Below are 56061 nucleotides of genomic sequence, written 5' to 3'. Positions count from 1 at the left end.
CGGCGGTCGAAGCCCACGTGCAGGCTGGGCCGGCAGGCTCGTGGAGCACGACGTCGATGGCGAAGCGGCCGGCGTCGGCGTCGGCCCAGACGATCGTGTAGGCGCGCTGGAACTCGGTGGTTCCCCCGGCCGGATCGGGGAACCAGAACCGCAGCCAGGTTGTCGGCCCGGCGTCGACGTCGTCGAACAAGGTCGGCGAGGACATGGTGATCCGGACGCAGTGGGGTGCGATGTGCTCGACCTGTTCGACGGTGGCGAGGTGGTCGCGCCCGCCGAATCCGCGCAGCATGGCGCCCTGGAAACCTCGTCCCATCACGGTGTCCTCTGCTCGCGAATCATCGAGTTAGTTAGCTTAACCTAAGCTAACTAACTCGCCAGGCCTACCTGTCGCGCATCGGGCGGTCCCGCGCGTGGGCGGACAAGTCGTCGCGTCGAATACCGAAAATTTCGTTCGCGAAAATTACTAAATGCGAGGCGTTGTTCGGGGCTTATTGCGGTCAAAACCAGGCGCAGGCCAAACTGTATTGTCGCGAGGACAGCCCAGCCTCATCTAAGTTGCCGACGGTCACGCGACGTGCCAAAGTGCAAGCGCGACAACACCGATCTTGCGCTGATAAGCGGCACGCACGCGGTGGTCCTGTACTAGATTCACCCCATACGGTATTGAGTAGATTCAGCACAATTCGGCAGCCCCGCTAATTGTTGCGTCAGTGCGATGACAGGAGAAAGTAAATGCAAGGCGACAGCGAGGTTCTCACGCTCCTGAATCAGCAGCTGACAAGCGAACTGACCGCAATCAATCAGTACTTCCTGCACTCCAAGATGCAGGACAACTGGGGCTTCACCGAGCTGGCCAAGCACACCCGCGACGAGTCGTTCGACGAAATGCGCCACGCCGAGCGCGTCACCGACCGGATCCTGATCCTCGATGGGCTGCCCAACTACCAACGGATCGGCACGCTGAACATCGGCCAGACGATTCGCGAACAGTTCGAGAGCGACCTGGCGCTGGAGTACGAAGTGGTCAACCGGTTGAAGCCGGCCATCGTGCTGTGCCGCGAGAAGCAGGACTCGACCACGGCCAACCTCTTCGAGGACATCGTTGCCGACGAGGAACACCACATCGACTACCTCGAGACGCAACTCGAGTTGATGAACAAGCTGGGTGTCGAGCTCTACTCGGCGCAGTGCGTGTCTCGTCCGCCGGGCTCGCTCGACTAGACCGTCAGCTGTCCCCGGAGCCCGCGATCACCGGCGCGGCTCTGTGCGCCCATTGCACTGACAGCGCTGTTCGGGCGGGATGGCGCGCATCACGCCTTCGACGTGTTGGCCACAGCCGTCCCACGTCGTCTTGCCGCAGGCCGGGCAGTTGACTGCGTAGCACATGATCCGAATTCCTTTCGTTGACTTACGGTCACCTCGTCGAGACTTTCTCTTTCGGAGCCCGCCTGCGACGATCCGTCAGCCTGTACTACATACCCCTGGGGGTATGTATTCCCGATCGCGGGGGACGCCCATGGGGGTAAGCCGGCGGGAGTGTGAGCGGGGAATGGACCCGCCGGGCGCGGTTGTTATGCACGCTAGATACCCCCACGGGTAAGCTGACACTAAGTAACGAACGAAGGGATTCACCATGGTCGGCGATCAGGACGCCATCGAAGCGGTGCTCAACCGGCTGCGCCGGGCACAAGGTCAGCTGGGTGGTGTCATCTCGATGATCGAGCAGGGACGCGACTGTAAAGACGTGGTCACCCAATTGGCGGCCGTATCACGCGCCCTCGACCGTGCCGGCTTCAAGATCGTCGCCACCGGATTGAGGGATTGCGTCACCGGTGAGGCATCCGGGGCGGACAAGCCCATGACCGAGGCCGAGCTGGAGAAGCTGTTCCTCGCGCTCGCGTAGCTTCCTCGCTTCTCGCATAGCTTTCGACGACAAAGGAGTCATCATGAGCATCGCGTTAACCGCCAGTCTCGACACGCCCTTCGACGATGCCGTCGCGCGAACACGTAAAGCTCTGGCAGATCAGGGTTTTGGTGTGCTCACCGAAATAGATGTCAAGGCGACGATGAAGAACAAGCTCAACGAAGACATGGAGAACTATCTGATTCTCGGTGCCTGCAACCCACCGTTGGCGCACCGTGCGATCGGGGTCGATCGGCAGATAGGCTTGCTGCTTCCGTGCAACGTCGTCGTTCGCAGCGACCCCGATGATTCGGGCCGCACGCTTGTCGAGGCGATGAACCCGCAGCTGCTCGTGGACGTGACCGAAGAACCGCAGCTTCAGCCCGTCGCACAGGAAGTGGCCGACAAGCTCGGCGCCGCGATCGCGGCGCTGACCGCCTAGCCCAGCCCTGGCACGATCTCGCCGAGGCTGAACGTTGCGGGCTGCTCCAGCTGCTCGTAGGTGCAGGAGCGCGGATCGCGGTCCGGACGCCAACGATTGAACTGGGCGGTGTGCCGGAATCGTTCACCTTCCATGTGGTCGTAGCGCACCTCGACCACGCGCTCGGGCCGCAGCGGCACGAAGGACAAGTCCTTGCCGGCGTTCCATCGAGACCCCGCATTCTTCTGCGGTGTGCGTTCACCGGCCTCGAGCGCGGCCCAGTTCCACGGGTGAGAGTCGAATTCGGTTACCAGGGACTGTAATTCGGTGAACAGCCGCCGCCGCTCGGCCATTGGGAACGCCCCGATCACACCGACCGACGCCAAGGCGCCGTCGTCCTTGTAGAGCCCGAGCAGCAGCGAGCCGATCGCCTCGTTGCTCGACTTGTGTACGCGGTAGCCGGCGACCACACAGTCCGCGGTGCGCTCGTGCTTGATCTTGAACATCACCCGCTTGTCGGGCTGGTAGGTGATCGTTAGAGGTTTGGCGATCACCCCGTCCAGCCCGGCTCCCTCGAATTCCGAGAACCACCGCTGCGCGGTGTCCGCGTCGGTGGTGGCCGGCGTGACATGAAAAGACGGGCCGGGATCGGCCAACGCCTCCACCAGGGCAGCGCGACGCTCGCTGAACGGGCGCCCGGTGAAATCGTCGTCGCCGAGCGCGAGCAGATCGAACGCGATGAACGCGGCCGGCGTCTTCTCGGCGAGCATGCGGACGCGGGAGTCCGCGGGGTGTATCCGCTGCTGCAGAGCGTCGAAGTCGAGGCCGGCGTCGGTGGCGATGACGATCTCACCGTCGATCACGCACCGCGGCGGCAACTCGGCGATGGCGGCGCTGGCCAATTCGGGAAAATAACGCGTCATCGGCTTCTCGTTACGGCTGCCCAGGACCACGTCATCACCATCCCGAAAGCAGATCGAGCGAAACCCATCCCACTTCGGTTCATAGGAGGCGTCCGGCGGGATGGCCCGCACCGACTTGGCGAGCATCGGCGACACCGGGGGATTGACGGGCAGCTGCATGGGTTCATTCTCGTCTCGTGCGCGGTAGCTTTGGAAGGTGCCCAAGGCCGAAGAGATCGACGTCGACGGCGTCGCCGTCAGGCTCACCAACCCGGACAAGGTGTACTTCCCCAAACTCGGGTCGAACGGCACCAAGGGCAAGCTCGTCGAGTACTACCGCACAGTGGCAACAGGCGGACAGTTGCTGACCGCACTGCGCGACCGCCCGACACACCTCCAGCGCTTCCCGGACGGCATCGACGGCGAGGAGATCTACCAGAAGCGGGTGCCCGAAAAGCACCCCGACTACTTGCAGACCTGCCGGGTGACCTTTCCATCCGGGCGCACGGCCGACGCGCTGAAGGTGACCCATCCGTCGGCGATCGTGTGGGCCGCGCAAATGGGCACGATCACGTTGCACCCGTGGCAAGTTCGGTGTCCGGACACTGATCATCCCGACGAACTGCGGGTCGACCTCGACCCGCAACCGGGTACCGGCTTCGCCGAGGCGCGCACCATCGCCATCGACATCCTCAAGCCGGTGCTCGACGAGCTCGGTCTGGTCGGGTATCCGAAAACCTCCGGCGGCCGTGGTGTACACGTGTTCGTCCGCATTCGGCCGGACTGGGACTTCGTCGCGGTGCGCCGGGCCGGTATCGCGTTGGCACGCGAACTGGAGCGCCGGGCGCCGGAGTTGGTGACCACCTCCTGGTGGAAAGAGGAACGCGGCCAGCGGGTGTTCATCGACTACAACCAGAACGCCCGCGACCGCACGTTCGCCAGCGCCTACTCGGTGCGCGCGACGCCCATCGCCACCGTCTCGACCCCGTTGACCTGGGACGAACTGGTCGAGGCTGATCCCGACGAATTCACCATGGCCACAGTGCCGGCGCTGCTCGCCAAGCGGGGGGACCCGATGGCGGGCCTGGACGAGGTTGCGCACTCGATCGACTCGCTGCTGGAGATGGCGGCCGCCGATGAGGAGCGCGGCCTGGGCGACCTGCCCTACCCGCCCAACTATCCGAAGATGCCTGGCGAACCGCCGCGCGTGCAGCCGAGCAAGAAGGTGGCCGCGCACTGGGATGAACATGGCAACCCGAAGAAGTGAAAGTGCCACGCGGACTGATCATTACGATGTCGACGGTGTTCGTCGTCGGAGCATGCTCGTCGGCCGGTCAACCTGTCGTCGCGACTGATTCGACTGCCACAGCCGCCGCCCCGGCAATCACGCGGAGCACCCAAGCACGGTCGCGCGAAGCACTGGTCATGCCCGACCTGCGGGGAATGTACTGGTCCGACGCGGAGCCGGCTCTCCGGACAGTGGGCTGGACCGGGGTGCTGGACAAAGGCCCGAGTCTGCCGAACACCCGCTATGCGCGCAATCAGATCGCCGTGCAGAACCCGGCACCGGGCCAGGTCATCGCCGGCGACGCGGTGATCACCCTGCAGTTCGCCGCCTGACCAACGTTCGGCGGGCTCTGACATCCACATGTGCTCGCCAGCGGGTTGCCTATTGTCGAGGCCGCAAGTTGTGGTAGACACTCAGCAAACTCGCTTAGGACTTTCTCAGGTAGGGCGATGCGGCCGGAGTACAGGGGGAACCATGAGGCACAGCGGCAGCGGACAGGGCGCGCACCGCGCCCGGCGACCTCGCCGCCGGCCGTATGCCTGGCTGGGGGCCGGCGCGGTGACCCTTGGGGTCGGCGCCGCCCTGGCCAGTGGAACCGCCGTCGCGTATGCCGACACCGGCGCCTCGGGGTCGGGTAAGGCCACTTCCGCCAGTTCTGAAGGCTCGACATCGTCGAGTACCAGCGACTCGACGGCGCCCAAGAAGTCCACCGCCCACTCGGCCCGCCACAGTTCCGTGACGTCGTCGGGCGGAAACGTCAGCTCGCGCAAGGCATCGTCCGCCACGGTGAGTGACACGCCGGCCGCGGCGGCCGCCGTCGACACCGGGTCGACCGAGTCGGTGAGCGCGACAACGACAACGAAGCCCACGCCCGCCACGTCGACCGCGCATTCGGCTCGCGTACCGGCCCCGGCCGCGGTGACGACCACCCCCGCCGCGGCAAATTCGACCCCGAGTAGCTACTCCTGGCTGCCGTCTACGCCGCCGGTGGTCGCCAACGTCGCGGTGAATCTGGCTCTGCAGCAGATCGGGCAGGCACAGTCGCAGCTGCAGCAACAGACCTGGGGAAGCGGCAACATCGCCGCCGGGTTGGTGTCGATCGTCCCGCAGGTGCTGCTGTCGCAGGCCGCGTTGGCATTGAACACCTGGGGGACGGCGATCACACCGGCGCAGTCGCTCTATGCCAGGACATCGGGCGTCCCGATCGTGCACGAACTCGCCGGGGTGGGCCTGCTCGGCGCACTGTTGCTGCCGACGCTGGCCACCACGGCACTCAACAGCACCGGATTGTTCCTCCCCCTGGTTGGCGCGCTCGAGGGCGGCGGCATCACGCCGGTGCAGAACGCGGTCAGCACGGCCGCGCTCAACAGCCGGGTGTACGCGCTGGTTCCGGTGACCATGCGGTCCACCACCGAGCCCATCGTCTACATCACGATCAACGGCGGACCCAGCACACCCGTACTGGTCGACACCGGTTCGTCGGGCCTGGTGGTCACCATGGCCTCGGTGGGTGACGCGGCGCCGCTGGGCGCACCGACCGGCACCGTCACCAGTGGCTACAGCGGCGGCCTCTCCTACACGGCGACGACTTACACGACGACGGTGAACTTAGGAAACGGCATCGTCTCCGGGCCGACGAACGTCAACATCGTCGACTCCCAGGACGCCGCAGCCGCTTTGGCCTTCTTCCACCAACTGGGTGGCGCGTCGGGCGTACTCGGAATCGGCGCCAACGCGGCGGGCCCCGGACCCCAGGGCCTGCCGACCACCGCCCTGCCCGGCGACCTGAGCCAGGGCGTGTTCCTCTACCAGAGCCTGTTCCTCGGCATCGCCGGCGTGATGGTGTTCGGACCCAACCCGTTGCCGAGCCGGACCCCGGTATCCGGTGCGCCCGACGCCTACCTGAACGTGAAGATCAACAACAATTCGCCGACGACCGTCGGGGCGATCATCGACTCCGGCGGCGTGTACGGGACGATCCTGTCCTCGATGATCGGCGGCGCCGGCAGTGTGCCGGTGGGGACCAGGATCTCGGTGTACACCCCTGACGGAGTACTGCTGTACTCCTATACCGTCACGTCGCAGAATCGGCCGACGGTGATCACGAGCGGGCTCATCAACACCGGCTACGCCCCGTATCAGCACGGTCCGGTCTACCTCGATTACACGACCCCCGACGGCCAGGGCGCGACGCATTTCGACTACGCCTGATTCTTTGGCGCGCAACGCGACTCGCCGAGTTTTGTCGCCATAGCAAATTAGTTGCTGACAGTTTGGGCGTTTCGCGAACCCGCGTCCGTTTGCAGGCATACCCTCCGCTGAGGCGCTGTCGCCGTCGTTGGTCGGGAGGTAGAAAGTCATGGGTGCTTCGAGGTTTGTCGGACGGGTTGGCGGATTGGCGGTGGCGCTCGGAGTGGGCGCCGCGGTGTTCTCCACGGGTTACGGCGTGGCATGGGCGGACGGGTCGACGGGATCGTCGGCGGCAGGCTCGAATTCGAGCTCTGCGAGCGGCGCCGCGAACTCCTCCGGAACCGGGTCGAAAGGCGCGTCGGCGTCCACCGGGTCGTCCAGGCGGACGACCACTGCCGGGTCGGGCCAAGCGGTCGGTACGGGCGGCGCCAAGACCAGCTCCAAGCATTCCAAGGCCGGCCCCGCTCAGGTGCGTGCCGACTCAGCGGTGTCCGCGCAGACGACGAGTTCGGCTGCCGGAGCGGCAAACAACGCGGGATCGGAATCCGGTTCCGGCGGCAGCGCCGATGTCGTCGCCCCGTCGGCGAGTTCGACTGCAGCGGTGGTGACGCCGGTGGCCTCGCTGGCTCCCAAGCTGCCCGTGCTGCCGTCGCCGAGCGCGATCTCCGGAGTGCTGACCACCGCACTGCACGACGTGCTCGATCCGTTCTCCGGTGGCCTGCCCAGGCCCGCAGTCGACTCGCCACTGGCGCTGACCTTCGCCGCATTGCAGCGCCGCACGTCCGCCTCGGCACTGGCGAGCAATCCGATCGCGATCAATCCGGTACTGGTCATCAATGACGGCATCATCGACGGCACCACCAACGCCACCGGGGCATCCGGACTGACCTACACACTGATCAGTGGGCCCAACAAGGGCGGGAAGATCACGTTCTCCGCGACCGGTGATACCAACTACCAGCTCGGCAACTTCAGCTATCTGCCGGACCAGTCGGTGCTCGGCGGAACAGTCAACGAGCAGTTCAAGATTCTGGTGGCTCAGAAGACCCAGTTCGACCAGATCCTGGAAAGCATCCCACTGCTCGGCGGTCTTGCCGGGCAGGTGATCGTCGTCCTGCACCAGACTCCCGTCCTCGGCGACCTGCTCGCGCCGATCATCGGGTACTCGCAGGTCGCCACATTCAACTCGACGGCCGTGCTGCCCGCCACCGACCCGGTGGCCTACACCTACAAGATGCCGTCCTTCGACGGCACACTGATCAGCGTCAACTGGTTCCCGAAGCTCGGACTCACCGGATCCGACACGGCACCAACGATTCTCGACGGTCCCGGTCTGGCGACCGCCGGCCAGACCGACCCGTACACGCAGTACGGCATCGGCGGACTGACGCCGGGTGTCTCGCTGCTCCGCGACAACTACAACGTGGTCACGTGGGATCCGCGCGGCGAGTTCGCCTCCGGCGGCATCCTGCAGCTCGACAGCCCCTTCTTCGAGGCGCGCGACGTCTCGTCGATCCTCAATTATGTTGCCGGACTGGATAATTCGCTCCTGGACGGCCCGAACGATCCCCGAGTCGGGATGGTCGGCGGCTCCTACGGCGGCGGTATCCAGCTCACCAGTGCGGCCACCGACCCACGGATCGACGCGATCGTCCCGGGTATTTCGTGGAACTCACTGAACAACTCGCTGTACCCCGACGGCTCGTTCAAGACGGCCTACGCATCGCTGCTCCTGCTGTCGCTGGTCCTGTCGAAGGCCCGGATCAACAACCTGATCTATCAGGGCATCATCACCGGTGACCTGTTCGGGGTGCTGAGCAACAGTGCACAGGCATTGTTGGCAGGCAGTGGTCCCACGTCGCTGCTCAACCAGCTGAAGGCGCCGACGCTGCTGATCCAGGGCACGGTCGACGTGTTGTTCACGCTGCAGCAGGCGATCGACAACGCGCAGACGATCATCGCCAACCCCTATGGCACGCCGGTGAAGATGATCTGGTTCTGCGGCGGCCACGGGGTGTGTCTGACCAACGACGGTGACGTCAACCCCAACCTGGCCTCGACGTTCGCCTGGCTGGACTACTACGTGAAGGACGGCAACACCAGCGGGACCCCGAACATCCCCAATTTCCAGTTCACCGACCAGAACGGGAATTGGTACAAGTCCGACCTGCTTCCCACGTCGGGTAGCGGCCTGTTCGGCACACCCGACCAAGCGGTGACCGGAGCGTCCGGCGGCACGCTGGGCATCGTCCCGATCATCGGTGGCTCCGGGCCCGCGCCGCAGGCGGCGATCCCGTACTCGCTCGGCTTGGCGTCCAAAGCGCGCAACGCGATCAACGTGGCCGTGCCGACCCAGGTCGGTACGACATACTTGGGCGCGCCCACGGTGAGCTTCGACTACCAGGGTCTGGGTAACAGCCGCTTCGTCTACGCACAGCTGGTCGACAACAAGACGGGTCTGGTTGTCGGGAACCTGGTGACGCCGGTGGCGGTGACGCTGGATGGGCGCACACACACCGCAACCATCAACATGGAGAACATGGTGTACACCGCTGCGGATGCGAGCGACGATCTGACTCTGCAGATCACCAGCTCGGCGACCGCGTACGAGAGGTTCACCGCGTTCGGCGTCGTCAACATCTCCAACATCAACCTGACGCTGCCGACAGCCGACCCGACCAAGTTCAGCCCGGAACCGTGAGGACCCGGTCAGCCGGCTGACGTCAGCCGGCTGACCGCGAACCGTGCGGCTTGATTGACCACGCCGGAACTGACGTATCTGCTGTGCGCCAGCAGGTCCGCGCCGTTCGAGCAGATGGGGTCGCCGATGAGGCACACGTCGAGGGCCCTGGCGCCGTAGAGGGGGCTCCTGGCGGGGAGCGGACCGCCGCCCATCCTGCGGGAGGGATTGCCGAACACCACGACCGCGGCGACGTGACCGGCGACGGCGTCCGGCATGGGTGTCGGGGTGCCGAACGCCGCACCGGCGGTTGCGGTGAGCAGGTCGATGACGTCGGCGCCCTGCGAGTACCCGCTCAGCACGACACGGGTTGCCGGACAGGCCGCGACGAGGTTCTGGACGTGGACCCAGCCGTCGGTGGCACCGGTGGTGGTTCCTCCGCTCAGGTCCAGATTCGCCGGATAGTTGATGCCGTACACCGACAGCGATTTGCCGGGAAGCTGCGCGCTCATCGCGTTGACCAGAGCCCGTCCGACCGCGTCGACCGGAGGCACGGTATCGGTGCCGCGGGCGTACACCACATGCACGTCGGGGCAGGCGTCGGCCCGCGCGATCGACGGTGTGGGCAGCATCACCTGCACCGCGATTGCCATCACACCCGCGGCAAAAATTCGTTCGCCCCGATGTGTGTGCACGGCTGCATGGTGGCACCCGTTGACCACGGCAGAACTAGGCGCGCCGAAGCCGACCGGAACTCACGAGCAAATACACAGGACCTGCCTCTGGTGCGGGCCTCCCTAAGTTGTTGGCGCCTAGGGGAATTGGGCTAAAATCTGCTCTGTTGCAAAACGAGTGTGACGGGGTCGGGGCGCTTGAGGTCGTAAGGAATCAACACGATGACACTGATGAAGATCGCAGCAACAGCAGCACTTTCCGCGGGGCTCGGCTTGGCCGGCCTTGGCGTCGGCGCGGGTGTCGCCTCCGCCGACCCGGGACATGGCCACGGCCATGACGGCTGGCAGTGGGACGACCATGACCGCGGCCGTGGCGGCTGGCGTGGGCCGGATTACGGCCCCGTGTACTACGGCCCGCCCGCAGCCTGTGTGCAGGCCACCGGTCCGTTCGGGCTGGTGACCGGCGGCGCCTGCATCTAGGGCGGCTAGCTCGGCACGACGCCCCGGGCCTTCGGCAACGGCAGATCGTTGTAGGTCGCGATGCCGGGCGGCGCGGCGACGACAGCGGGGATCGCGTGAATCGGCGGCATCGCCGTCATGATGTGGCCGAGGACGAAGAAGTCTTCGAGTGACTTCGCGTTCTCGATCATGTCCATCGGCGGCAGGAATCCGACCTGCATGTTCACCGTCGGACGTCCGTCGATGGTGATTTTCCAGCCGTCGGCGTCGAGCTGCCAGTCCGGCTGCAGCGTGGTGCCCTTCTTCCAGCGCACGTTGATGTCGATGACGGTCTTGCCGTTCACGATGCCCCGCCAGCTGGCGTAAACCCCGGCGACGTGGCCTGCCTTGATGGTCCACGACGCCATCGGCAGATCCTCGGTGGTCTGGGCGTATTCGGACACGCAGGTGATCTCGTCCAGCTCCAGGCCGAGGGAATCGGCGACCAACTGCACGGCCTCGGCGAACACCGCGGTGCCCTTGGCGGCCATCGGCTGCAGGTCGGGATCGTCGATGCGCATATCGAATCCGACCGGGCGCTCGGTCTCGGGGGAGTCGTAGAGGGTGGTGTCGGCGGATTCGGCGATGGTGATCTTGTCGACGCGATCGCAGGAGGTGGCGGCAACGATCGCCAGTAGCTCGGCGAAGCCGGGGCTCACGCCTGATCCGAACATTGTCGAGCCGCCGGTCTTACAGGCTTCCTCGATGCGGGCACGGCCCGCGCCCAGGTTCTGGCCGGTGATGAACGACGCGGATGCGACGACGTTGACCCCGGCCGACAGGATCCGGACCAACTCGTCGACGTCGATCCACATCGGGTTGTAGACCACGCAGTCCGGCTTGAGCGCCAGCAGAGCGTCGACGTCGTTGGTCGCAGTGACGCCCAGCGGTTCGATGCCGACCAGTTCTCCGACGTCGCGGCCGGCCTTGTCCGCTGACCATGCATAACAGCCGACGAGTTCGAGTCCGGGGTTGGCGGTGATCGCCTGGACGGAGCTCTTTCCTACATTGCCGGTCGTCCACTGGACGACCCGATAAGGAGAAATGTTGGGCACTCGCTCAGCATAGGGTCAGCTGCGCAGATCAGACGGTTGTTTAGGTGAACTTGACAGTCGTCTACTCGTCGACCGCGATGTTGGTGCGGTTGCGCCGGCGCAGGCGATGGTTCGTCTTGCCGGTCGGGCGCTTGTTCCGCAGCGCACCGGCAGGCTCGGAGTCGACGCCGTCAGCGGGCGCCGGTTCGACCTCGGGCTCGGCCTCCGCAGAGGCATCGGCCGACACTTCGGCCGGCTGTTCGTCCTCGACGGCCGGTTCGCTGCTGTCCTCGGACGTCGCGGAGTCGGCAGCCTCGGTGGCCTCGGCAGCTTCGGTGACCTCGGTGGTTTCCTCTGCGTCGTCGGCCGCCTTGCCGCGCTTCTTCTTGACCTTCTTCTCTTTCTTCGGCTTCGCCGGCTTGGGCGGCAGTTCGGCGGTGTAGGCCAGCTGGAAGGAGAGCAGCGCGAGGACCGCGATCGCGGCGGCCGCGCCGTAGATGCCGAACAGCCACGGGCCGCCCTTGTCGAGGCTGATCCAGATCTCGGCGACCGCGGTCCCGACGATCAGCACGCCGGCCAGCACGTGCAGGATCACCGACCACAGCCGCAAGCGCAGTGCCAGCTGCGGAGTGCCTGCCTCGGGCTTGCGGCTGCGCAGCAGGGTCAGCAACACCGGCAGCGCGGCCAGCGCGATCAGGACGCCGGTGACGATGCGCGCAACAGTGCCCAGCGTGTGGGTGGTGTCGCCCATGAGCTCCCACCACCGGGGAAGCACGAACAAGAAGTACAGAGCTCCGGCCAGCACCCACAGCAGCAGCTGCAGTGCAGTCGCGGTAACGCGCCCCATACCCCTCCTCAAGTCAAAATCCGAGGTGCGATCAGGCGTTGTGACCCCCCGATCGCACCTCGGATCAGGTGCGGAGGATAGGGGATTTGAACCCCTGAGGGCTGTTAACCCAACCCGCGTTCCAGGCGAGCGCCATAGGCCACTAGGCGAATCCTCCGTCGGCAATGGTAGCGGACTCGGGAAGCGCCTCGCCCCGGCTGCCTGGCTCACCTTGTCTTGCTGCCTCCGCCGGCGGGCCACCTCTCGGCAGGTATTACACTCGCCACGGACCCCGCGCGGCGTCTATCCTGTGAACTCCCCCAGGGCCGGAAGGCAGCAAGGGTCAATGGGCTCTGGCGGGTGCGCGGGGTCCCCTTCGTGAAAGGCGCATGGTGTCGTTCCACTCCCTGGGCCCCGATGAGTTGCGAGCCCAGCATGAATTGCAGCGGCAGAACTACGCCGACCTGCAGGCCAAAAAGCTGTCGTTGGACCTCACCCGGGGCAAACCGTCGGCCGAGCAGCTGGACCTGTCCAACGCGCTGCTGAGCCTCCCCGGTGAGCAGTACCGCGACGAGGATGGCACCGACACCCGTAACTACGGCGGCCTGCATGGACTGCCCGGTCTGCGATCGATCTTCAGCGACCTCCTCGGCATCCCGGTGCCCAATCTGATCGCCGGTAACAACGCCAGCCTTGAGCTGATGCACGACATCGTGGTGTTCTCGCTGCTGCACGGGGGCGTCGACTCACCGCGGCCCTGGAGTCAGGAGCCGGTGATCAAGTTCCTCTGCCCGGCTCCGGGATACGACCGGCACTTCGCGATCACCGAGAGCTACGGCATCGAGATGATCAGCGTGCCGATGAATGAGGACGGCCCCGACGTCGACCTCATCGAAGAGCTCGTCGCTGCCGACCCCGCCATCAAGGGCATGTGGTGCGTACCGGTGTTCTCCAATCCGACCGGCACCACCTACTCGTGGGAGGTGGTCCGCAGGCTGGTGCAAATGCGCACCGCCGCACCGGATTTCCGGTTGTTCTGGGACAACGCCTACGCCGTGCACACGTTGACGCTGGACTTCCCGCGACAGGTCGACATCCTGGGCCTGGCCGACAAGGCGGGTAATCCGCACCGGCCCTATGTCTTCGCCTCCACCTCGAAGATCACCTTCGCGGGGGCAGGGGTGAGCTTCTTCGGCGGCTCGCTGGGCAACATCGCCTGGTATCTGCAGTACGCCGGCAAGAAGTCGATCGGCCCGGACAAGGTGAACCACCTGCGGCACCTGCTGTTCTTCAAAGATGCCGACGGTGTGCGGCTGCACATGCAGCGCCACCAGCAACTGCTGGCGCCGAAGTTCGCGCTCGCCCTGGACATCCTGGACAAGCGACTCACCGACTCGAAGGTCGCGTCGTGGACCGAGCCCAAGGGCGGCTACTTCATCAGCCTCGATGTGCTGCCCGGAACAGCCAAGAAGACCGTCGCGCTGGCCAAGGACGCCGGCATTGCGGTCACCGAGGCGGGTGCGTCGTTCCCCTATCGAAAAGATCCGGACGACAAGAACATTCGGATCGCGCCGACGTTCCCGCCGGTGTCGGATTTGACCGACGCGATCGACGGCCTGGCCACCTGCGCGTTGCTGGCGGCCACCGAGTCCATGCTGGGGTCCGCGGCTGTCACCGACGGTCGGTAGCCTTCACCCGTGGCGCTCTACCGCAAGTACCGGCCGGCAACCTTCGCCGAGGTGGTGGGCCAGGAGCACGTCACCGAACCGCTGTCGACCGCGCTGTCGGCGCATCGGATCAACCACGCCTACCTGTTCTCCGGTCCGCGTGGTTGCGGCAAAACGTCCTCGGCGCGCATCCTCGCCCGCTCGCTGAACTGTGAACAGGGTCCGACGCCGACCCCGTGCGGGGTGTGCGATTCGTGCGTGGCGCTGGCCCCCAACGGCCCGGGCAACGTCGACGTGGTCGAACTCGACGCCGCCAGCCACGGCGGTGTGGATGACACCCGCGAACTGCGCGATCGGGCGTTCTATGCGCCCGCTCAGTCGCGCTACCGCATCTTCATCGTCGACGAAGCGCACATGGTCACCACCGCCGGCTTCAACGCGTTGCTCAAGATTGTCGAGGAGCCGCCCGAGCACCTGATCTTCGTGTTCGCCACCACCGAACCGGAGAAGGTGCTGCCGACGATCCGGTCGCGCACCCATCACTACCCGTTCCGGCTGCTGGCCCCGAAGACCATGCGCGCGTTGATCGAGAAGATCATCGCCTCGGAGAGCGTCACCGTCGACGACGCGGTGTATCCGCTCGTCATCCGGGCCGGCGGCGGTTCTCCCCGCGACACGCTGAGCGTCCTGGACCAGCTGCTGGCCGGCGCCGAAGGCAACCGCGTGCACTATCAGCGCGCGCTCGCGCTTCTGGGCGCCACCGACGTGGCCTTGATCGATGACGCTGTCGACTCGCTGGCCGCAGGCGATGCCGCGGCACTGTTCGGTGCGGTGGAGTCGGTGATCGACGCCGGACATGATCCGCGCCGCTTCGCCGTCGACCTGCTCGAGCGGTTCCGCGATTTGATTGTGCTGCAAGCGGTTCCGGACGCTGCCACCCGCGGTGTGGTCGACGCCCCCGACGACGTGCTGGAGCGGATGCGCGAGCAGGCCACCAAGATCGGGCCCGCGACGCTGACCCGCTACGCCGAGGTGGTGCACGCGGGGCTGGGGGAGATGCGCGGCGCGACGGCACCACGGTTGCTGCTGGAGGTGGTCTGCGCCCGGCTTCTGTTGCCGTCGGCCAGCGACACCGAGTCGGCGCTGCTGCAGCGGATCGAACGTATCGAGACCCGGATGGAGATCACGATCCCGGCGGGTGAGGCCGGATTGAATTCTGGTGCACCGGCGGCGGCGCCGGCCAAGCAGTATGTGCGCAAGACGCAGCAGCCCGCGCCAGCGCCCGAGCCGGCAGCAGCGTCGGCGCCTGCTGCGCCCGCGGCACCCGAGCCCCCGGCTCCGCGGCCCGCGCCTGAGCCGATTGCCAGGCCGGAGCCGATCGCGCCGCCGGAGCCGGTTGCGCGGCCCGAACCCGTCGCCAAGCCCGACCCGGTACCGGAGGCCACACCGCCGCCGCCGGCCACCGAACCCGCGGCCGCACCGGCCCCCGCCACTGCGGGCGAGCCGGGTGCGGCCGCGGTGCGCACGATGTGGACGACGGTGCGAGAGAAGGTTCGGCAGCGCAGCCGCACCACGGAGGTGATGCTGGCCGGTGCGATCGTGCGGGCGGTCGAGAACAACACGCTGATCCTCGGCCACGAGTCGGCGCCGCTGGCCAAGCGGTTGTGCGAGCAGCGCAATGCCGACGTCATCCGCGACGCGCTCAAGGATGCGCTCGGCGTGGACTGGCGGGTGCGCTGCGAGGTCGGCATCGGTGAGCCGGTGCGCGAAGCCGAGCCATTACCACCGGAACCCGAGCCCGACCCTGTCGATCGCCAGCGGGCCGAAGAGGACAGCATGATCGCCGAGGTCGGCCGCGACGACGAGGACGCGGCGCCGCGACGCGACCCGGAGGAAGTGGCGCTCGAACTACTGCAAACCGAGTTGGGCGCCCGCAAGATCGACGGCTAGCAGTTCTGTGCGCGGTCTCGTGGTCCGCTGTGGATCTGCTGTGCTGTGAAGCGCTTGTGCGTCAGCACCTTTACCGTCGGTGCATGATCCTCGACTTTCGTCGAACCGCGGCGACGCTCGTTGCATGCGGCGCCCTCGCAGTGGCGTTGTTCGGCCAACTTCCCTCTGCAGCAGCAGATCCCGATGCGCCGCCGCCACCACCGAACTGCACCGCCGCCGACCTGGAAGGGGTGCGAATGGGTGTGCAGGCCGCGACGTCGGCGTACCTGTTCACCCATCCCGACGTGAACGCGTTCTTCACCAGCCTCGCCGGTGTTCCCCGGGCGCAGGTACTTCAGCGGGTCAAGGCGTACATGGCCGCCAATCCGCAGACCGCCGCCGACATCACCGGAATTCGACAACCGTTGCTGGACATCAAGAATCGATGCGGTCAGCTTCCCGGATCGGCGGTCTAGAAGCGGTTCAGGGCGTCCACCACGGGCGCAACGGCAACCCGGCGTCGCCGCCCTTCTCGTCGAGCTTGACGGCCAGAACCTGGTGCAGCTGAACGACATTGGTCTCGAAGCCGAGTCGCGATCCGGCCATGTACAGGCCCCACACCTTGGCAGTGGCCAGTCCGACTTCGTCGACGGCCTCGTCCCAGTGCTCGACGAGGTTGCGGCACCAATCGCGCAACGTCATCGCGTAGTGGTGGCGAAGGTTCTCCTCGTGCAGCACCTCCAGGCCGGCGTCCTGGGCTTCGGTGATGATGCGGCCCGAGCCGGTCAGCTCCCCGTCGGGGAAGACATAGCGGTCGATGAATCCGCCAGTGGTAGTGGCTTTGTTGTCGGGGCGGGTGATGCAGTGGTTGAGCAGCAGACCGCCGACGCGGAGCTTGCTCCTCAAGAAGCCGAAGTACGCCGGATAGTTGGCCACCCCGATGTGCTCCGTCAAGCCGATCGACGACACCGCGTCGAAGCCGCTCTCGAGCACGTCGCGGTAGTCGCTGTGGCGGACCTCGGCCAGGTCGGCCAGGCCCTGCTCGGCAATGGCCTTCTGCGCCCAGGCGGCCTGCTCACGGGACAGCGTCACACCGATCGCCTTCACGCCATGCTTCGCCGCGTAGCGCACCATGCCACCCCACCCACAGCCGACGTCGAGCAGACGATCGCCGGGCTTGAGCTTCAGCTTCTCGAACACCAGCCGGTACTTGTTCTCCTGCGCTTCCTCCAGCGTCGCGTCCGCGCTGGGATAGCAGGCACACGTGTACGTCATCGACGGCCCAAGGACCCACTCGTAGAACGTGTTTGACACGTCGTAGTGGTGGTGGATGGCATCGGCGTCACGCTTCTTGCTGTGTCGCAGGCCTTCGGCGACCCGGCGCCACCGTGGCAGCGCTTCCTGCGGCGGTGGGGCGATCGGCTTGAGATGCTCGATGCCGATCGAACGCACGATGTCGACCAGTACCCGCGCCGGCGGTCGCTTGAAATCCAGCTGGTGCGATAGCGCCCGCAGCAGGTCGTACGGATCCCCAGGATGTACGCCCTGCATTTCGAGGTCGCCCGACACGTAGGCGCGGGCCAGGCCCAGATCGCCCGGTGCGGTCGCCAGATACGTTGTTCCCCGCGGGGTGAGCAGATCCAGACCCAGCTCGGCATCTTGGGGCCCCGCGGAGCTACCGTCGTAAGCGGTGAACTTCAGCGGCAGTTCTCCACCCGCGGTGAAGATCTCGAGGATCTCGGCCAGTTTGAACTTTCCGGGCGCATGCGCCTCGTTCTCACGAAAAATCGTCATTGTCGTTGCACCGCCTTTGCATACAGGTCCAGCAGCCGTGAATCAGGATCGTAGGTCTTTTTTACGGTCTTATAGGTTTCGCCACCGTAGAGATTGTCAAACTCCTCCCGACTGTAGAAAGCGTCGGAGTACAGCGACTTGTGCCCATCGAGCTTGCCGATCTGCTCTTCTATCAGGCGGTTCGTGTGGCCGGGTGTGGGCCCCATCGGGACCGAGGACCAGAACCCGATGTTGACGTAGCTGTGGCCGGCGCGCAGCGGGTACAGCGGCCAGCCGGCCGGATCGCGCAGCCGAAGCGGGCACAACCACAGCGGCTCGATGGGTATTTCGTCCAGGAACCACCTCAAGAATTCCTCGCAGTGCTCGATCGGCACCTCGACGTCCTGGACCACGCGCTCCAGCGGCGGACGGCCGTGCCGCGCCTCGATCCGGTCGGCGATGTTGAACTTCTGGTCGTAGCCGATCAGCTTCCAGTAGAAGCTGCTCCGTCGATAACGACGTGGCCACCACCGGCGGATCTTCGGGTTCTGCGCGCCGAACGCCCGCGAACACCAGAACCAATCGGTGTCCCAGCGCCACAGGTAGTCGTGAATGGTCAGCCGGTCGTCCTTGACACCGTTGTCGTGCTGGATCGAGCGGTAGTAGATGTCTTGTCCGGTGTAGTCACTGACCGCGCCGGCGCTGGGAGTCTGCACGCCCAGGCACAGGTAGCTCTCGTCGGCGCTGAACACCACGCCGTCCAGGTAGTCGACCCGGGTGCCGTCGTATCCTCCGGTCTCGATGATCCGGTCCATCGCGACCACCAGGTCGGGCAGTGAATGGAACCGCAGGTGCTTGAGCGCGACGAACGGCTTGACCGGTTCCAGCTCGATCTTCAGGCGCACCGAATAGCCAAGCGTGCCATAGGAATTGGGGAAACTCCGGAACAGGTCCGGATGTGCCTCCCGGCTGGCGGTGACCACGTCACCCGAGCCGGTCAAGATGTCCATCTCGATCACGGACTCGTGCGGCAGACCGTTGCGGAACGACGCCGACTCGATCCCCAGTCCGGTCACCGCACCGCCAAGGGTGATGGTCTTGAGCTGCGGAACCACCAGCGGGGACAGACCGTAGGGCAGGGTCGCGGCGACCAGGTCTTCGTAGGTGCACATGCCGGCGACGTCGGCGGTCCTGGCGGCCTGGTCGACAGAGATCACGTCGGTGAGCCCGGAGGTGTCCAATCCTGGCGCGGTGCTCTTGGCACGCGCGCGGAACAAGTTGGACGTGGGTTTCGCCAGACGTACGGGTGCGTTCGGCGGAATGGCGCGGTAGCTGGCGAGAAGCCGCTCCACGCCCTGGACATGAGCTGACAGTGCTGCAGAAACAGACACACGACTACGCTAGTCCGCAGCCACAGCCGATGCGACCGCACGGCTGGTGGATCACACCGCAATCCGCCGTCACCCGAGGAGTTTCACCTGATGGGACAGGTCAGCGCCGCAAGTTCGATCTTGATCGACGCCGAACCGGCCGCCGTGCTCGATGCGATCGCCGACTACCAGAACGTGCGCCCGAAGATCCTCTCGCCGCAGTACAGCGAGTACCAGGTGCTGCAGGGCGGCCAGGGTCAGGGCACGGTCGCCAAATGGAAGCTGCAGGCCACCAAGTCGCGGGTGCGTGAGGTGCAGGCCGTCGTCGACGTCGCCGGCCACACCGTCATCGAGAAGGACGCCAACTCGTCGATGGTGATCAATTGGACCGTCGCGCCCGCCGGTCCCGGCTCCAGCGTCACCCTCAAGACCACCTGGACAGGGGCAGGCGGCATCGGCGGCTTCTTCGAGAAGACGTTCGCACCGCTGGGCCTGCGCAAGATTCAGGACGAGTTGCTGGGCAACCTCAAGAAGACCGTCGAGGCCGGGAAGGCCTAACTGGCTCGCGCCGGCTGGGTGGCCAGGAACGCCGCGATGCCCGCAACGACGGCGGCAGCGTATTTCTGGCGGCCCTCCGGGCTCTCCATCAGTGCCGAGTCCGCCGGATTCTTCATGTTTCCGCACTCCACCAGCACTGATGGGTACTGGGCGAGGTTCAGCCCGGCGAGGTCGGCGCGGCCGTAGAGACCGTCCGAGCCGATGTAGTTCGCCGCCGGGATGCCGGCCGCGACCATCTGGTCGCGCATGGTCCTGGCGAGCTGGACCGACGGCCCGGCCTGCGCCTGGTTCAGCGGCGGGTTGGAGTAGTTGACGTGGAAGCCCCGGCCGGTGGCCGGACCCCCGTCGGCGTGAATCGAGATGATGGCGTTGGGCTGCAGCGCGTTGGCCATCGCGGCACGCTCGTCGACGCACGCCGCCACCTGGTTGTCGTTACCGCGGGACATGGCGGTGCGTACGCCGAGCTGGCTCAGCATCTGGCGGATCAGCAGCACGGTGTCCCAGTTGAAGGTGTGTTCGGGGAACCCGTCGTTGGTGGTGGTGCCCGACGTCTGGCAGTCCTTGGTGCCGCCCCGGCCGGTCGGGACCTGCTTGGTCATTGAGGCATCGTTGGCCCCGTTGTGGCCGGGATCGAGGAACACGATCATCCCGGCGATGCTGGTCGGCGCGGCATGGACAAGCGGACTGGTCACCGTCGACACAACCAGCATGACGCTGGTGCATGCTGCGGCCACGACACGAGCTCGGGCGGACATAAGCACGCGCGTCACCGTAACTCTTCGCCGTCTAGTCTTGAAGTCGCTGACTGCCCGAATTCGCAGGCGAAACCAAGTCGAGACCGAGACGCAAGGAGACTGTCATGCAACCCGGACCCGGTGAGCTGCCGAACCTCGAAGGATTTCGCGAGCAGGCGGAGCAGATGCGCGACCAGGTCATGCCGGGTCTGCAGGCCGCGCTGGCGCAGGCCCAGGAGATGCAGCAGAAGCTGATGGAGGCTCAAGCCGCGCTGGCCGCCGCCGAGGTACACGGTCAGGCCGGCGGTGGTCTGGTGCAGGTGACCATGAAGGGCAGCGGCGAGGTCGTCGGGATCCGGATCGACCCGAAGGTCGTCAACCCCGATGACGTCGAGACGCTGCAGGACCTGATCGTCGGCGCGCTCGCCGACTCGGCCCGTCAGTTCACGATTTTGGCCCAGACTCACCTCGGCCCGCTGGCCGGGCAGGCCCCAGGCATTCCGGGGGCCTGACGCGTTGTTCGAAGGACCCGTCCAGGATTTGATCGACGAACTCGGCAAGCTGCCGGGTGTCGGTCCCAAGAGCGCGCAGCGGATCGCGTTCCATCTGTTGTCCGTGGAGCCGCCGGACATCGACCGGCTGACCGCAGCGCTGGGCAGGGTCCGCGACGGGGTGCAGTTCTGCGAGGTGTGCGGCAACGTCTCCGATGCCGACCGATGCCGCATCTGCAGTGACGCACGTCGCGACGGGTCGCAAGTGTGTGTTGTCGAGGAACCCAAGGATGTGCAGGCCGTGGAACGCACCCGCGAATTCCGCGGGCGCTATCACGTCCTGGGCGGGGCGCTGGACCCGCTGTCCGGCGTCGGGCCTGATCAACTCCGAATTCGGCAGCTGCTGAACAGAATTGGCGAGCGAATTGACGGGGTCGACATCACCGAGGTGATCATCGCGACCGACCCCAACACCGAAGGTGAGGCGACAGCAACCTATCTGGTGCGAATTCTGCGCGACATCCCCGGGCTGACGGTGTCGCGGATCGCATCGGGACTGCCGATGGGCGGCGATCTGGAGTTCGCCGACGAGCTGACGTTGGGCCGCGCTCTGTCCGGCCGCCGCCAAATGGTGTGACTTCCGTAGGATCGCCTACATGGCGAGGCCCAACGACTTTGTCCAACTGAACTGCGGGGCCTGCGTCGACGGTGCCGGTTTGGGATTCGAGATCTCGATGGCGTTCCAACCGATCTTCGACACAGACGTCAATTCCGTCCACTCGCAGGAGGCGCTGGTTCGTGGGCTGCGCAACGAACCTGCCTCGGCGGTGTTCGCTCAAGTCGGAGACCACAACTTGTATCGGTTCGATCAGGTGTGCCGTGTCACGGCGATCAAATTGGCGGCGGAGTTGGGGATTTCGTCGTCACTGAACGTCAATTTCATGCCGAATGCCGTCTACCGCCCGGAACTCTGCATACGGACGACGCTGGAAGCCGCTGAGACGTATGACTTTCCCGCCGAGCGCATCGTCTTCGAGTTCACCGAGGCGGAGAAGATCGCCGACTTCGCGCACCTGCAGGCGATCGTCGCCGACTATCGGCAGCGTGGATTCACCGTCGCCATCGACGATTTCGGCGCCGGGTATGCCGGACTCAACCTCCTGGCAGATCTCCAGCCGGATCTCGTCAAGATCGACATGGGTCTGGTCCGCGACATCGACCAGGACAAGGCGCGCAGGGCCATCTGTAAGGGCATCGTTCAGGTGAGCGACGAGCTCGGGATCGGGCTCATCGCCGAGGGGATCGAACGCCGCGAGGAGATGGAGTGCCTGCAAGACCTGGGTGTGCATCTGTTCCAGGGCTACTACATCGCCAGGCCCGCATTCGAGAGCGTGGCCGACGTCAACCCCGAAGTGTGCGCGGCCGCCTGACCGGGTGACACACGTGAGATTGAACTGACGCAGGGGTCTACTCGCACTTTGTCTGCGTGAGTTCAATCTCGCGGACGTGTCGGTGGCGGCGACCATGCTGACCCGATGGGTGAGGTGTTCCTCGGCAGCGACGCCGTGGCAAGCGGTGCCCTGACCCGGCATGGATTGCAGCGGTACTACGAGCGGCTGCTGCCCGATGTCTATTGCGCTCGGGGGCAGGCGCAGTCGTTGCGCGATCGCACGGTCGCGGCCTGGCTGTGGTCGCGGAGGCGCGCTGTCATCGGCGGCGCGGCAGCCGCCGCTCTGCACGGTGCGCAGTGGGTGAGCCACGACGAGCCCATCGAGCTGTTCTGGAACAACGGCCGGCCGCCGAGTGGGCTTATCGTCCGCAACGAAACTCTCGGCGACGACGAGGTCACCCGTGTCGCGGGGCTTCCGGTCACCACGCTGGCCCGCACTGCATTCGATCTCGGCCGGCACTTGCCGCGCCACAAAGCAATCGTGCGGTTGGACGCGTTGTCCCGCGCAATCTCCTTCTCGAACGATGAGGTCTTGCTCCTCGCCAAGCGGTATCCAAGAGCCCGAGGCGTGCGGGGGCTCCGCGAGGTTCTGCCTCTTGTCGACCGCGGTGCGGCGTCGCCGAAGGAAACGTGGCTACGTCTACTGCTTATCGACGCTGGGCTTCCCGTGCCGACGACTCAGATTCCCGTCCAGAACAACTGGGGGCTGATCGCGATGCTGGACATGGGATGGGAGGACTACATGGTGGCGGCGGAATACGACGGCGATCTGCATCGCCGTGACCGAGACCGTTACGTCTGGGATCAGAAGCGGTCGCGCCTCGTCGCGGGGATGGGCTGGGAGGTCGTGCGCGTCATCAACGAGGACAAACCGGCCGACGTGATACTGCGGGTTCGCAACGCTCTGACGGCCCGGGGCTGGCGTCCGCGAGATTGAACTGATGCAGGGGTCTACTCGCACTTTGTCTGCGTGAGTTCAATGTCGGCGAAGAGGCGGCGGCGCAAAGAGACCCCAAGCCAGCGCGTCGATTACATCCGGCGGGGGGCGGCCAGGCGCTCGCGGCGAAGCTGCTCGACCTCGGGTAGCTCAAGAGGCTCCAGCGGACCGACGACCCGCGACAGCAGGAGGTCGGCAAGCTCGGGATTGCGGGCCAGGCACGGTCCGTGCAGATACGTCGCGACCACGCTGCCTTGCACGGCACCGTCGTATCCGTCGCCCTCGCGATTACCCGCGCCCTTGACCACGGCCGCGAGTGGACGGGCTTCAGGACCCAAAACTGTTCCGCCGCGGTGATTTTCGAAACCCGTCAGCTGCTGGGAAAGGCCGTCGACCAGCGGTGTGGACACCACCTCGCCAATCGTGCGCTTCTCCTGCGGCGACGTCGTCACATCCAGCAGGCCCACCCCTTCGACCCGCTCGCCGGCCGACGTCTCATACCAATGACCCAACACCTGGATCGCCGCGCAGATGGCCAGCACGGGAGCACCCCGGCCTGCGGCCCGCTGCAAACCCTGATGCGTCAGAAGATGTTTGGTGGCCAGTCGCTGCGCGTAGTCCTCGGCGCCACCGAGGGTGTAGAGGTCCAGCGAGTCGGGCACCGGGTCGGAAAGCGTGATCTCGACGATCTCAGCCGGAATTCCCCGCAGCTGCAACCGTTTACGCAACACGACCGCATTACCGCCGTCGCCGTAGGTACCCATCACGTCGGGTAGTACCAGCCCGATCCGCACCGTGCTCATCGCATCCGCCCCAGAGTCCGTGTCAGCTGCAGGAACGCCGTGTAGTTCGCTACCACCTCGACGTGACCCTTCGGGCACGAGACGATTGCGTCAATTGTGTTGTGCACCAGGGTATGGCGGACTCCTGCATATCCGAGTCGCACCGCCAGGTCCGTTCCCCGCTCACCGGCGGCGACGACGGGCACGTCCTCGAAGTGCTCGAAATCGACGTCCCACAGCCAGGACAGGTCCTCCCCGTCGGGCACTTGACCGTTGACCGCGATCACCACACCGTCGGCGCTCCTGTCGACCATCGACAGCGCCTCCTGCCACCCGGCCGGATTCTTGGCCAGCAGAATGCGCGCGGTGTGTTGACCGATCGGCACGGTCTGGTAGCGGCCGGCGACCTCGTCCACCCGGGAGACGGCGGCCACCGCCGCAACGGGGTCCGCACCCAACGCCACCGCGGCCGCCACCGCCTGGGTGGCGTTGCCGCGGTTGATGGCGCCCGGCAGCGAGAGCCGCATCGGGACCTCGAGGCCGTCCGGACCGTACAGCTTGGCGTCGTCGTACCACCATTGCGGAGTCGGTCGTTTGAAATCGGTGCCGGTCGAGGACCACTGGACGCCGTCGCGGACGATCACCTCACCGCTGCGCGGGCAGCTCACCGAGTCGTTGGCCCACCCGCCGCCCGCGGCCACCCACACCACTCGGGGACAGTCGTAGGCCGCGGAGGTCATCAGGACGTCGTCGCAATTGGCGACGACGATCGCATCGGGGTGGCGGGCCAAGCCGGTGCGCAGCGTGCGCTCGATGTGGTTGATCTCACCCACCCGGTCCAGCTGATCGCGGGACAGATTCAGCAGCACGATCACCGCCGGGTCCACCGCATCGGCTACATGCGGCACGTGCATTTCGTCGACTTCGAGGGCGGCCAGCGCCGCGTCCCGGGTGCCGGCGAGCGCGGCCACCAGCCCGGCGTCCATGTTGGCGCCCTCGGCGTTGGTCGCCACCGGCCCCAGCGTCGCCAGCGCGGCCGCGGTCATCCTGGTGGTGGTGGATTTGCCATTTGTGCCGGTCACGACCACGGTGCGGCGGCCTGTTCCGAGTTGGCGCAGGATCGAGCGGTCCAGTGTCATCGCGACGAGGCCGCCGATCATGGCGCCGGCACCCCGCCCGGTCGCCCGGGAAGCCCAGCGTGCGGCGGATCCGGCGGCCAGCGCGGCGCGCCCCCGCAGTGTCATGGTCGGCCTGGGCATCGGAAGGCAGTTTATGCGTGAAATGACGGCCCGGCCGACACGGATTCGATGTCCCGGGGACTGTCGGACCTGCGTGCCATCCTGACTGTGTGAGCCACACCTGGGGTCGACCAGCCCGCGAGCCGGGGGACGGTTGGGTCGTGGTTGACGTCGAGACCACCGGTTTTCGGCCCGGCCACGCCCGGGTGATCAGCCTCGCCGCGCTGGCGCTGGACCCCGACGGCCGCGTCGAGCACTCTGTGGTCAGCCTGCTCAATCCCGGTGTCGATCCCGGCCCCACCCACATCCACGGCCTCACCGCCGAGATGTTGGAAGATCAGCCGACGTTCGCCGACATCGCCGCCGATGTGATCGACCTTCTGCACGGCCGCACGCTGGTCGCCCACAACGTCGCGTTCGACTACGCCTTCCTGTCCAGCGAGGCTGAGCTCGCCGACACCGCGCTGCCCGTCGATACCGTCATGTGCACCGTCGAGCTTGCTCGCCGCCTCGACCTCGGCCTGGACAACCTGCGGCTCGAGACGCTGGCGCGGCACTGGGCGGTGCCGCAGACCCGCGCACACGATGCCTTCGACGACGCCCTGGTGCTGTCTCGGGTGTTGAGCCCGGCGTTGCAGCGGGCCCGCGACCGCGAGGTGTGGTTGCCGGTGCGGCCCGTGACCCGGCGTCGCTGGCCCAACGGCAGGGTCACCCATGACGAGTTGCGGCCGCTGAAGATGCTGGCATCCCGGATGTTGTGCCCCTACCTGAATCCGGGGCCGTACCGACGGGGTGCGCCCCTGGTGCAGGGCATGCGAGTCGCATTGTCGGCAGAGGTGGATCGCACACACGAAGAGCTTGTGGAGCGCATCATCCACGCCGGGCTTGCCTACTCCGATGCCGTCGATCCGGAGACCTCGCTGGTCATCTGTAATGAGCGCACACCCGAACAGGGCAAGGGGTATCTGGCTCGGGAACTCGGGGTGCCGGTGGTCTCCGACCGGCAGTTCATGGATTCGGTCGATTCAGTGGCCAACGGAACCGGACTCGACGACTTCGCGCCCTCGGTCGACCAGGGTCAGCAGTTCGCGCTTTTCTGACTGGTCGCACCGATAGCATCGTCCACCGAGGTGATGACGCGTGGTCGATCGCGGGAGCATGCTGCAGTCGGCCGCGACCATCGGCGTCTCGGCGCTCAGTTGTCTGCTGCTCGCTTTGGGTTTCGCGTTCAACTGGGGCGGTGACGATGTCGTCCGCATCGTCGACGGGTTGGCTTTCGCCGCGTTCGGTGCATACGCAGCGGTGTGCGCGGTTGTCGCGGCCCGTGCGGCGCACGGACGAAATCGCCTCGCCTGGACCATCATGGCCATCGCCTTGGCGGCGTGGACCGTTGGCGAGTTGACGCGCGCGTACCTCACTCTGGTCCTGGAACGTAGCTTGTTCCCGTCGCCGGCGGACTTTCTCTACCTGATCTTCGTCGTGTTGGCCCCGGTTGCTTTCCTGCAATTCCCGGCCGAACCAACACAGGGCTCCCGTGTCCGGCTGCTGTTCGACGCGTTGATCGTCGCGACGTCGTTGTTCCTCGTGCTGTGGGTGGTGGTGCTCGGCAACGTGTATCAAGCCACCGGGGTCGGCAGCGCCGAGCAGGGCCGCGCGCTGTTGTATCCGCTGTTCATCCTGTTCGTGTTCGTCGGGGCGGTGGTGTTCGTCGTCCGATCGGGTTCCGGCAACAGCGTTGTGATGTGGCTCCTCATGGGAGGGGTGACGCTCATGGCGTTTTCTGGGGTGGCGTTCGCCGTCCTGCAGGGCTCCAACCGGTATCACCCGGGGCACATCACGAGTATTGGCTGGGTACTGGGCATGTCGTGCTTCGGCGCGGCCGCGTTGCTCAGCCGCCGGCCGCGCCCACCGGTTGCGCCGACGCCGGTACCGCAATCCTCGATCGCCTTGTGGCTGCCCTATATGCCGCTGCTGATCGCCGGCACGGTGGGTCCGGCGATCGTCATGACCGGTCTACTGCGGATCCTTGTTCCCGTCCTGATGACCCTTATCTGCGCCCGGCAGGTGCTCTCGGGCTGGGAGAACCGGCGATTGCTCGCGGCCGCAGCCGATCAGGCGCTGCGTGACCCGTTGACCGGGCTGGCCAATCGCACCCTGTTCCAGGATCGGCTGGCGCACGCAATGGCGTTGCGCGGCCGCGACAACCGGTGCGTCGCGGTGTTGTCGCTGGATCTCGACGACTTCAAACTGATCAACGACAGCATGGGTCATCCGGCTGCCGACAGCCTGCTGATCCGGGTTGGCGAACGCATCGCAAGTTGTCTTCGCGCCGGCGATACCGTGGCACGGCTCGGCGGTGACGAATTCGCGTTGCTGCTCGAGGGTGACGTCGACGAGGCGCATCTGGTGTGCGAGCGCGTGATCGCCGCATTCGACGCCCCGTTCCTGATCGACGGACATGAAGTGCTGATGCATCCGAGCGCAGGGATGGCCGTTACGTCGTTGACGGACAACGGGATAACGGCCGAAGATCTGGTGAAACAGGCCGACACCGCAATGTACTTCGCGAAGCGATCGCGTAGCTCGACGGTGCACACGTTCAGCGCGGACATGACGCTGCTGGATCCGGACATCGAGGAGCTGGCCCGCGACGGTGAACCCCGGTCGGCCAAGAGCGGAGCCGAACAGGTGCGGCTGCTCGGTGAACTCCGGAGGACCATCGACCGCGGCGGCCTCGACATGGTCTACCAACCCAAGCTGGACCTCAGAACCGGACGCATCGCGGGTGTGGAAGCGCTGCTGCGGTGGCCGCATCCGCGGCTGAATGTGCTTCGGCCAGGGGCGTTTATGCCGCTGATTCTGCGACATGGGTTGATGCGGCCGGTCACCGATTTGGTGTTCCGGAAGGTTCTCGATGACTGTGCGCGGTGGATGTCGATGGGACTGGAAGTCCCGGTCGCGGTGAACCTGTTCGCGCCACTGCTGCGCGACGCGCGGCTGCCCGACACGGTGCGACGGGTACTCCAGGAACGGAATCTACCCCCCGGATTGTTGACCATCGAGATCACCGAGGACTTGGTGCTCGACGAGGTGGGCCGAGTGACCGGGGTGCTGCAACAGCTGCGCGACGACGGGATCCGGATTGCGATCGACGATTTCGGCAGCGGCTATTCAGCTTTGAGTTACCTGCGCGATCTGCCGATCGACGAAGTGAAATTCGACCGGCATTTCATCGCCTCGGTCGCGACGGATGCCAGGGCGGCGGCCGTGGTCAGCGCCGTGATCCATCTGACTCACAATCTGGGGATCACGGTGGTCGCCGAGGGTGTCGAGGACGCCGAAACCGCCTCATGGCTACGCGAACACGGCTGCGATATCGGACAGGGCTATTACTTCTCGATGCCGGTCTCTTCGACTGACATATCGGAGTTGGTGGCGGCTCAAGCGCGGCCGTAGCAACCCTCGCAGGATCCTGTGTATCTGTCGCCAAGACGCTGAGGCGGGGCTTCAGGCGAAATATGTTGGCGTTCTGTCGAGTTGGGGCCACTGACAGCATTGTTGGCAGGAGGCTGAAGATGAACAAGACACTCACCGCGGCGATGGGTGCGGTGGCGATCGCGATGCTCGCGTTGTTCGCCGTCACCGATGGTGCCGGCACCGCCACCACCCACACCACGGCCGATTCGGGTCAGGAGTCGAAATTCCCCACCCCCACCCCGCCACCGCCTGCGGAGGTTTCCGGGGCGGTGACCACGACAATGGTGCCTGCGGTGCCCTGATCGACCAGCCCGACGGGTATGCCCGGCCGGGCTGGTCGACCGCGTGCTCGATGCGGTGTTCTCGAACTAACTGAGGGCCTTGGCCTTCAGCGACTCGAACTCCTGTGGGGAAATGGTCCCGGCATCCAGTAGCTGCTTGGCGTGCTCGATCTCCTGTGCGGGAGAACGCCCGGCAGCTTCCCGAATGTAGGCGTCGGTGTCCTTCTTCGCGGCCATCGCGGCTTCCCGCGCCCGTTCGGTCATGCCCTGACCGCGTGCGATCAGGTAGACCAGCGCGGTCAGCCATGGGAACACGATCAGGAAGATCACCCAGACTGCCTTGATCCAGCCGGATGTCGTGTGGTCACGCCAGAACAGGTCCACCAGGATCTGGAACAGCACCAGCAGATAGGCGATCCAGGCGAAAATGATCAGAAAGTGCCACAGGAAATCCCACGTCGAACCCCAGTCCATGACCTACTCCTTAAGTCGTTGGGACAACACCGATCCGGGCCGCACGATTGACGGCCGAGACGACAGCCCGCAGTGATGCGGTGGTGATCGACGTCGCGATGCCGACGCCCCATACCGTGCGCCCGCCGATGGACGCTTCGACGTAGGCAGCCGCAGCGGCCTCTTCACCGGCCGACATCGCATGCTCGGAATAGTCCAGCACGCTGACGTCGAAACCGACTGTGCCCAAAGCGTCGACGAACGCGGCCAGCGGTCCGTTGCCCTGTCCGGTGATTTCGGTCTCGGTGCCGTCGATCTTGACGACGGCCTCGATCACGTCGATACCACCGTCGACCTCGGCGCCGACCACCTTCTGGCGGATGCGCTCCAACGGACGAATCGGGGACAGGTATTCGTCGGCGAACGCGTCCCACATCTCCTTGGGCGACACCTCGCCGCCCTCACCGTCGGTGATCGCCTGAATGGCCTGGGAGAACTCGATCTGCAGCCGGCGCGGCAGCACCAGTCCGTGGTCGGCCTTCATGATGTAGGCGACGCCGCCCTTCCCGGACTGCGAGTTGACCCGGATGACAGCCTCGTAGGTGCGGCCGACGTCTTTGGGATCGATCGGCAGGTAGGGGACCTGCCACAGGATGTCGTCGACGTCCGAATCCGCCTCGTCGGCAGCAACTTTCATCGCGTCCAGGCCCTTGTTGATGGCGTCCTGGTGGCTGCCGGAGAATGCGGTGTACACCAGGTCGCCGCCATAGGGGTGGCGCTCGTGCACGGGCAGCTGGTTGCAGTACTCGACGGTGCGACGAATCTCGTCGATGTTGGAGAAGTCGATCTGCGGATCCACACCGCGGGAGAACTGGTTCAGCCCCAGCGTCACCAGGCAGACGTTGCCGGTGCGCTCACCGTTGCCGAACAGGCAACCCTCGATCCGGTCGGCGCCGGCCTGGTAGCCCAATTCTGCTGCGGCGACTGCGGTTCCGCGGTCGTTGTGCGGGTGCAGGCTCAGGATGATCGAGTCCCGCGGGGTCAAGTGCCGGTGCATCCATTCGATCGAGTCGGCATACACGTTGGGAGTGGCCATCTCGACAGTCGCAGGCAGATTCACGATCAGCGGCACGTCCGGGGTGGGTTGCACGATCTCGGCAACGGCGTTGCAGACCTCGACCGCGTACTCCAACTCGGTGCCCGTGTAGGACTCGGGGGAGTACTCGAATCGCCATTGTGTGTCGGGGTATTTCGCCGCTTCGTCCACGCACAGTCGGGCGCCGTCGGTGGCGATCTTCTTGACGGCCTCGCGATCGGCTCGGAACACCACGCGGCGCTGCAGGATCGACGTCGAATTGTAGAAGTGCACGATCGCTCGCGGCGCTCCTGCGCAGGCCTCAAAGGTGCGGGTGATCAGCTCCGGGCGGCACTGCGTCAGCACCTGGATGGTGACGTCGTCAGGGATCGCGCCCTGCTCGATGATCTCGCGGACGAAGTCGAAATCGGTCTGGCTGGCCGAGGGGAAACCGACCTCGATCTCCTTGTAGCCCATGTTGACCAACAGCTCGAACATGCGGCGCTTGCGGGCCGGGCTCATCGGATCGATCAGGGCTTGGTTGCCGTCGCGCAGGTCGACCGCACACCACAGCGGCGCGTGCTCGATGACCTTGTCGGGCCAGGTGCGGTCGGCCAAGGTGACGGGTTCGACTTCAGCGGCGAACGAGCGGTACCGGTCGACCGGCATCGACGAATTGCGCTGGGTGTTCCACGAAGGCTGGCCGTCGCGTCGCGGGCCGGCGGGGGTGGAGATGGTGCGGGCAGATACGTAGGCGTCCACTGAATCAAAGGACGGCTTGTGGGTGGTCACGATTGGCTCCGGGTGTCTTGGATTGGATTCAGACCGGCGCATCGCGAAACACCCGCGACGGGAAGCCAGTCTGGATCAGACCCCGTCGCGGCGTCCGAGGAGGAGCACCCGCTGCACAAGTCCGTACTGTACTCCGGTTGCCCCACCAGGCCAAAGCGCGAGTTCAATACCGGAACCAAGTATTCGCTGGCAGGGTAAATTGACGACGTCGCAAGCCGTGATCGGGGGTTATTCGTGGAATTGAGTGTTCGCTCCGTCCTCGCGGCCGGGGTGTCGGTGACCGCCGCCGCGACCATCGCGCTGGCGCCGCTGCCCGTCCATCCGGCACCTGCCACGCGGGCCGTCCCGGTCGCCCTCACCGGCGTGTGGCAGACCCTGCAGACGAATGTCGCGGCCGACCTGGCCAATCTCGTCTCGCTGGTCGCCAATTACCCGCCTGCGCCGATCCTGACCCAGGTGGCGAAGAACTTCACCACCTATTCGCACTGGCTCGCCGGGCAGGACGGGGGCACCCCGCTGAAGATCGCGCAGACGATGGGTGATCACGCCGCAGCGGTGGCCGGCGTCATCGCGACCCTCGCGGTGATGGCGCCGCTCAGCCTGATCGGCCCGTTCATCGCTCCCGGCGTCATGATCGTGCAGCTCATCGCCGACACCGCCAAGTACCCGTCCACCCCGCAGACCGTGCTGCAGGCGTTCATCGATGCACCCGCGGTCTACCTCAACACCACATTCAACTGCTGCTCGACCCCGCTCTTTCAGCTGGCCTTCGGACTGCTGAATCCCGGCCCGCTCGGCTACCTGTTGTCGGTCGGGCCGTCGATCGCCAAAGCGCTGCAGATCACGCCGCCCGCCGAGTCTCCGCAGCCCGCCGCTGCCGGTGCACCGACGCAGTCCGCGCAGTCAACTCCGTCCGCCGCCGCTTCGCCGTCGGAGGCCGGGACGTCGGCGGTCGGCCAGAGCCGACGGTCACGGCTGGTCCCCGGCGCGCAGCAGACCGTGGTACCCAGCGGCGGCAAGCGGCCCGGCGCGACGCGCAAAGCCGCCGGCTCCGAGGTCCGAAAGGTGACCTCGGACGGCAAGGGCCAGTCGGCTAGACCTGGGAATCGGGAAACGCGATAACCGATAGGAATCGGATCGGCACCTCGATCAGATCCGCGGGACCGTGCGCGCCCTCACCGTCGATCTGCAATGAATCGCCGGGATGCAGCCGGTACACCGAGCGGCTGTGGGCGTAGTCCATGACGCCTTCGAGTACGTAGATGAACTCCGTGCCGGGATGCTGGAACAGGGGATAGGTCGTGCTCTTCTCCGACAGTGTGACCAGCAGGCATTCCAGCCGCTTGTGCTCGCCGCGCAGCGATCCGAGCAGTTCGTACTCGTGACCGGCCTTCGTGCCGTTGCGCACGATCCGCGCCCCGGTGCCCGCTTTGACGAACGCTGCCGGCCGCTCCACGTCGGCGCCACGGAACAGCGTGCTCACCGGCACGTCAAAACCCTTGGCCAACAAGGCCAGCGTGGACAGGCTCGGTGAGGTCTGAACGTTCTCGATCTTGCTCATCATCGCCTTCGAGATGCCGACCCGGCTCGCCATGTCGGCGACGGAGAGCCCCAGCTGCTGGCGTAGCTGCCGCACGTTGCGAGCGATCGCGGTCTCGAACTCCACATCCGCGACCGGCTCGTGCGGGTCGCGATCGCGGGCGGTCCCCGATTGGTTGCGGAGCAGATCGGTCACAAGCGCACTATCGCATCTGCCCCGCACCGACATACGGATACGGGCTCTTCAGTAGCTCCCCTTCAGCGAAGCGGGACAGCCGGAAATCGGTCTCGGGTATCCGCGGATCGCTGCTGTGGCCATCGACGAGCAGGTCGGCGACCAGGCGCCCGACGGCCGGCGCGATCTTGAACCCGTGACCGCTGAAGCCGGCGGCCACGAACAGCCCGTCGCGGCCGGCGGCCGAGATGACCGGATTCCAGTCCGGGGTGACGTCGTAGCACCCGGCATAGCTCGAGGTGATGGCCGCGTCGGTGAAGCCGGGAAACCGGGTGCCGACCTTGTCGACGGTGAGATCGATGAAGTCTTCGGTGGCCCGGTTGAGGTAGTCGTCGGGATCGGCGGTGAGCACATCGGACAGGTCACTGTTGCCGAACAGCACGTCACCGCCGACCTCGGGGCGTACGTATTGCAGTGACACCAGATCGGAGAACACCGGCACTGGTCCGAGGTCGACCCCGGGAGAGATCATCACGATCTGTTCGCGGACCACCCGGATCGGCACGTCGACCCCATAGGGGGCCAGGAATGGCTGGGTCCATACCCCGGTGGCGACGACGACGCGGCCCGCGCTGATCTGGCTGCCGTCGGCCAGCGCCACCCCGGTGACGGTGTCACCGTCGGTCAGCAGCCCGGTGACCGTGGCGCCCTGGCGGATTCGCACACCGCTCGCCCGGGCGGAGAGAGCGAACGCCTGGGCGGTCTGGTAGGCGTCGCCGTACCCGCCACGCGGCTCCCACCCGAACGCGGCGAACGGGGACAGGTCGGCCCACGGCCACAACCGCGCCACGTCAGCGGCGTCGATCTCCTCGGTCTGCACGCCGACCGCTCGCTGCGCGGCCATGCTGAGGCGCAAGGATTCGACGTTGGGTTCGCCGACACCGACGACGTATCCCGTTTGGCGGAAGCCGATGTCGTCGCCAAAAATCTCGTCCGCCTTTTCGAACACCTCCAACCCGACGGTGGCCATCGCGGCCAGAGAACTCACCCCGTAGTGGCAACGCACAATCCCGCTCGACTTGCCGGTCATCCCGGAGCCGACGGTATTACGTTCGAGGACAACGACATCAGTGATCCCGCGCTGGCTCAGCGCCCAGGCGGCGGCACAGCCCTCGATGCCGCCACCGACGATGACGACATCGGCGGTCTCGGTCACAGTCCCGCCCCGGGAATCCACGACGTCCCCGCCAGTGGAACCCGCGCCATCGCCGCAGCTTCGATGGTGACCGCGACGAGGTCCTCGGGTTCCAGGTGCAGCAGGTGGGCCTTACCGCACGCGCGCGCGATGGTCTGAGCCTCCATGGTCAGCACACGCAGGTAATTGGCCAGGCGGCGGCCACCCTCGATCGGGTCGAGGCGGGCCGCAAGCTCCGGATCCTGGGTGCTGATCCCGGCCGGATCTCGGCCGTCTTGGAAGTCGTCGTAGAAACCGGCTGCGCTGCCGAGCTTTTCGTATTCAGCGGCATACTTCGGGTCGTTGTCGCCCAACGCGATCAGCGCCGCGGTGCCGATCGCCACTGCGTCGGCACCCAGAGCCATCGCTTTGGCGACGTCGGCGCCGGTGCGAACACCGCCCGACACGATCAGCTGCACCTTGCGGTGGACCCCCAGTTCGGAGAGCGCCTGCACCGCCTGCGGAACCGCGGCGAGGGTCGGGATGCCGACATGCTCGATGAACACGTCCTGGGTGGCGGCGGTACCGCCCTGCATGCCGTCGACGACGACCACGTCGGCGCCCGCCGCCACCGCCAGCTTCACGTCGTAGTAGGTGCGGGTGGCACCGACCTTGACGTAGATCGGCTTCTCCCAGTCGGTGAGCTCGCGCAGTTCGTTGATCTTGATGGTCAGGTCGTCGGGTCCGGTCCAATCCGGGTGTCGGCAGGCGGAGCGCTGGTCGATGCCTTGGGGCAGGGTACGCATGGCTGCCACCCGTTCGGAGATCTTTTGCCCCAGCAGCATTCCGCCACCGCCGGGTTTGGCGCCCTGACCGAGCACCACCTCGATGGCGTCGGCCTTGCGGAGATCGTCGGGGTTCATCCCGTACCGCGACGGAAGGTACTGATACACCAGATATTTGGACTGCCCGCGTTCTTCCGGAGTCATACCGCCGTCACCGGTGGTGGTCGAGGTACCGACCTCGCTGGCACCGCGTCCGAGCGCCTCCTTGGCAGGCCCGGACAGTGCGCCGAACGACATGCCGGCGATTGTCACCGGAATATCCAGGTGCAGAGGGTGTTTGGCGTGACGGTCGCCGAGCACGACGTCGGTGCCGCACCGCTCGCGGTAGCCCTCCAGCGGGTAGCGCGACATCGATGCGCCGAGGAACAACAGGTCGTCGAAGTGGGGGAGTGCCCGTTTGGCGCCCCAGCCGCGAATGTCGTAGATACCGGTGTCGGCGGCTCGCTGGATGCCCGCGATCGTCGCGCGATCGAAGGTCGCTGACTCGCGCAGGCCGAGGCGGGCACGGTCGTCTTGGGTGTATGTCATTTAGTAAACCGAGCTGTTGTCGATGTGGAAGTGGTAGAGCTGGCGGGCCGAGCCGTAGCGGGTGTAGGAACTGGTGTCGTCGTCTTCGAATCCGGCGGCCTTGAGCAGGCGGCCGAGTTCTTCGTGGTGCTCGGCACGCATCTCCTTCGCGACGCAGTCCGCCCCGAGCGAGGCGATCTCGCCGCGAACATAGAGGCGGGCCTCGTAGATCGAATCGCCCAGTGCCTCACCGGCATCGCCGCGGATCACCAGCCGGCCGGCCTGGGCCATGAACGCGCTCATATGTCCGACGCTGCCGCCCACCACGATGTCAGCTCCCTTCATCGAGATTCCGCACCGCGCAGCGGCATTGCCCTCGATCACCAGCAGGCCACCATGCGCGGTGGCGCCCGCCGACTGGGACGCATTGCCCTTGACCCAGACGGTGCCGCTCATCATGTTCTCGGCGACACCGGTCCCCGCGTTGCCGTCGACGATGACCTCCGCCTGCTTGTTCATCCCGGCGGCGTAGTACCCGACGTGGCCGTCGATCCGCACCCGGACCGGGGCGTCGAGGCCCACCGCGACGTTGTGCGCGCCGGCAGGATTGGTGATCGCGAACTCACCGGATAGACCCGGCGCGTGCAGGGCGCCGTTGACCTCTCGCAGCGGTGTAGTGCTGAGATCGAAGCTCGTCACCTCGTCCATGCGTACACCACCTCGGGTTCGGGCTCCCAAATGACCGCTTTCTCGACACCGGGAAGTCCTGCCAGCGCCCGATATTCGCTGCCCATCGCCACCCAGTCGTCGGTCTCGGCGATAACGGCCGGCTTGCAGGCGATCGCGTCGCGGACAACGGCGAACGAATCGTGGTTGGACACCAGAAGCGTGTAGAAGCCGTCGAAGGTGGCACACAATTCCTTGAGCGCGGTCTCGACGTCGCGGCCCCGCGCCAGCTGGTCGGCAACGAAGCGCGCGCCCACCTCGGTGTCGTTCTCGCTGTCGAAGACGACACCCTGAGCCCGAAGGTCGCGGCGGATGGTGGCGTGGTTGGCGAATGACCCGTTGTGCACCAGGCACTGATCCGGGCCCACCGCGTACGGGTGCGCCCCGGCCGGTATCACCGCCGACTCGGTCGCCATTCTGGTGTGGCCTACGCCCTGCCAACCCTGTGCATGAGCCAGTCCCCAGGCCTCGGTGAGCGCCTTCGGATGCCCGACTCCCTTGAGCACAGCCACATTTGCACCGAACCCCGCGATCAGCGCATGCGGATAGTGCGCCGTGATCGCCGCGTGCAGCGTCTCGGGCGCGACATCGGCCGACACCAGCAGCGTTTCGTCAACGCGGTGCACCGATACCTCGCCGAGCGCTGCATGGAGCGCCTCGGCCATCTGGTCCGGGCTGTCGTCGACGTCGAGCACCGAGACGGTGCCCTTGCCCGGCGGCGACCAGCGTGGATCACCGTACACGGCAACTCCGGCGGAATCGCTTCCCCGGTCGGACATTTCACACAGCATCCCGGTCAGCAATTCGCCGAGCCGGGGGTACAGCTGGGGGTTGCGCAGGTGCAAACCCACGATCCCGCACATGGTTGTTCCTTCCTCGGAGGTCAGAATGCGGTCAGGTACTGGTCGACCTCCCACGGACTGACCGCGCTGTGGTAGGCGAAGAACTCGTCACGCTTGATGCCGGCGAAGTAGCTGGCGACTCCGTCGCCGACGGTGTCGAGCACACCGGTGACTACCGGGTCACCCTCGAACTCCTCGACGGCGTGCAGCAGGGTCGGTGGCAGGGCTGTGCGGCCGTCGGTATTGCCGATCGCGCCGGGGTCGGTGCTGCGTTTGATGCCGTCGATACCGGCACCGAGTGCGGCCGCGATGGCCAGATACGGGTTGGCCGACCCGTCGCCGCCACGCAACTCCACGCGCGCAGAGTCCGGGACCCGGATGTAGTGGGTGCGGTCATTGCCGCCGTAGGTGGGCAGGCGCGGGGCCCAGGACGCGCCGGAGGCGGTCGTCAGTGCTCCGGTTCGCTTGTAGGAGTTGACCGTTGGTCCGACGACCGCCTGCAGTGCGCAGGCGTGGTCGAGGATGCCGCCGATGAACGCATACGCCGTCGGTGACAGGCCCAGCCCGCGATCGTCGGACTCCTCCGGGAACACCGGGGTGCCGCCGCTGGTCAGCGACAGGTGCAGGTGCAGGCCGCTACCGGTCCGATCGGAGAAGGGTTTGGGCATGAAGGTGGCGACCATGCCGCGTTCGGCGGCGATCATCGACAGCAGGTAGCGCAGTGTCACCACCCGGTCGGCAGTGGTCAGCGCGTCGGCGAACTGGAAGTTCTGCTCGAACTGACCGTTGCCGTCTTCGTGGTCGTTGGCGTAGTTGGACCAGCCGAGGGTGTTCATCGCCGTCGAGATCGCGGTGAGGTGGTCGTACATCCGGGTCACGCCGCGCGCGTCGTAACACGGCTGCGCCGCGGTGTCCGCGGTGTCTGCGGTCGCGAGGCTTCCGTCCGCGCCGCGGGTGAGAAGGAAGTATTCGACTTCCGCGCCGACCCACGGTTCGAAGCCGGCATCGGCGGCCCGCTGAATCAGTGACTTGAGGATCACCCGCGGCGCATACGGCCACGGCCGGCCCTCGACGTGCGGGTCGCAGTGCACGATCGCCAGGCCGTCTTTGATGAACGGGATCGGGGTGAACGACGCGGGGTCCGGGATCGCCATCAGGTCAGGGTCTTTGGGCTCCTGACCCATGGCGCCGACGGCGTATCCGGCGAAGCCGACTCCCTCGGTGGCCAGCAGGTCGACGGCCTCGACGGGAACGAGCTTGGCGCAGGGCTTTCCGCGGAGGTCGACGAACAACGCAAGGATGAACTTGGTTGCTGAGGCCTCGGCCAGCTCAGCGAGTGTGGCAGACATGTTCTCCAACAAACTCTTTGATCAATGGGGAGAAGACGGCGAGGAGCTCGAGCCGGGCGGGGGAAGGAGGTGCCGCGCCCGGCTCGAGTCCTCGTCAGGCGTACTCGAGCTCGTACGCCGGGTCGCGGTGGACGTGGGTGTCGATACCCTTCTCCTCTTCTTCGGAGGAGATGCGGATGCCCATCGTCTTCTTGATGGCCCATGCGATGACGAATGCGATGACGAACGAATAGATCATCACCGCGCCGGCCGCCACGGCTTGGCGCCACAGCTGGTCGAAACCGCCACCGTAGAAGAAGCCGTTGACCTTGTTCGGCATGGTGTCGCTGGCCAGGAAGCCGATCAGCAGGGTGCCGATGACACCACCGACGAGGTGCACGCCGACGACGTCGAGCGAATCGTCATAGCCGAACTTCTCCTTGAGGCCCACGGCGAATGGGCAGATGGCGCCTGCGACGAGGCCGAGGATGATCGCGCCGACCGGTGTCACCGAACCACAGGCCGGGGTGATCGCGACCAGGCCGGTGATGGCGCCCGCCGCGGCACCGACGCCGGTGACGTGGCCGTCCTTGAACTTCTCCACCGCCAGCCAGGCGAGCGTGGCGGCGCAGGTGGCGACGAACGTGGTGACCATGACGATGGCCGCCGAATTGCCCGCGGCCAGTGCCGAACCGCCGTTGAACGCATACCAGCCGGCCCACAGCAGTCCGGCGCCGAGCAGCGTCAGCGGGACGTTGTGCGGCTTGCGCAGCTTGCCCCAGCTGGCGCCCTTGCCGAGCACGATGGCCACGGCGAGTGCGGCTGCACCGGCGTTGATGTGCACCGCGGTGCCACCGGCGAAGTCAATTGCCTTGAGGTTGTTGGCAATCCAGCCGCCGACCGCGTCCGGGGTGACCACGCCGTTGAACGCGAACACCCAGTGTGCGACGGGGAAGTAGACCAGAACCGCCCACACGGTGGCGAACACCATCCACGCCGCGAACTTCATCCGGTCGGCCGCCGCACCGGAGATCAGTGCGACGGTGATCGCGGCGAACAGCGCCTGGAACAACGCGAACAAACTGACCGGCAGACCGGAGATGGTGGTCTGCGACTCCAGCAGGTTCTTCATGCCGGCGAACTCGGTCAGACTGCCGACGAATCCTCCGTAGGACGTACCGAATGTCATGGAGAACCCGAACAAAATCCAGAGCACTCCGACGATGGCCACAGCGCCGAACGTCATCATCATCATGTTGGTGGAGCTCTTGACCGAGACCATGCCGCCGTAGAACAGCGCCAGGCCCGGGATCATCATCGTCAGCCCGATGATGCAACACAGCATGAATGCTGTGGTCCCTGTATCCATCTAATCTCCTGCGGGTGGGCGGCCCGTCCATGGTTGGGCCGTTCACCGGCAGTGAACGATGTTTCTGTTACGTAGACGCCCTCGTGGTGTTGCCGCCGCGTTAAACGTTGACGCTTCGCTACGCTGGGCGACCATGCACCGACGTCCGCGCTGGGTCCTCACCATCACCGTGGTGGTCATCGCGGTCGGCTTCGCCATCTATTCGAAGTGGTTCGACGGGCCGCCGGAGAAGTGCAAGCCGGTGATCGACTTCCTCGACTTCAGCCGATCCCAGGCCGCGAAGATCGACTCCAAGGGCAACGAGGGCGTGCCGACTGTTGCCGAGGACACTGCGTACAAGGATTGGGCCGACGGCCTCGCCGAGCGGGCGCAGAAGGTGACCGATCCGGGGCTGGCCGCACAGGCCACCGAGGTGGCGCAACTGGCGAACCAGTTCGTCAGCGGGCTGCCGACGCTGCGGTCCCAGACCCAGAACCGTGCGCCCGGCGCACCGGCCCCGCCGCAGGTCTACGAGATGTCACTGCTCAACGACCGGATCGTCGCCAAGCTCGGCGAGCTGCGACGCACCTGCTCCTGACGACGGCCATGCTCCTGACCAGTTGAGCACGATCTGCTCGAGCGGCAGACGGTCCCTGGGCCGGCCGTCGCGTTCGGCGATCTCCGGCGTCACCTGCGCATAGTCGCCGAGCGCGCCGACAGCCACCACCGCCAGTGGGCGCAGCCCGTCCGGCAGGTCGAATGCGGTGCGGGCGCCGTCGACGTCGAAGCCGGCCATCGGATGCACGATCAAACCATCGGCAACGGCTTGGACCGAGAGGTTCGCGATGGCTGCACCCGCATCGACCGCCGAATACAGCGCCGTGCGCTCGTCCTCACCCTCATCGGCGCACACCAGGATCAGCGCACCGGCCGCGCGGGCGTAGCTGTTGCCCCGCTTCAACAGCCCCGCGATGGTGGCGAAGGCCTCCTGACCGCTGGGTTGATCCCCGGGTCGCTGCGCTCCCGCCCGCCGGAAGCCCACGACATACCGGACCGGTTGGCGATTCCCCCAGGTCGCGGCCCAGCGAGCGGCCTCGAGCAGGGCGATCAGTTGCTCGGAGGTGACCATCGCGTCGGGGTCGAACGCGCGTGGACTCCACCGTCCGGCGACCGGCGGATGGATCGGCACCCGGGTCCGGGCATGACGATCCGCGGGTTGGTCAGGCACCGCCGCGACGTTACGCCGCCGATCGGGGCGGAAAAAGCAGGTGCGGTGACCCCTTATCCTTGATGCCGATATCCCTCAACTTCGAAAGGGCAGACAGTGGCGCTCGTCGTGCAGAAGTACGGCGGATCCTCGGTGGCCGATGCCGACCGGATCCGGCGCGTCGCCGAGCGCATCGTCGAAACCAAGAAGGCCGGCAACGACGTCGTCGTGGTCGTCTCGGCGATGGGCGACACCACCGACGAACTGCTGGATCTGGCCAAGCAGGTTTGCCCCGCACCGCCCGCCCGCGAGCTGGACATGCTGCTGACCGCCGGTGAGCGGATCTCCAACGCGCTGGTCGCAATGGCCATCGAGTCCCTCGGTGCGCAAGCCCGGTCGTTCACCGGATCACAGGCCGGCGTCGTCACCACCGGTGCCCACGGCAACGCCAAGATCATCGACGTCACGCCCACCCGGTTGCGATCGGCGCTCGACGAGGGCCAGATCGTGCTGGTGGCCGGCTTCCAGGGTGTCAGTCAGGACACCAAGGACGTCACCACGCTGGGCCGCGGCGGCTCGGACACCACCGCCGTCGCGCTGGCCGCCGCGCTCAACGCCGACGTCTGCGAGATCTACACCGACGTCGACGGCATTTTCACCGCCGACCCGCGCATCGTGCCCAACGCTCGCCGCCTGGACACCGTCTCCTTCGAGGAAATGCTCGAGATGGCGGCCTGCGGCGCGAAGGTGCTCATGCTTCGCTGTGTGGAATATGCGCGCCGCTACAACGTTCCGATTCACGTCCGGTCTTCGTACACCGACAAGCCCGGCACGATCGTCACAGGATCTATCGAGGACATCCCCATGGAAGACGCCATCCTGACCGGAGTTGCCCACGACCGCAGTGAGGCCAAGGTCACCGTTGTCGGGCTGCCCGACGTGCCCGGCTACGCCGCCAAGGTGTTCCGTGCGGTCGCCGACAACGACATCAACATCGACATGGTGCTGCAGAACATCTCCAAGGTCGAGGACGGCAAGACCGACATCACGTTCACCTGCCCGCGCGACATCGGGCCGACGGCGGTGGAGAAGCTCACCGCGCTGCAGGGTGAGATCGGTTTCACGAAGGTGCTCTACGACGACCACATCGGCAAGGTGTCGCTGGTGGGTGCCGGGATGCGCAGCCACCCGGGTGTGACCGCGACGTTCTGTGAGGCGCTCGCCGAGGTCGGGGTGAACATCGAGCTGATCTCGACCTCTGAGATCCGAATCTCGGTGCTGGTCAAGGACACTGAGCTGGACAAGGCCGTGGCCACGTTGCACGAGGCGTTCGGCCTGGGCGGCGAGGAAGAGGCCGTCGTCTACGCCGGGACGGGGCGGTAACCATGGTCTCTATCGGTGTAGTCGGAGCCACCGGCCAGGTCGGTCAGGTGATGCGAACTCTGCTGGAGGAGCGTGACTTCCCGGTCACCAGCGTGCGGTTCTTCGCCTCGTCGCGGTCGGCGGGCAAGAAGTTGTCGTTCCGCGGCCAGGAGATCGAGGTCGAGGACGCCGAGACGGCTGACCCCTCAGGCCTGGACATCGCGTTGTTCTCGGCCGGTGCGACGATGTCGCGGGTGCAGGCGCCGCGGTTCGCCGCTGCCGGTGTGGTCGTGATCGACAACTCGTCGGCGTGGCGCAAGGACTCCGAGGTGCCGCTGGTGGTGTCCGAGGTGAACTTCGCCCGCGACGCGGGCAACCGCCCGAAAGGCATTATCGCCAACCCGAATTGCACCACCATGGCCGCGATGCCGGTGCTCAAGGTGCTGCACGACGAAGCTCAGCTGGTGCGGATGATCGCCTCGACGTATCAGGCGGTGTCGGGCAGCGGGTTGGCCGGCGTCGACGAACTGGCCACTCAGGCCCGCGCGGTGATCGACGGTGTCGAGGAACTGGTGCACGACGGCTCGGCGCTGGAGTACCCGGCTCCGGTGAAATACGTTGCGCCCATTGCGTTCAACGTGGTTCCGCTGGCCGGATCGCTGGTCGACGACGGTTCCGGTGAGACCGACGAGGACCAGAAGCTGCGCAACGAGAGCCGCAAGATCCTCGGCATCCCCGAGCTTGCGGTGTCCGGCACGTGCGTGCGGGTGCCGGTGTTCACCGGGCACTCGCTGTCGATCAATGCCGAGTTCGCCGAGCCGATTTCGCCGGAGCGGGCTACTGCCCTTCTCGACGGTGCGCCCGGGGTGAAGCTGGTCGACGTGCCCACGCCGCTGGCCGCCGCCGGGATGGACGAGACCCTGGTAGGCCGGATCCGCCAGGATCCCGGCGTGCCGGGCGGTCGCGGCCTTGCGCTGTTCCTCTCGGGTGACAACCTGCGAAAAGGTGCTGCCCTCAATACCATTCAGATCGCCGAGCTGCTGGCCGCCGAGCTCTGATCTACTTTGCGCCGAAGCGTGAGTTTGGGCGCGAAAGTGCGAGTGGCGTGCGCCATTTCGTCGATCTCGGCGCTGGTCCTGGCGCCAATGGCAAGCGCCGACCCGCCAAGCCCGGTTCCTGACCCGATCCTCTCGCCGCTGGCGCCGGGCCAGGTGGTGCGGATCGGGCCGATCGCCGGCACCGGGACGCCGACCCGCGACTACGGCATCGGCGCCACCGATCTGTGCGAGTTCATGGAATTCCCAACCGAATTGCTCCAGATCTGCGGTGACAGCTTCGCGGGCCAGGGCGTCGGGTTCGGCGGGTGGTTCTCACCGGTCGCGCTGCGGGTGGCCGGCGACTCGGTCGACGATCCCGAAGGTATTCGCTACACCGGTGTCGTCGGGGTGGACAAGCCACTGCTGGCCGACCCCAAGCCGCCGGGTGCTTCGCAACTGCCCGCGGGTGTGGTGCAGATCAACCGGCAGAACTATCTGCTGGTGACCACCACCAAAGACCTGGTGCCGCAGACGTCGCGGCTGGTGAAAGCGGTTGCCGGGCAGGGTGGTTGGCAGACGGTTGCGGGTTCGCAGCGACCCGCCTCCTACGCCGGGGGCCGTCAGACCCAGATCAGCGGCTACTACGATCCGATTCCGACGCCGGACTCGCAGACCGGCTGGGTGTACATCGTGGCCAACAACTTCGACCGGTCCGGGCCGGTGATGCTCTACCGCGCCACGCGAGAGACTTTCACCGACCGCGCACGCTGGCAGGGCTGGGCGGCCGGTCCCGGTGGCGGCTGGAACAAGACGCCGACGCCATTATGGCCCGACAAGGTCGGTGAGATGAGCCTGCGGGAGGTCGACGGAAAGCCGGTGCTGTCGTATTTCAATGCCAGCACCGGGAACATGGAGATGCGGGTGGCCTACGACCCGACGGGTTTGGGCACCGCGCCGGTGACAACGGTGGTGCAGGCCGGCGACTGGCCAGACCCCGAAGATAGCTTGCCGCCGTCGGATGACAATCGGCTCGCGCAGCCCTACGGGGGCTACATCTCGCCCGGTTCCACGCTGGACGAGGTGCGGGTGTTCATCAGCCAGTGGAACACCACGCCGCGTGACCGCGCACCGTACCGCGTGCTGCAGTTCGCGGTGAACCCGATCAAGCCGTGGTGATTCCTGCGGTCAGCTGCCCTCAGGCGGGGGTGGCCTCCGGGTCGACCAGCTTCGCTCTCATACGCATGACCTGAATTTGGGCAACCCCCACCAGCAACACCGGCCACAGCATCCCGGCTGTGAGTATCAGCGGCAGGCGTACCCGAGCTCGGACCACATCACCTGGGTGAAAGGCCTCCGAGAAGACCCAGGCCAGAAAAGCGAATAGTGGCGTGCCGGTGAGATAGAGGTACAACAACACGGCGGACACTCCTTCACGGCAACCCCCGCGACATCGTTGCAAAGTTCGCTGGCACTGTCCAGTTCGCGTACCGGGCCGCAGAGCGCTCCATTCATAGCCAACTCAAAGGCGCTACTTAACCCGCACTGGGCGGCAGGCTCGCATCATCGATTCATGACCGAAACACCCGAGCGGGCCGACGAGCCCGCGACCAGCCCTGTCGCCACTCTCGATCCGCCTCCACCGCCACCGCCGTACTACGGCCCGGTCCCGGTCGCCACCCGACCGAACCGGCTGTACCAGGCCGTTGCCTGGGTGGCGATCGTCGCCGGCACCGTCTTCATTGTCGGCGCCGTCTTCTTCACCGGTTTCGTCCTCGGGCGCGCCAGCGGCCACGGCGGCTGGTACCACCACGGCAAGGGTGGTGATTCCCAGCAGTTCCACCACCGGGGCGGACCCGGCGGCCCCGGGATGATGATGCCCGGCGGAGGACCCTGGGGTCCGATGGGTCCCGGTGGCCCGGGCGGGCAGGGCCCCGGCCCCGGATTCGGGCCAGGAGGGCCGGGCGGCGCAGGGCCCGGCGGCAGCGCCGCCCCGACACCGCGGCCCTGACCGCGCCGTAGACGTGCCCAGCGTCCCTCTCCCCCCAGGGACGCTGGGCACCCTGCTGTTCAGGATCCCCCCGGCGTCGCTTTGGGAGAGTAGAACGGGTCTTGGGTACACGCCTTCCGAAAGGCGCTGACACCAGATAGGGGAGACGATGACTGAAAACTTTGCGACGACCGATGCAGGTGCTCCAGCCCCGAGCCTCGAGCATTCCCTGACCGTAGGGCCGGACGGCCCGATCCTGCTCCAGGACCACTACCTGATCGAGCAGATGGCCAATTTCAATCGCGAACGTATCCCGGAGCGGCAGCCGCACGCCAAAGGCGGTGGCGCGTTCGGAACGTTCGAAGTGACGCAGGACGTCAGCAAATTCACCCGAGCGGCGTTCCTGCAGCCTGGCACCAAGACCGACATGGTGGCCAGATTCTCCACCGTCGCCGGCGAGCGCGGCAGCCCAGACACCTGGCGTGATCCCCGCGGATTCGCACTGAAGTTCTACACATCCGAGGGCAACTTCGATCTCGTCGGCAACAACACCCCGGTGTTCTTCCTGCGGGATCCGATGAAGTTCCAGAACTTCATCCGCTCGCAGAAGCGGCTGCAGTCGTCGAACCTGCGTGATCACCACATGCAGTGGGACTTCTGGACGCTCTCACCGGAATCCGCGCACCAGGTCACCTGGCTGATGGGTGACCGCGGCATTCCGAAGACGTGGCGCAACATGAACGGCTACTCCAGTCACACCTACAGCTGGATCAACGCGGCCGGCGAATTGTTCTGGGTCAAATACCACTTCAAGACCGACCAGGGCATCGAATTCCTCACCCAGGAGGAAGGCGACGAATTGGCAGGCAGCGACGGCGATTACCACCAGCGCGACCTCTTCGACACCATCGAGAGCGGCGATTTCCCGAGCTGGACGCTGCACGTGCAGATCATGCCGTTCGAGGACGCCAAGACATACCGGTTCAATCCGTTCGACCTGACCAAGGTGTGGCCGCACAGCGACTACCCGCTCCACGAAGTTGGCCGAATGACGTTGAACCGCAACGTCACCGATTACCACGCCGAAGTGGAGCAGGCTGCCTTCGAACCGAACAACATCGTGCCTGGCACCGGGTTGAGTCCGGACAAGATGCTGTTGGCGCGCGGCTTCTCCTACAGTGACGCCCATCGGCACCGGCTCGGGGTGAACTACAAGCAGATCCCGGTCAACACGCCAAGGGTGGAGGTGCACAGCTACTCCAAGGACGGTGCGATGCGGATGCGCAACGTCACCGACCCGGTGTACGCGCCGAACTCGGTCGGAGGCCCGCAGGCCGATCCCGCTCGGGCGGCTGAGGTGCACTGGGCTTCCGACGGCGACATGGTCCGCTCGGCCTACGCCCTTCGTCAAGACGATGACGACTGGGGTCAGGCCGGCACCCTGGTTCGGGAGGTTCTCGACGACGATGCCCGAGACCGGCTGGCGCACAACGTCATCGGTCACGTATCCAAGGGCGTCAAGGAGCCGGTGCTGTCCCGGGTGTTCGAGTACTGGCGCAACATCGATGCCGATCTCGGCAAGAAGATCGAGGAAGGCGTGCGAGGCAAGACCGGCTGACCGCCGACATCGACATGAGGGTTGTGACTGCCGAACTTTCGCGACCTTCATGTCGATCTCGCGGCCTGGCATGATCGAAGCCATGAGCATCGAGGTCATCTACACCGCGGAATCGACGGCCAGTGGCGGCGGGCGTGACGGCCACGTGAAGTCGTCGGACAACCGGATCGATCTGGACACCAGGCCACCCAAGGAAGCGGGCGGCAGCGGCGAGGGCACCAACCCCGAGCAACTGTTCTCGGCGGGCTATGCCGCCTGCTTCCTGGGCGCGCTGCAACTGGTGGCGCGCTCGGAGAAGATCAAGCTCGATAGCGCATCGGGCATCACCGCGCAGGTCGGCTTCGGCAAGGATGCCGACGGCGGGTACGGCATCAACGCCCACCTCATCGGCTACCTCCCCGGACTCGAACAGAGCCAGGCCGAAGACCTGATGAACAAGGCTCACCAGGTGTGCCCGTATTCGAAGGCCACCCGCGGCAATATCGACGTCACGCTGACCGCCAAGGTCTGATGTGATGCGCACCGCCGCCGCGGCGACCGCAGTGTTGGCAGCAGGCGTGTGTGTCGCGGCCCCGGCGCAGGCCCGTCCGGCGGACCCGGGCGTGGTTTCCTATGCCGTCCTCGCCAAAGGTTCGGTCGGCAACATCGTCGGAGCCCCGATGACGTGGGAGTCGGTGAGCACCGATCCCGTGCAGAGGTTCTGGGTCGATCTGCCGGTCTGTAACAACTGGGCCGACATCGGGTTGCCCGAGGTGTTCAACGATCCCGACCTGGCGTCGTTCAACAGCGCCGTGACCCAAACCTCGGCCACCGACCAGAACCACCTGGTCAAGCAGGCCATCGGGGTCTTCGCTACCGCCGACGCCGCCACCCGCGCCTACCACCGCGTCGTCGACCGCACCATCGGGTGCGCTGGTCAGACCACCGCCATGCACCTCGACGACGGAACCACTCAGGTGTGGTCGTTCGGTGGTGCGGCCCCAACCGCCACCGACGCGGTGTGGGTCAAACAGGAAGCAGAAACCGATCGGCGGTGTTTCACCCAGACGCGGTTGCGGGAAAACGTGCTGCTGCAGGCCAAGGTCTGCCAGTCCGGCAACGGCGGGCCGGCGGTGAATGTACTGGCCGGCGCGATGCAGAACACACTGGGTTTATAGCGAGGTCGGGTGAACGTCACCAACGGGTCAGCCGCCGATCGACGAAACTTGTCGGTGCGGTCTGGAAGATGGATGTCATGACGTTCGTCGTCACCTCGGAGCCGGGCCGGGCACCTTGCGGGTCGGGTGCCGAAGAACGTGTCCTGAACAGCTCATCCTCGGCCGCCCTGCACATCGCGGGCGCCTCGTTGGACGACGGTCCGATCGGTCGGGTGGGTCTGGAACTGGAGGCGCACTGCTTCGACCTGGCTGATCCCCTCCGTCGTCCGGGCTGGTCGGAACTGAGCGACGTGATCGCCGCCGTGGGACCGCTGCCCGGCGACAGCGCCGTCACCGTCGAACCGGGAGGTGCGGTCGAACTCTCCGGGCCGCCGGCCGACGGCCCGCTGCCGGCCATCGCCGCGCTGGCCGCCGACCGGGCGACACTGTGTTCGGCGTTCGCCGACGCCGGCCTGGGTCTGGTGCTGCTCGGCGCCGACCCGCTTCGCCGCCCGCACCGGGTCAATCCCGGTGCCCGCTATGAGGCGATGGAACAGTTCTTCATCGCGTCCGGGACGGCGAATGCAGGAGCGGCGATGATGACCTCGACGGCCTCGGTCCAGATCAACCTCGACGCAGGTCCCCGCGACGGCTGGGCTGAGCGGGTGCGGCTTGCCCATGCGCTCGGCCCCACGGCGATCGCGATCGCGGCGAATTCACCGCTGCTCGGTGGGGACTTCACCGGCTGGGTCTCGACGCGTCAACGGGTGTGGAGTCAGCTGGATTCGGCGCGCTGCGGGCCGGTCCTCGGCGCCAGCGGTGACGATCCCTGCACCGACTGGGCCCGCTACGCGCTCAAGGCGCCGGTGATGCTGGTGCACAACCCGGATCCTGTCGCGGTCACCGAGCATGTGCCGTTCGCGGACTGGGCCGACGGACTGGTTCTGCTCGGCGGTCGCCGCCCGACCACCGCCGACCTCGACTACCACCTCACCACGCTGTTTCCGCCGGTGCGCCCGCGGCGTTGGCTGGAGATCCGGTACCTCGACAGCGTGCCCGACGCCCTGCTGCCCGCGGTGGTGTTCCTCGTCGTCACCCTGCTCGACGACCCGGCCCTGGCCGAGCTGGCAGCCGAGGCGGTCGAACCGGTCGCGACCGCATGGGACCTGGCTGCCCGGGTCGGCCTCAAGGACGACCGCCTCTACCAAGCGGCCAACCGCTGCGTCGCGCTCGTCGCCGAGCTGGCTCCCGCGGAATTATCCGAGTCGATGCGGCGGTTGGTCCAGAACGTGGAAGAAGGCCGCTGCCCAGCCGACGATTTCGCCGACCGGGCCATCGAGCGCGGCATCGAAGGTGCCGTCCTGCAAATGGCCGAGGCGACAGCGTGATCACACGCGAGACGCTGGCCCGCGACCTCGAACGGGCCCGCAGGCGCACGTGGGCGCTGACCGACTTCGACGATGCCGAGTTGCATCGCCAGTACAGCCCGCTGATGAGTCCGCTCGTCTGGGACCTCGCCCACATCGGGCAGCAGGAAGAGTTGTGGCTGCTGCGCGACGGCGACCCGAATCGGCCCGGCATGCTGCCCGCCAACATCGAAGGCCTCTACGACGCGTTCGTGCATTCCCGCGCCAGTCGCGTCGATCTCCCGCTGCTGTCACCGGCGCAGTCCCGGGCGTACTGCAATAGCGTGCGGGCCGCCGCACTCGACGTGCTCGACACCCTGCCCCACCGCGATGACGATGCCGAGGTCGCATTCCGCTTCGGCCTGGTGATCAGCCACGAGAACCAGCACGACGAGACAATTCTGCAAGCGCTCAACTTGCGCAGCGGCGCACCGATACTGGCGCATCGGACGACGCTGCCTCACGGCCGGGCCGGGCTGGCCGGCAGTTCGGTGCTGGTGCCCGGCGGCCCGTTCGTCCTCGGCGTCGATGCGGTGAGCGAACCGCTGTCACTGGACAACGAACGCCCAGCCCATGTGGTCGATGTGCCGGCCTTCCGCATCGGCCGGGTTCCGGTGACCAACGCCGAATGGCGGCAGTTCATCGACGACGGCGGCTACACGCAACAGCGATGGTGGTCACCGCGCGGATGGGAACACCGGGTCCAGACTGAGTTGAGCGCACCGGAGTTCTGGAATCCGGACGGCACCCGAACCCGATTCGGCCACGTCGAGGAAATCCCGGGCAACGAACCCGTCCAGCACGTCACCTTCTTCGAAGCCGAGGCCTACGCGGCCTGGGTGGGCGCGCGGTTGCCGACCGAAGTCGAATGGGAGAAGGCCGCCGCCTGGGATCCCGAGGTCGGCGCGCGCCGTCGCTACCCGTGGGGCTCGGCGGAACCGACACCGCACCGGGCCAACCTGGGCGGGCAGGCGCTGCGCCCTGCGCCGGTGGGGGCCTACCCCGATGGGGCGTCGGCCTACGGCGCCGAGCAGATGCTCGGCGATGTGTGGGAGTGGACCACCTCGCCGCTGCGGCCGTGGCCGGGGTTCACTCCGATGATCTACCAACGATATTCGGAGCCGTTCTTCGACGGTGATTACAAGGTGCTGCGCGGCGGTTCGTGGGCGGTGGGTGCCGACACGTTGCGGCCCAGCTTCCGGAATTGGGACCACCCGGTCCGCAGGCAGATCTTCTCCGGTGTGCGCTTGGCGTGGGACGTCTGATGTGCCGACACCTGGGCTGGCTGGGCGAACCGGTGGCGATCGCCTCGCTGGTCCTCGACCCGCCATGCGGGCTGCGCGTGCAGTCCTACGCGCCGCGCAGGCAGAAGCACGGGTTGATCAACGCCGACGGATGGGGCGTGGGTTTCTACCCGTCCGATCTGCCGGGCAACGGGCCCTGCCGCTGGCGCAGCGCGTCACCGCTGTGGGGGGACGTTTCGTTCGCCTCGGTTTCCCCGGCGTTGCGCAGCAATTGCATTGTCGCAGCGGTGCGTTCGGCGACAGTGGGTATGCCGATCGAGGCCAGTGCGTCCGCTCCGTTCAGTGACGGCACCTGGCTGCTGTCGCACAACGGTGTGGTCGACCGGGGCGTATTGCCGGTCAGCCCGGCAGCCGAGTCGACCGTCGACAGCGCCATGCTGGCTGCGCTGATCTTCGACCGCGGGCCGGAGAACCTCGGCGATACGATCGCTGAGGTCGGGGCGGCAGATCCGAGGGCCCGGCTGAACATCATGGCCGCCAACGGATCTCGGCTTATGGCCACCACCTGGGGCGACACCCTGTCGATGCTGCGCCGCAGTGACGGAGTGGTCCTGGCCAGCGAACCCTATGACGACCACCCCGATTGGCAAGACATCCCGGACCGGCATCTCGTCGACGTGAGCGCGGGACAGGTGACGCTGACCCCGCTGAAAGGAACTTCGTGACGTTCACGCTGTCGAACTACCTGGCCGCCGACGCTGCCGCCCAGGCGCTGCGCGACGATGTGCTGCACGGCTTGACGCAGACACCGAAGTCATTGCCGCCCAAATGGTTCTACGACGCCGCCGGCAGTGATCTGTTCGACCAGATCACCCGGCTGCCGGAGTACTACCCGACCCGGACCGAAGCGCAGATCCTGCGGTCTCAGTCGGCGGCGATAGCAGCGGCCAGCGGCGCCGACACACTGGTGGAGCTCGGCAGCGGAACATCAGAGAAGACGCGGCTACTGCTGAGCGCCATGCGCGACAACGGTTCGCTGCGTCGCTTCGTACCCTTCGACGTCGACTCGAGTGTGTTGGAACTGGCGGGAGCCGCGCTCGAGCAGGAATATCCGGATCTCGATATCGACGCGGTGTGCGGCGATTTCGAGGAACACCTGGCCAAGATCCCCTCGGGCGGTCGCCGGTTGTTCGTGTTCCTGGGCTCGACGATCGGCAATCTGACCGCCGCCCCGCGCGCGCAGTTCCTCGCGTCCCTCGCCGAGGTGCTCGACCCCGGGGACAGCCTGCTGCTGGGCACCGACCTCGTCAAGGACACCCATCGCCTGGTTCGCGCTTACGACGACAGCGCCGGTGTGACCGCGCGGTTCAACCTCAATGTGCTGACCGTGGTCAATCGAGAATTGGATGCCGACTTCGATATCGACGCCTTCGAGCACGTCGCGCGCTGGAACCCCGACGAGGAGCGCATCGAAATGTGGCTGCGCGCGACGTCTCCGCAGCAGGTCACCGTCGCGGGGCTGGGCCTGCGTGTCGAGTTCGCCGCAGGCGAGGAGATGCTCACCGAGGTGTCGTGCAAGTTTCGGCCCGGGGCCGTCGCCAAGGAACTGGAAGCGGCTGGGCTGCGGCGGACGCAGTGGTGGACCGATCCGGCCGGGGATTTCGGACTGTCGCTGGCGGTGAGGTGAGCGCACCCGACGCTCTTGCTGACAGCTGGCGGGAGGCCCGGCTGCCCGCTGCCGGCGTCCACCTCGACAGCGCCGCGTGTTCGCGTCAGAGTCTCGCGGCCATCGAGGCAGCGGCCGCACACGCCCGCCACGAGTCCGAGGTGGGCGGCTACATCGCTGCGCAGGCTGCCGCTCCGGTGCTCGACGCCGGTCGCGCCGGTGTGGCGGCACTGACCGGAATGTCCTCCGATGACGTGGTTTTCACCACCGGTTCGGGTAACGCACTGCAACTGCTGCTCGGTGTGTGGCCGATGGAGCGGACGGTGGCGTGCCTGCCCGGCGAGTACGGCCCCAACCTGGTGGAGTTCACCGCACGCGGATTCACCCGCCAGGCGCTCCCGGTCGACAGTCTGGGCCGAGTCGACCCGGACGCAGCACGTCGCACCCTGGCCGATGCGCCGCCGGCGATGGTCCATCTGACCGCGGTCGGCAGCCACCGCGGTGTCGTACAGCCAGTCGCCGCGGTCGCGGAGGTGTGCCGGGAGATCGGCGTTCCGCTGATCGTCGATGCCGCGCAGGCGCTGGGCCACATCGACTGCGTCGCCGACGCCGATGCGGTCTACTCCTCGTCGCGCAAATGGCTGGCGGGCCCGCGCGGGGTCGGAGTCTTGGCGGTGCGTCCTGCGCTTGCCGACCTGTTGCAGTCCCCGCCGTGGGCCGGCGCGGCATCGGCGTTGCAGTGCCTGGAATTCGGTGAAGCCAATATCGCTGCGCGGGTCGGTTTTTCCGTCGCGGTAGGACAACACCTCGCGGCCGGACCGGAGGCGGTGCGCCGGCGGCTGGCCGCACTCGGATGTCAGGCCCGCACGATGCTGGCCGAGGTACCCGGCTGGCGAGTGGTGGAACCCGACGACGCGCCAACCGCGATCACCACGCTGGAGCCCACCAACGGCGCCGATCCTGTCCGGGTGCGAGCCCGCCTGATCGACGAGCACGGCATCGTGACCACCGCGGCCGGGGTGGAGCGGGCGCCGATGGAGTTGACGGCACCGGTGCTACGGATCTCACCGCACGTCGACGCCAACACTGACGACCTCGAGGCACTCGTCACAGCGCTGCGCGCCGCAACTTGACGCGCCTGGCGTCAGGCCGCCAGGGCCGCCGCGCTGCTCGGGGCTGCCAGACGAGCGCTCACCGACAAGTACTGGCCGCGCTGCCAGGCTTCCATGAAGCCGTCCAACGGAACCGCGAGGCCTTTTCCACCAACCCCGCCGGAGTCGTTGATGTATATGACGTCTTTGGTCTCGTTGATCCCGAGCACCGTGATGGCGTGGTTGGCGGTACCGAACCGCCTCGCGCTGTGTGCGCCGCCGATCGCCTCGGCCCAGATCCGGTTGTTCACGGCAACCAGAACCGAGCTGGTGGTCAGCGCTGATTTCAAATTGGCCAACGCCAGATCGCCCTGGCTCTTGGTGTAGGTGGTCATCGTCGCGTCGACGCCGTGGTTCTCCATCAGCGCCATGCTGTCCACGTAGTAGACGTACTCGTCGGCCAGCGGGTCGTAGATGTTCCCCGTCCGCGGGACGTACCTGTTCAGCAGGTCCTTCCAGACCGAACCGGAACTGCGCGCGGGCAGATAGCTGGGGGTGTCCTTGGCTTCCTGGACGATGTCGGACCAGCTGGGCATGCCGCCCGGGCCCTTGAGTTGTCCGATCACCATGGCGGTCGAGGACAGCACGCAGGTGTTGTTGTCGCCCTGGGAGATGAAGTACTGGACGTTCTGCAGGGGATTGCCGTACACCACGTCACCGGGGGCGGGCGGGTCTCGCAGCGGCGTTGTGGCAGTTGACGATTCATTGGCCGAGGTCGGAGTGGGTCGAACGGTCAGCCTGCCCAAGTCGCGCCCGAGCGTCGTCAGCGCATCCTGTACCGCATGAACCACCGCCGCCGGTGTCGGGAGCGAGGGTAGCTTCGGAAGGCGGCGCTGCGTTACGGTCGCCGCGACCGGTGCAGCTGCCGGCGTCTTCGCGATCGCGCGGGACTTGTTCGTATCTGCGGCTTTTACGGAGCGTAGCGGGCCGGACGTCCGCGCACTCGACGCGGACGCCGAGCTCACTGAGGAGTGACTGGCGTCGGCCGGCGCGGCCGACGCCACCGGGCTTGCGCCCGCGAGCAGGATCCCCGCGCCGACGGCCAGCCCGCAGGCCGCGAGGGTCAAGGGGGCGAGTCGCCTGATCCGATTCATACTTCGGCTCTCCGGTTCCGTAGCCTCAGGCCGCCAGTGCGAGATCGGCTTGTGTCAGGGGCTGGCCCGCTGCGGCGGCCAACGGGCGGGTGGCGATGCCCAGCGGGTAGTTCGGCTCCCAACCCTTCATGAAGTCGGTCAGCGACATCGCCCGGTTCTGGCCTTCGGCGCCCCACGCGGCGTCATTGACGAAGATCTGGTCGGTCTGGGTGTTCATGCCGAGCACGACAACCAAATGGTTCGTGGGGTCGGTGTCACCAAGGATCGGGGTCTTGATGGTGACGAGGACGACCGAGCCGGCGGTGAGTGCGGATGCCATGTTGGTCAGGGCCACGTCAGCCTTGGTCTTGGGGAAGTACGTCGTCGAAACGTTGATCCCGTTACCGCTCGTACTCAGCAGCTCCAAGGCGTCGCCGGTCCACACCCAGTCGGTGCCGTTGTCCAAGTACATCTTCCGATATTGGCCCGTGGCATTGCCGTTGACGAACAGTTGCCGGTCGACGCTGTCGGTGATCTTGGCTTTGGCGATCCAGTCCGCGATATTCGGCATCGTCCCAGTCAGCTGACCCACGGCCATCACCACGGCCGCCAGGCCGGAGGTCTGCGCTCCGTCGGTGACCCAGTACTGCTTGGTGACGTCCGGGTTGCCGATGATCGTCGGAACGGCGGGGTTGTCCAGGTCGACGTAGATGGCGGCGTCTGCGGTAGTGATCCCGGATACGCCCAGCTGCACCGCAATTGAACGCAACGCGTTCTGTACCGCGCCGAGAGGTCCGTGCAGCTTGGCCGCGGAGCCATTGTCGGCGACGATCGTGAACTCGTCCATGATGGCGCCCGCGGGCAGCGTGCTGTTGGGCGTATAGGTGTAGGCGCCCGTCACCGGGTCGAGAACAACCGAGCCGTTGCTCGGCTGGTCGCCGATCGAGTACTTGAGCGTGAAACCGTTGTTGCTCTTACCGATAACGGTGCCCGATACGGCGCCGCCGGCGCCTGCGGTCTGGGTGCCCGATTCGATCGACGGCGCCTTGTTGGCGAAGATGTAGTTGAGCTGACGCATCAACGCCTGCACCGGGTTCAGCTTGGGTGTCGCCCCGGCCGCGGCCGCGGTTGTGGGGGTTGTGAGCTTCGCCGGGCTCGGGCGTGTGCTTCGGATTGTCGTGTCGGTTCGCGCGGGTCCGCTCTTGGCCGCAACCGGTGCGCGCCGGCTGGAGGCGACGCCATGCTTGGACGACGTCGCGTGGCCCGC

General features: G+C 66.4%; 57 protein-coding genes, 1 tRNA gene and 1 other RNA gene (2 of these 59 only partly in view). 34 read left to right on the top strand and 25 right to left on the bottom strand.

Features of this window, described 5'->3' with window-relative positions; translation table 11 throughout:
• Positions 1–313, bottom strand: partial view of an ABC transporter ATP-binding protein/permease gene (locus tag BST42_RS19340; RefSeq protein ID WP_083120919.1) — the 5' end (the start) only. Its footprint begins 2264 nt before the window's first position; the window shows 313 of its 2577 coding nt (coding positions 1–313); it begins with the start codon at positions 311–313; its stop codon lies beyond the left edge, outside the window.
• 419 nt (positions 314–732) lie between these two features.
• Here BST42_RS19340 and bfr point away from each other — a divergent pair, with 419 nt between their 5' ends.
• The gene (gene bfr / locus BST42_RS19335; RefSeq protein ID WP_036341926.1) at positions 733–1221 is read left to right on the top strand and encodes a bacterioferritin; all 489 of its coding nucleotides are present in this window, start codon (positions 733–735) and stop codon (positions 1219–1221) included.
• A gap of 27 nt (positions 1222–1248) precedes the next feature.
• Here the strand turns inward: bfr and BST42_RS30520 are convergent, their stop codons facing one another.
• Entirely contained in the window at positions 1249–1386 is a 138-nt protein-coding gene (locus BST42_RS30520; protein WP_494337762.1) for a DUF8730 family Cys-rich protein, read from the bottom strand.
• Positions 1387–1633: 247 nt separating this feature from the next.
• On the opposite strand from BST42_RS30520, the gene BST42_RS19330 reads away from it, so the two are divergent.
• Positions 1634–1903: a metal-sensitive transcriptional regulator gene (locus BST42_RS19330; RefSeq protein ID WP_036341925.1), complete on the top strand. Its 270-nt coding sequence runs from the start codon at positions 1634–1636 to the stop codon at positions 1901–1903.
• Positions 1904–1946: 43 nt separating this feature from the next.
• The gene (locus BST42_RS19325) at positions 1947–2345 is read left to right on the top strand and encodes a DUF302 domain-containing protein (protein WP_083120918.1); all 399 of its coding nucleotides are present in this window, start codon (positions 1947–1949) and stop codon (positions 2343–2345) included.
• On the opposite strand, the gene BST42_RS19320 is transcribed toward BST42_RS19325, so the two are convergent.
• Entirely contained in the window at positions 2342–3406 is a 1065-nt protein-coding gene (locus BST42_RS19320) for an ATP-dependent DNA ligase (protein WP_083120917.1), read from the bottom strand. The genes BST42_RS19325 and BST42_RS19320 overlap by 4 nt on opposite strands.
• A 37-nt stretch (positions 3407–3443) precedes the next feature.
• Here BST42_RS19320 and ligD point away from each other — a divergent pair, with 37 nt between their 5' ends.
• The 4 genes from ligD (at position 3444) to BST42_RS19295 (ending at position 9405) form a co-directional block, all read left to right on the top strand.
• Entirely contained in the window at positions 3444–4493 is a 1050-nt protein-coding gene (gene ligD / locus BST42_RS19315) for a non-homologous end-joining DNA ligase (protein ID WP_083120916.1), read from the top strand.
• 158 nt (positions 4494–4651) lie between these two features.
• Positions 4652–4846, top strand: coding sequence for a PASTA domain-containing protein (locus BST42_RS29675; RefSeq protein WP_165760879.1), 195 nt, complete (start codon positions 4652–4654; stop codon positions 4844–4846).
• 142 nt (positions 4847–4988) lie between these two features.
• Complete coding sequence (locus BST42_RS19300; protein WP_133057484.1) at positions 4989–6725, top strand: PecA family PE domain-processing aspartic protease; 1737 nt, start codon at positions 4989–4991, stop codon at positions 6723–6725.
• Between the two features lie 148 nt (positions 6726–6873).
• Positions 6874–9405: an alpha/beta hydrolase family protein gene (locus BST42_RS19295; RefSeq protein ID WP_083120912.1), complete on the top strand. Its 2532-nt coding sequence runs from the start codon at positions 6874–6876 to the stop codon at positions 9403–9405.
• Between the two features lie 8 nt (positions 9406–9413).
• Here the strand turns inward: BST42_RS19295 and BST42_RS19290 are convergent, their stop codons facing one another.
• Complete coding sequence (locus BST42_RS19290) at positions 9414–10079, bottom strand: cutinase family protein (protein ID WP_237159507.1); 666 nt, start codon at positions 10077–10079, stop codon at positions 9414–9416.
• 210 nt (positions 10080–10289) lie between these two features.
• Here BST42_RS19290 and BST42_RS19285 point away from each other — a divergent pair, with 210 nt between their 5' ends.
• A complete protein-coding gene (locus BST42_RS19285; RefSeq protein WP_133057483.1) occupies positions 10290–10538 on the top strand; it encodes a hypothetical protein in 249 nt (82 codons plus the stop codon).
• Between the two features lie 5 nt (positions 10539–10543).
• On the opposite strand, the gene BST42_RS19280 is transcribed toward BST42_RS19285, so the two are convergent.
• The 3 genes from BST42_RS19280 to BST42_RS19270 all read right to left on the bottom strand — a co-directional run bounded on the left by BST42_RS19280 (position 10544) and on the right by BST42_RS19270 (position 12594).
• Positions 10544–11611: an NAD(P)H-dependent amine dehydrogenase family protein gene (locus BST42_RS19280; protein WP_083120909.1), complete on the bottom strand. Its 1068-nt coding sequence runs from the start codon at positions 11609–11611 to the stop codon at positions 10544–10546.
• A 61-nt stretch (positions 11612–11672) separates the two neighbouring features.
• Positions 11673–12437, bottom strand: coding sequence for a lipid uptake coordinator LucA (gene lucA, locus BST42_RS19275; protein ID WP_083120908.1), 765 nt, complete (start codon positions 12435–12437; stop codon positions 11673–11675).
• A gap of 71 nt (positions 12438–12508) precedes the next feature.
• Positions 12509–12594 (bottom strand) — tRNA-Ser (locus BST42_RS19270).
• Positions 12595–12700: 106 nt separating this feature from the next.
• On the opposite strand from BST42_RS19270, the gene ffs reads away from it, so the two are divergent.
• The 4 genes from ffs to BST42_RS19250 all read left to right on the top strand — a co-directional run bounded on the left by ffs (position 12701) and on the right by BST42_RS19250 (position 16488).
• An RNA gene (gene ffs, locus BST42_RS19265) (signal recognition particle sRNA small type) lies at positions 12701–12795 on the top strand.
• 13 nt (positions 12796–12808) lie between these two features.
• Positions 12809–14104, top strand: coding sequence for an aspartate aminotransferase type Ic (locus BST42_RS19260; RefSeq protein WP_110918681.1), 1296 nt, complete (start codon positions 12809–12811; stop codon positions 14102–14104).
• Positions 14105–14113: 9 nt separating this feature from the next.
• On the top strand, positions 14114–16033 hold the full coding sequence (locus tag BST42_RS19255) for a DNA polymerase III subunits gamma/tau (RefSeq protein WP_083120906.1): 1920 nt from the start codon (positions 14114–14116) through the stop codon (positions 16031–16033).
• Between the two features lie 83 nt (positions 16034–16116).
• Entirely contained in the window at positions 16117–16488 is a 372-nt protein-coding gene (locus BST42_RS19250) for a heme-binding protein (protein WP_083120905.1), read from the top strand.
• Between the two features lie 7 nt (positions 16489–16495).
• On the opposite strand, the gene BST42_RS19245 is transcribed toward BST42_RS19250, so the two are convergent.
• On the bottom strand, positions 16496–17806 hold the full coding sequence (locus tag BST42_RS19245; protein WP_083120904.1) for a class I SAM-dependent methyltransferase: 1311 nt from the start codon (positions 17804–17806) through the stop codon (positions 16496–16498).
• Positions 17803–19176 carry an FAD-binding oxidoreductase gene (locus BST42_RS19240; protein ID WP_083120903.1) on the bottom strand — a complete coding sequence of 458 codons (1374 nt, stop codon included), beginning with the start codon at positions 19174–19176 and terminating at the stop codon, positions 17803–17805. Before BST42_RS19240 ends, BST42_RS19245 begins: the two co-directional genes overlap by 4 nt.
• Positions 19177–19266: 90 nt before the next feature.
• Here BST42_RS19240 and BST42_RS19235 point away from each other — a divergent pair, with 90 nt between their 5' ends.
• Positions 19267–19713 (top strand): SRPBCC family protein, encoded by a 447-nt coding sequence (locus tag BST42_RS19235; RefSeq protein WP_083120902.1) that lies wholly within the window; start codon positions 19267–19269, stop codon positions 19711–19713.
• Here the strand turns inward: BST42_RS19235 and BST42_RS19230 are convergent.
• Positions 19710–20423, bottom strand: a complete 714-nt coding sequence (locus BST42_RS19230; RefSeq protein WP_110918674.1) for an Rv3717 family N-acetylmuramoyl-L-alanine amidase — start codon at positions 20421–20423, stop codon at positions 19710–19712. The two genes, BST42_RS19235 and BST42_RS19230, sit on opposite strands and share 4 nt — an antisense overlap.
• A gap of 209 nt (positions 20424–20632) precedes the next feature.
• On the opposite strand from BST42_RS19230, the gene BST42_RS19225 reads away from it, so the two are divergent.
• The 4 genes from BST42_RS19225 to BST42_RS19210 all read left to right on the top strand — a co-directional run bounded on the left by BST42_RS19225 (position 20633) and on the right by BST42_RS19210 (position 23325).
• Positions 20633–20959: a YbaB/EbfC family nucleoid-associated protein gene (locus BST42_RS19225; protein WP_036346464.1), complete on the top strand. Its 327-nt coding sequence runs from the start codon at positions 20633–20635 to the stop codon at positions 20957–20959.
• A gap of 4 nt (positions 20960–20963) precedes the next feature.
• Complete coding sequence (gene recR / locus BST42_RS19220) at positions 20964–21575, top strand: recombination mediator RecR (protein ID WP_083120900.1); 612 nt, start codon at positions 20964–20966, stop codon at positions 21573–21575.
• Positions 21576–21594: 19 nt separating this feature from the next.
• Positions 21595–22368 carry an EAL domain-containing protein gene (locus tag BST42_RS19215; RefSeq protein ID WP_083120899.1) on the top strand — a complete coding sequence of 258 codons (774 nt, stop codon included), beginning with the start codon at positions 21595–21597 and terminating at the stop codon, positions 22366–22368.
• 105 nt (positions 22369–22473) lie between these two features.
• Positions 22474–23325: a putative endonuclease domain-containing protein gene (locus BST42_RS19210; protein ID WP_083120898.1), complete on the top strand. Its 852-nt coding sequence runs from the start codon at positions 22474–22476 to the stop codon at positions 23323–23325.
• Positions 23326–23417: 92 nt separating this feature from the next.
• On the opposite strand, the gene BST42_RS19205 is transcribed toward BST42_RS19210, so the two are convergent.
• Entirely contained in the window at positions 23418–24128 is a 711-nt protein-coding gene (locus BST42_RS19205; RefSeq protein ID WP_083120897.1) for a type 1 glutamine amidotransferase, read from the bottom strand.
• Positions 24125–25366 carry a Mur ligase family protein gene (locus BST42_RS19200; protein ID WP_207569534.1) on the bottom strand — a complete coding sequence of 414 codons (1242 nt, stop codon included), beginning with the start codon at positions 25364–25366 and terminating at the stop codon, positions 24125–24127. Before BST42_RS19200 ends, BST42_RS19205 begins: the two co-directional genes overlap by 4 nt.
• Before the next feature lie 89 nt (positions 25367–25455).
• On the opposite strand from BST42_RS19200, the gene BST42_RS19195 reads away from it, so the two are divergent.
• The 3 genes from BST42_RS19195 to BST42_RS19185 all read left to right on the top strand — a co-directional run bounded on the left by BST42_RS19195 (position 25456) and on the right by BST42_RS19185 (position 29124).
• Entirely contained in the window at positions 25456–26445 is a 990-nt protein-coding gene (locus BST42_RS19195) for a DEDDh family exonuclease (protein ID WP_083120895.1), read from the top strand.
• A gap of 40 nt (positions 26446–26485) precedes the next feature.
• Positions 26486–28801, top strand: coding sequence for a putative bifunctional diguanylate cyclase/phosphodiesterase (locus BST42_RS19190; protein WP_237159506.1), 2316 nt, complete (start codon positions 26486–26488; stop codon positions 28799–28801).
• 119 nt (positions 28802–28920) lie between these two features.
• Positions 28921–29124, top strand: coding sequence for a hypothetical protein (locus BST42_RS19185; protein WP_083120894.1), 204 nt, complete (start codon positions 28921–28923; stop codon positions 29122–29124).
• A gap of 66 nt (positions 29125–29190) precedes the next feature.
• On the opposite strand, the gene BST42_RS19180 is transcribed toward BST42_RS19185, so the two are convergent.
• A complete protein-coding gene (locus tag BST42_RS19180) occupies positions 29191–29577 on the bottom strand; it encodes an SHOCT domain-containing protein (RefSeq protein ID WP_083120893.1) in 387 nt (128 codons plus the stop codon).
• Positions 29578–29587: 10 nt separating this feature from the next.
• Complete coding sequence (gene leuA / locus BST42_RS19175) at positions 29588–31465, bottom strand: 2-isopropylmalate synthase (RefSeq protein ID WP_083120892.1); 1878 nt, start codon at positions 31463–31465, stop codon at positions 29588–29590.
• Positions 31466–31657: 192 nt separating this feature from the next.
• Between leuA and BST42_RS19170 the strand changes: the two genes are divergently transcribed.
• Positions 31658–32545 carry a hypothetical protein gene (locus BST42_RS19170; protein WP_083120891.1) on the top strand — a complete coding sequence of 296 codons (888 nt, stop codon included), beginning with the start codon at positions 31658–31660 and terminating at the stop codon, positions 32543–32545.
• Here the strand turns inward: BST42_RS19170 and BST42_RS19165 are convergent.
• The 7 genes from BST42_RS19165 to BST42_RS19135 all read right to left on the bottom strand — a co-directional run bounded on the left by BST42_RS19165 (position 32517) and on the right by BST42_RS19135 (position 39928).
• Entirely contained in the window at positions 32517–33191 is a 675-nt protein-coding gene (locus tag BST42_RS19165) for a type II toxin-antitoxin system RelB family anti-toxin (RefSeq protein WP_083120890.1), read from the bottom strand. The two genes, BST42_RS19170 and BST42_RS19165, sit on opposite strands and share 29 nt — an antisense overlap.
• Positions 33166–34353 carry an NAD(P)/FAD-dependent oxidoreductase gene (locus BST42_RS19160; protein ID WP_083120889.1) on the bottom strand — a complete coding sequence of 396 codons (1188 nt, stop codon included), beginning with the start codon at positions 34351–34353 and terminating at the stop codon, positions 33166–33168. The genes BST42_RS19165 and BST42_RS19160 overlap by 26 nt, the downstream gene beginning before the upstream one ends.
• On the bottom strand, positions 34350–35684 hold the full coding sequence (locus BST42_RS19155) for an FMN-binding glutamate synthase family protein (RefSeq protein ID WP_083120888.1): 1335 nt from the start codon (positions 35682–35684) through the stop codon (positions 34350–34352). Before BST42_RS19155 ends, BST42_RS19160 begins: the two co-directional genes overlap by 4 nt.
• Positions 35685–36371 carry a GltB/FmdC/FwdC-like GXGXG domain-containing protein gene (locus BST42_RS19150; protein WP_083120887.1) on the bottom strand — a complete coding sequence of 229 codons (687 nt, stop codon included), beginning with the start codon at positions 36369–36371 and terminating at the stop codon, positions 35685–35687.
• Entirely contained in the window at positions 36359–37252 is an 894-nt protein-coding gene (locus tag BST42_RS19145) for a class II glutamine amidotransferase domain-containing protein (RefSeq protein WP_083120886.1), read from the bottom strand. The genes BST42_RS19150 and BST42_RS19145 overlap by 13 nt, the downstream gene beginning before the upstream one ends.
• Positions 37253–37272: 20 nt before the next feature.
• Positions 37273–38580, bottom strand: a complete 1308-nt coding sequence (gene glnT / locus BST42_RS19140) for a type III glutamate--ammonia ligase (RefSeq protein WP_083120885.1) — start codon at positions 38578–38580, stop codon at positions 37273–37275.
• Positions 38581–38674: 94 nt separating this feature from the next.
• Entirely contained in the window at positions 38675–39928 is a 1254-nt protein-coding gene (locus BST42_RS19135; RefSeq protein WP_083120884.1) for an ammonium transporter, read from the bottom strand.
• A 133-nt stretch (positions 39929–40061) separates the two neighbouring features.
• On the opposite strand from BST42_RS19135, the gene BST42_RS19130 reads away from it, so the two are divergent.
• Positions 40062–40505, top strand: a complete 444-nt coding sequence (locus tag BST42_RS19130) for a hypothetical protein (protein WP_083120883.1) — start codon at positions 40062–40064, stop codon at positions 40503–40505.
• On the opposite strand, the gene BST42_RS19125 is transcribed toward BST42_RS19130, so the two are convergent.
• A complete protein-coding gene (locus BST42_RS19125) occupies positions 40446–41135 on the bottom strand; it encodes a nitroreductase family protein (protein WP_083120882.1) in 690 nt (229 codons plus the stop codon). The two genes, BST42_RS19130 and BST42_RS19125, sit on opposite strands and share 60 nt — an antisense overlap.
• 96 nt (positions 41136–41231) lie before the next feature.
• Between BST42_RS19125 and BST42_RS19120 the strand changes: the two genes are divergently transcribed.
• The 3 genes from BST42_RS19120 to BST42_RS19110 all read left to right on the top strand — a co-directional run bounded on the left by BST42_RS19120 (position 41232) and on the right by BST42_RS19110 (position 44689).
• Complete coding sequence (locus tag BST42_RS19120) at positions 41232–42497, top strand: aspartate kinase (protein WP_083120881.1); 1266 nt, start codon at positions 41232–41234, stop codon at positions 42495–42497.
• Positions 42498–42499: 2 nt separating this feature from the next.
• A complete protein-coding gene (locus BST42_RS19115; protein WP_083120880.1) occupies positions 42500–43534 on the top strand; it encodes an aspartate-semialdehyde dehydrogenase in 1035 nt (344 codons plus the stop codon).
• An 87-nt stretch (positions 43535–43621) separates the two neighbouring features.
• Positions 43622–44689: a DUF4185 domain-containing protein gene (locus BST42_RS19110; protein ID WP_207569537.1), complete on the top strand. Its 1068-nt coding sequence runs from the start codon at positions 43622–43624 to the stop codon at positions 44687–44689.
• A 19-nt stretch (positions 44690–44708) separates the two neighbouring features.
• Here BST42_RS19110 and BST42_RS19105 read toward each other — a convergent pair whose 3' ends face one another.
• The gene (locus tag BST42_RS19105; RefSeq protein WP_133057482.1) at positions 44709–44930 is read right to left on the bottom strand and encodes a hypothetical protein; all 222 of its coding nucleotides are present in this window, start codon (positions 44928–44930) and stop codon (positions 44709–44711) included.
• A gap of 153 nt (positions 44931–45083) precedes the next feature.
• Between BST42_RS19105 and BST42_RS19100 the strand changes: the two genes are divergently transcribed.
• From BST42_RS19100 to egtE, 9 genes are all read left to right on the top strand, one after another.
• The gene (locus BST42_RS19100; protein ID WP_083120878.1) at positions 45084–45521 is read left to right on the top strand and encodes a hypothetical protein; all 438 of its coding nucleotides are present in this window, start codon (positions 45084–45086) and stop codon (positions 45519–45521) included.
• Between the two features lie 148 nt (positions 45522–45669).
• Entirely contained in the window at positions 45670–47118 is a 1449-nt protein-coding gene (locus BST42_RS19095; RefSeq protein ID WP_083120877.1) for a catalase, read from the top strand.
• Positions 47119–47200: 82 nt separating this feature from the next.
• A complete protein-coding gene (locus BST42_RS19090; RefSeq protein WP_207569533.1) occupies positions 47201–47629 on the top strand; it encodes an organic hydroperoxide resistance protein in 429 nt (142 codons plus the stop codon).
• A gap of 4 nt (positions 47630–47633) precedes the next feature.
• Positions 47634–48275: a sensor domain-containing protein gene (locus BST42_RS19085; protein ID WP_083120955.1), complete on the top strand. Its 642-nt coding sequence runs from the start codon at positions 47634–47636 to the stop codon at positions 48273–48275.
• A gap of 77 nt (positions 48276–48352) precedes the next feature.
• Positions 48353–49642: an ergothioneine biosynthesis glutamate--cysteine ligase EgtA gene (gene egtA / locus BST42_RS19080; protein ID WP_083120954.1), complete on the top strand. Its 1290-nt coding sequence runs from the start codon at positions 48353–48355 to the stop codon at positions 49640–49642.
• Positions 49639–50925: an ergothioneine biosynthesis protein EgtB gene (gene egtB, locus BST42_RS19075; RefSeq protein ID WP_083120875.1), complete on the top strand. Its 1287-nt coding sequence runs from the start codon at positions 49639–49641 to the stop codon at positions 50923–50925. The genes egtA and egtB overlap by 4 nt, the downstream gene beginning before the upstream one ends.
• Positions 50925–51629 carry an ergothioneine biosynthesis protein EgtC gene (egtC, locus tag BST42_RS19070; protein ID WP_083120874.1) on the top strand — a complete coding sequence of 235 codons (705 nt, stop codon included), beginning with the start codon at positions 50925–50927 and terminating at the stop codon, positions 51627–51629. Before egtB ends, egtC begins: the two co-directional genes overlap by 1 nt.
• Positions 51626–52591 carry an L-histidine N(alpha)-methyltransferase gene (egtD, locus tag BST42_RS19065; RefSeq protein ID WP_083120873.1) on the top strand — a complete coding sequence of 322 codons (966 nt, stop codon included), beginning with the start codon at positions 51626–51628 and terminating at the stop codon, positions 52589–52591. The genes egtC and egtD overlap by 4 nt, the downstream gene beginning before the upstream one ends.
• A complete protein-coding gene (egtE, locus tag BST42_RS19060) occupies positions 52588–53703 on the top strand; it encodes an ergothioneine biosynthesis PLP-dependent enzyme EgtE (protein WP_083120872.1) in 1116 nt (371 codons plus the stop codon). Before egtD ends, egtE begins: the two co-directional genes overlap by 4 nt.
• An 11-nt stretch (positions 53704–53714) precedes the next feature.
• Here egtE and BST42_RS19055 read toward each other — a convergent pair whose 3' ends face one another.
• Together BST42_RS19055 and BST42_RS19050 are read right to left on the bottom strand one after the other, a co-directional pair.
• Positions 53715–54815, bottom strand: a complete 1101-nt coding sequence (locus tag BST42_RS19055) for a C39 family peptidase (protein WP_133057481.1) — start codon at positions 54813–54815, stop codon at positions 53715–53717.
• 25 nt (positions 54816–54840) lie between these two features.
• Positions 54841–56061, bottom strand: partial view of a hypothetical protein gene (locus BST42_RS19050; protein WP_083120870.1) — the 3' portion only. 132 nt of this gene lie beyond the right edge of the window; only the last 1221 of its 1353 coding nucleotides appear in the window; its start codon lies beyond the right edge, outside the window; it ends in the stop codon at positions 54841–54843.

The sequence above is a fragment of the Mycolicibacterium rhodesiae genome (assembly GCF_002086695.1).
GTDB classification, from domain to species: Bacteria; Actinomycetota; Actinomycetes; order Mycobacteriales; family Mycobacteriaceae; genus Mycobacterium; species Mycobacterium rhodesiae.
The sequence above is the reverse complement of the archived record's forward strand: the minus strand, read 5'-3'. Positions and strand labels throughout refer to the sequence as shown.

Coding starts and splice junctions, on each gene's coding strand:
- bfr (WP_036341926.1), top strand. CDS start 733: ATGCAAGGCGACAGCGAGGTTCTCACGCTCCTGAATCAGCAGCTGACA.
- BST42_RS30520 (WP_494337762.1), bottom strand. CDS start 1,386: ATGTGCTACGCAGTCAACTGCCCGGCCTGCGGCAAGACGACGTGGGAC.
- BST42_RS19330 (WP_036341925.1), top strand. CDS start 1,634: ATGGTCGGCGATCAGGACGCCATCGAAGCGGTGCTCAACCGGCTGCGC.
- BST42_RS19325 (WP_083120918.1), top strand. CDS start 1,947: ATGAGCATCGCGTTAACCGCCAGTCTCGACACGCCCTTCGACGATGCC.
- BST42_RS19320 (WP_083120917.1), bottom strand. CDS start 3,406: ATGCAGCTGCCCGTCAATCCCCCGGTGTCGCCGATGCTCGCCAAGTCG.
- BST42_RS29675 (WP_165760879.1), top strand. CDS start 4,652: ATGCCCGACCTGCGGGGAATGTACTGGTCCGACGCGGAGCCGGCTCTC.
- BST42_RS19300 (WP_133057484.1), top strand. CDS start 4,989: ATGAGGCACAGCGGCAGCGGACAGGGCGCGCACCGCGCCCGGCGACCT.
- BST42_RS19295 (WP_083120912.1), top strand. CDS start 6,874: ATGGGTGCTTCGAGGTTTGTCGGACGGGTTGGCGGATTGGCGGTGGCG.
- BST42_RS19285 (WP_133057483.1), top strand. CDS start 10,290: ATGAAGATCGCAGCAACAGCAGCACTTTCCGCGGGGCTCGGCTTGGCC.
- lucA (WP_083120908.1), bottom strand. CDS start 12,437: ATGGGGCGCGTTACCGCGACTGCACTGCAGCTGCTGCTGTGGGTGCTG.
- BST42_RS19250 (WP_083120905.1), top strand. CDS start 16,117: ATGATCCTCGACTTTCGTCGAACCGCGGCGACGCTCGTTGCATGCGGC.
- BST42_RS19245 (WP_083120904.1), bottom strand. CDS start 17,806: ATGACGATTTTTCGTGAGAACGAGGCGCATGCGCCCGGAAAGTTCAAA.
- BST42_RS19235 (WP_083120902.1), top strand. CDS start 19,267: ATGGGACAGGTCAGCGCCGCAAGTTCGATCTTGATCGACGCCGAACCG.
- BST42_RS19230 (WP_110918674.1), bottom strand. CDS start 20,423: ATGCTGGTTGTGTCGACGGTGACCAGTCCGCTTGTCCATGCCGCGCCG.
- BST42_RS19225 (WP_036346464.1), top strand. CDS start 20,633: ATGCGCGACCAGGTCATGCCGGGTCTGCAGGCCGCGCTGGCGCAGGCC.
- BST42_RS19215 (WP_083120899.1), top strand. CDS start 21,595: ATGGCGAGGCCCAACGACTTTGTCCAACTGAACTGCGGGGCCTGCGTC.
- BST42_RS19210 (WP_083120898.1), top strand. CDS start 22,474: ATGGGTGAGGTGTTCCTCGGCAGCGACGCCGTGGCAAGCGGTGCCCTG.
- BST42_RS19205 (WP_083120897.1), bottom strand. CDS start 24,128: ATGAGCACGGTGCGGATCGGGCTGGTACTACCCGACGTGATGGGTACC.
- BST42_RS19200 (WP_207569534.1), bottom strand. CDS start 25,366: ATGCCCAGGCCGACCATGACACTGCGGGGGCGCGCCGCGCTGGCCGCC.
- BST42_RS19185 (WP_083120894.1), top strand. CDS start 28,921: ATGAACAAGACACTCACCGCGGCGATGGGTGCGGTGGCGATCGCGATG.
- BST42_RS19180 (WP_083120893.1), bottom strand. CDS start 29,577: ATGGACTGGGGTTCGACGTGGGATTTCCTGTGGCACTTTCTGATCATT.
- leuA (WP_083120892.1), bottom strand. CDS start 31,465: ATGCGCCGGTCTGAATCCAATCCAAGACACCCGGAGCCAATCGTGACC.
- BST42_RS19165 (WP_083120890.1), bottom strand. CDS start 33,191: ATGTCGGTGCGGGGCAGATGCGATAGTGCGCTTGTGACCGATCTGCTC.
- BST42_RS19155 (WP_083120888.1), bottom strand. CDS start 35,684: ATGACATACACCCAAGACGACCGTGCCCGCCTCGGCCTGCGCGAGTCA.
- BST42_RS19150 (WP_083120887.1), bottom strand. CDS start 36,371: ATGGACGAGGTGACGAGCTTCGATCTCAGCACTACACCGCTGCGAGAG.
- BST42_RS19145 (WP_083120886.1), bottom strand. CDS start 37,252: ATGTGCGGGATCGTGGGTTTGCACCTGCGCAACCCCCAGCTGTACCCC.
- glnT (WP_083120885.1), bottom strand. CDS start 38,580: ATGTCTGCCACACTCGCTGAGCTGGCCGAGGCCTCAGCAACCAAGTTC.
- BST42_RS19135 (WP_083120884.1), bottom strand. CDS start 39,928: ATGGATACAGGGACCACAGCATTCATGCTGTGTTGCATCATCGGGCTG.
- BST42_RS19130 (WP_083120883.1), top strand. CDS start 40,062: ATGCACCGACGTCCGCGCTGGGTCCTCACCATCACCGTGGTGGTCATC.
- BST42_RS19115 (WP_083120880.1), top strand. CDS start 42,500: ATGGTCTCTATCGGTGTAGTCGGAGCCACCGGCCAGGTCGGTCAGGTG.
- BST42_RS19110 (WP_207569537.1), top strand. CDS start 43,622: ATGGCAAGCGCCGACCCGCCAAGCCCGGTTCCTGACCCGATCCTCTCG.
- BST42_RS19100 (WP_083120878.1), top strand. CDS start 45,084: ATGACCGAAACACCCGAGCGGGCCGACGAGCCCGCGACCAGCCCTGTC.
- BST42_RS19095 (WP_083120877.1), top strand. CDS start 45,670: ATGACTGAAAACTTTGCGACGACCGATGCAGGTGCTCCAGCCCCGAGC.
- BST42_RS19090 (WP_207569533.1), top strand. CDS start 47,201: ATGAGCATCGAGGTCATCTACACCGCGGAATCGACGGCCAGTGGCGGC.
- BST42_RS19085 (WP_083120955.1), top strand. CDS start 47,634: ATGCGCACCGCCGCCGCGGCGACCGCAGTGTTGGCAGCAGGCGTGTGT.
- egtA (WP_083120954.1), top strand. CDS start 48,353: ATGACGTTCGTCGTCACCTCGGAGCCGGGCCGGGCACCTTGCGGGTCG.
- egtC (WP_083120874.1), top strand. CDS start 50,925: ATGTGCCGACACCTGGGCTGGCTGGGCGAACCGGTGGCGATCGCCTCG.
- BST42_RS19055 (WP_133057481.1), bottom strand. CDS start 54,815: ATGAATCGGATCAGGCGACTCGCCCCCTTGACCCTCGCGGCCTGCGGG.